The organism is Glycomyces paridis (assembly GCF_004912155.1).
GTDB lineage: Bacteria > Actinomycetota > Actinomycetes > Mycobacteriales > Micromonosporaceae > Glycomyces > Glycomyces paridis.
Genome location: NZ_STGX01000005.1, coordinates 201,625 through 259,295 on the forward strand (window position 1 = coordinate 201,625; position 57,671 = coordinate 259,295).

Annotated in this window: 47 protein-coding genes, 2 tRNA genes and 1 pseudogene; 9 read left to right on the forward strand and 41 right to left on the reverse strand. The window is 71.1% G+C overall.

The window, feature by feature from the left end:
* Positions 1–459 precede the first annotated feature (459 nt).
* From E9998_RS08885 to E9998_RS08935, 11 genes are all read right to left on the reverse strand, one after another.
* Positions 460–533, reverse strand: a tRNA-Pro gene (locus E9998_RS08885).
* Between the two features lie 101 nt (positions 534–634).
* Entirely contained in the window at positions 635–2,011 is a 1,377-nt protein-coding gene (gene der / locus E9998_RS08890) for a ribosome biogenesis GTPase Der (protein WP_136529338.1), read from the reverse strand.
* Positions 2,004–2,681, reverse strand: a complete 678-nt coding sequence (gene cmk, locus E9998_RS08895; RefSeq protein ID WP_240037536.1) for a (d)CMP kinase — start codon at positions 2,679–2,681, stop codon at positions 2,004–2,006. The genes der and cmk overlap by 8 nt, the downstream gene beginning before the upstream one ends.
* Before the next feature lie 81 nt (positions 2,682–2,762).
* Entirely contained in the window at positions 2,763–3,137 is a 375-nt protein-coding gene (locus E9998_RS08900; RefSeq protein ID WP_136529339.1) for a YccF domain-containing protein, read from the reverse strand.
* A 45-nt stretch (positions 3,138–3,182) separates the two neighbouring features.
* Positions 3,183–3,920 carry a pseudouridine synthase gene (locus tag E9998_RS08905; RefSeq protein ID WP_136529340.1) on the reverse strand — a complete coding sequence of 246 codons (738 nt, stop codon included), beginning with the start codon at positions 3,918–3,920 and terminating at the stop codon, positions 3,183–3,185.
* On the reverse strand, positions 3,907–4,671 hold the full coding sequence (gene scpB, locus E9998_RS08910; protein ID WP_136529341.1) for an SMC-Scp complex subunit ScpB: 765 nt from the start codon (positions 4,669–4,671) through the stop codon (positions 3,907–3,909). The genes E9998_RS08905 and scpB overlap by 14 nt, the downstream gene beginning before the upstream one ends.
* Complete coding sequence (locus E9998_RS08915) at positions 4,668–5,534, reverse strand: segregation and condensation protein A (RefSeq protein ID WP_136529342.1); 867 nt, start codon at positions 5,532–5,534, stop codon at positions 4,668–4,670. Before E9998_RS08915 ends, scpB begins: the two co-directional genes overlap by 4 nt.
* 105 nt (positions 5,535–5,639) lie before the next feature.
* Positions 5,640–6,566, reverse strand: coding sequence for a ParA family protein (locus tag E9998_RS08920; RefSeq protein ID WP_136529343.1), 927 nt, complete (start codon positions 6,564–6,566; stop codon positions 5,640–5,642).
* A 166-nt stretch (positions 6,567–6,732) separates the two neighbouring features.
* Complete coding sequence (gene ald / locus E9998_RS08925) at positions 6,733–7,854, reverse strand: alanine dehydrogenase (RefSeq protein WP_136529344.1); 1,122 nt, start codon at positions 7,852–7,854, stop codon at positions 6,733–6,735.
* A gap of 269 nt (positions 7,855–8,123) precedes the next feature.
* Positions 8,124–8,678, reverse strand: a complete 555-nt coding sequence (locus E9998_RS08930; RefSeq protein WP_240037537.1) for an NUDIX domain-containing protein — start codon at positions 8,676–8,678, stop codon at positions 8,124–8,126.
* Between the two features lie 10 nt (positions 8,679–8,688).
* Positions 8,689–9,228: a TetR/AcrR family transcriptional regulator gene (locus E9998_RS08935; RefSeq protein ID WP_136529345.1), complete on the reverse strand. Its 540-nt coding sequence runs from the start codon at positions 9,226–9,228 to the stop codon at positions 8,689–8,691.
* A 135-nt stretch (positions 9,229–9,363) separates the two neighbouring features.
* On the opposite strand from E9998_RS08935, the gene E9998_RS08940 reads away from it, so the two are divergent.
* Positions 9,364–10,863, forward strand: a complete 1,500-nt coding sequence (locus tag E9998_RS08940; protein WP_136529346.1) for an MFS transporter — start codon at positions 9,364–9,366, stop codon at positions 10,861–10,863.
* A 51-nt stretch (positions 10,864–10,914) separates the two neighbouring features.
* Here E9998_RS08940 and E9998_RS08945 read toward each other — a convergent pair whose 3' ends face one another.
* The 15 genes from E9998_RS08945 to E9998_RS09015 form a co-directional block, all read right to left on the reverse strand.
* Positions 10,915–13,293 carry an ATP-binding cassette domain-containing protein gene (locus E9998_RS08945; protein ID WP_136529347.1) on the reverse strand — a complete coding sequence of 793 codons (2,379 nt, stop codon included), beginning with the start codon at positions 13,291–13,293 and terminating at the stop codon, positions 10,915–10,917.
* A gap of 183 nt (positions 13,294–13,476) precedes the next feature.
* Positions 13,477–13,887, reverse strand: coding sequence for a VOC family protein (locus tag E9998_RS08950; RefSeq protein WP_192907063.1), 411 nt, complete (start codon positions 13,885–13,887; stop codon positions 13,477–13,479).
* Positions 13,888–13,897: 10 nt separating this feature from the next.
* Complete coding sequence (locus E9998_RS08955; RefSeq protein ID WP_136529349.1) at positions 13,898–14,317, reverse strand: helix-turn-helix domain-containing protein; 420 nt, start codon at positions 14,315–14,317, stop codon at positions 13,898–13,900.
* Positions 14,318–14,403: 86 nt separating this feature from the next.
* Entirely contained in the window at positions 14,404–16,149 is a 1,746-nt protein-coding gene (locus tag E9998_RS08960; protein WP_192907067.1) for a CTP synthase, read from the reverse strand.
* Positions 16,150–16,166: 17 nt separating this feature from the next.
* Complete coding sequence (locus tag E9998_RS26710) at positions 16,167–18,395, reverse strand: hypothetical protein (protein ID WP_136529351.1); 2,229 nt, start codon at positions 18,393–18,395, stop codon at positions 16,167–16,169.
* Between the two features lie 7 nt (positions 18,396–18,402).
* Positions 18,403–19,500, reverse strand: coding sequence for a glycosyltransferase family 4 protein (locus E9998_RS08970; RefSeq protein WP_158299745.1), 1,098 nt, complete (start codon positions 19,498–19,500; stop codon positions 18,403–18,405).
* Positions 19,497–21,155, reverse strand: coding sequence for a murein biosynthesis integral membrane protein MurJ (gene murJ, locus E9998_RS08975; RefSeq protein WP_136529353.1), 1,659 nt, complete (start codon positions 21,153–21,155; stop codon positions 19,497–19,499). Before murJ ends, E9998_RS08970 begins: the two co-directional genes overlap by 4 nt.
* A complete protein-coding gene (locus E9998_RS08980; RefSeq protein WP_136529354.1) occupies positions 21,152–22,048 on the reverse strand; it encodes a hypothetical protein in 897 nt (298 codons plus the stop codon). Before E9998_RS08980 ends, murJ begins: the two co-directional genes overlap by 4 nt.
* Before the next feature lie 10 nt (positions 22,049–22,058).
* The gene (locus E9998_RS08985) at positions 22,059–22,991 is read right to left on the reverse strand and encodes a copper transporter (RefSeq protein ID WP_158299746.1); all 933 of its coding nucleotides are present in this window, start codon (positions 22,989–22,991) and stop codon (positions 22,059–22,061) included.
* A complete protein-coding gene (steA, locus tag E9998_RS08990) occupies positions 22,988–24,169 on the reverse strand; it encodes a putative cytokinetic ring protein SteA (protein ID WP_420842421.1) in 1,182 nt (393 codons plus the stop codon). Before steA ends, E9998_RS08985 begins: the two co-directional genes overlap by 4 nt.
* A 91-nt stretch (positions 24,170–24,260) precedes the next feature.
* Positions 24,261–26,009, reverse strand: coding sequence for a DNA repair protein RecN (gene recN, locus E9998_RS08995; RefSeq protein WP_136529357.1), 1,749 nt, complete (start codon positions 26,007–26,009; stop codon positions 24,261–24,263).
* Between the two features lie 58 nt (positions 26,010–26,067).
* Positions 26,068–26,970 (reverse strand): NAD kinase, encoded by a 903-nt coding sequence (locus tag E9998_RS09000; protein WP_136529358.1) that lies wholly within the window; start codon positions 26,968–26,970, stop codon positions 26,068–26,070.
* Positions 26,971–27,067: 97 nt separating this feature from the next.
* A complete protein-coding gene (locus E9998_RS09005) occupies positions 27,068–27,880 on the reverse strand; it encodes a TlyA family RNA methyltransferase (protein ID WP_136529359.1) in 813 nt (270 codons plus the stop codon).
* 33 nt (positions 27,881–27,913) lie between these two features.
* Positions 27,914–28,117: a hypothetical protein gene (locus E9998_RS09010; protein ID WP_136529360.1), complete on the reverse strand. Its 204-nt coding sequence runs from the start codon at positions 28,115–28,117 to the stop codon at positions 27,914–27,916.
* Positions 28,114–28,539, reverse strand: a complete 426-nt coding sequence (locus E9998_RS09015) for a hypothetical protein (protein WP_136529361.1) — start codon at positions 28,537–28,539, stop codon at positions 28,114–28,116. The genes E9998_RS09010 and E9998_RS09015 overlap by 4 nt, the downstream gene beginning before the upstream one ends.
* Positions 28,540–28,774: 235 nt before the next feature.
* Here E9998_RS09015 and E9998_RS09020 point away from each other — a divergent pair, with 235 nt between their 5' ends.
* Together E9998_RS09020 and E9998_RS09025 are read left to right on the forward strand one after the other, a co-directional pair.
* Positions 28,775–29,113, forward strand: a complete 339-nt coding sequence (locus E9998_RS09020) for an SCP2 sterol-binding domain-containing protein (RefSeq protein ID WP_136529362.1) — start codon at positions 28,775–28,777, stop codon at positions 29,111–29,113.
* Positions 29,114–29,335: 222 nt separating this feature from the next.
* Positions 29,336–29,683, forward strand: coding sequence for an SCP2 sterol-binding domain-containing protein (locus tag E9998_RS09025; protein WP_158299747.1), 348 nt, complete (start codon positions 29,336–29,338; stop codon positions 29,681–29,683).
* Between the two features lie 121 nt (positions 29,684–29,804).
* On the opposite strand, the gene E9998_RS09030 is transcribed toward E9998_RS09025, so the two are convergent.
* A complete protein-coding gene (locus E9998_RS09030) occupies positions 29,805–30,851 on the reverse strand; it encodes an HAD-IIA family hydrolase (protein WP_136529364.1) in 1,047 nt (348 codons plus the stop codon).
* Entirely contained in the window at positions 30,826–31,572 is a 747-nt protein-coding gene (locus E9998_RS25680) for a Replicase polyprotein 1ab (RefSeq protein ID WP_192907064.1), read from the reverse strand. The genes E9998_RS09030 and E9998_RS25680 overlap by 26 nt, the downstream gene beginning before the upstream one ends.
* Here E9998_RS25680 and E9998_RS25685 point away from each other — a divergent pair.
* A complete protein-coding gene (locus tag E9998_RS25685; RefSeq protein ID WP_192907065.1) occupies positions 31,489–33,429 on the forward strand; it encodes a hypothetical protein in 1,941 nt (646 codons plus the stop codon). The genes E9998_RS25680 and E9998_RS25685 overlap by 84 nt on opposite strands.
* Here E9998_RS25685 and tyrS read toward each other — a convergent pair.
* The 6 genes from tyrS to E9998_RS09070 all read right to left on the reverse strand — a co-directional run bounded on the left by tyrS (position 33,422) and on the right by E9998_RS09070 (position 41,895).
* Positions 33,422–34,678 (reverse strand): tyrosine--tRNA ligase, encoded by a 1,257-nt coding sequence (tyrS, locus tag E9998_RS09045; RefSeq protein ID WP_136529365.1) that lies wholly within the window; start codon positions 34,676–34,678, stop codon positions 33,422–33,424. The two genes, E9998_RS25685 and tyrS, sit on opposite strands and share 8 nt — an antisense overlap.
* Before the next feature lie 65 nt (positions 34,679–34,743).
* The gene (locus E9998_RS09050; RefSeq protein WP_136529366.1) at positions 34,744–36,591 is read right to left on the reverse strand and encodes an RNB domain-containing ribonuclease; all 1,848 of its coding nucleotides are present in this window, start codon (positions 36,589–36,591) and stop codon (positions 34,744–34,746) included.
* 149 nt (positions 36,592–36,740) lie between these two features.
* Positions 36,741–37,457 carry a cupin domain-containing protein gene (locus tag E9998_RS09055; RefSeq protein WP_136529367.1) on the reverse strand — a complete coding sequence of 239 codons (717 nt, stop codon included), beginning with the start codon at positions 37,455–37,457 and terminating at the stop codon, positions 36,741–36,743.
* 2 nt (positions 37,458–37,459) lie between these two features.
* Positions 37,460–38,371 carry a DUF6807 domain-containing protein gene (locus E9998_RS09060; RefSeq protein WP_136529368.1) on the reverse strand — a complete coding sequence of 304 codons (912 nt, stop codon included), beginning with the start codon at positions 38,369–38,371 and terminating at the stop codon, positions 37,460–37,462.
* A 55-nt stretch (positions 38,372–38,426) separates the two neighbouring features.
* Positions 38,427–39,524, reverse strand: coding sequence for a Gfo/Idh/MocA family protein (locus E9998_RS09065; RefSeq protein WP_192907066.1), 1,098 nt, complete (start codon positions 39,522–39,524; stop codon positions 38,427–38,429).
* Between the two features lie 55 nt (positions 39,525–39,579).
* Positions 39,580–41,895: a beta-glucosidase family protein gene (locus E9998_RS09070; RefSeq protein WP_158299748.1), complete on the reverse strand. Its 2,316-nt coding sequence runs from the start codon at positions 41,893–41,895 to the stop codon at positions 39,580–39,582.
* A gap of 307 nt (positions 41,896–42,202) precedes the next feature.
* Here E9998_RS09070 and E9998_RS09075 point away from each other — a divergent pair, with 307 nt between their 5' ends.
* Positions 42,203–43,225, forward strand: coding sequence for a LacI family DNA-binding transcriptional regulator (locus tag E9998_RS09075; protein ID WP_136529371.1), 1,023 nt, complete (start codon positions 42,203–42,205; stop codon positions 43,223–43,225).
* A gap of 39 nt (positions 43,226–43,264) precedes the next feature.
* Here the strand turns inward: E9998_RS09075 and bioB are convergent, their stop codons facing one another.
* Positions 43,265–44,347 (reverse strand): biotin synthase BioB, encoded by a 1,083-nt coding sequence (gene bioB / locus E9998_RS09080; protein WP_136529372.1) that lies wholly within the window; start codon positions 44,345–44,347, stop codon positions 43,265–43,267.
* A 183-nt stretch (positions 44,348–44,530) separates the two neighbouring features.
* Here bioB and E9998_RS26190 point away from each other — a divergent pair, with 183 nt between their 5' ends.
* Entirely contained in the window at positions 44,531–45,715 is a 1,185-nt protein-coding gene (locus E9998_RS26190; RefSeq protein WP_136529373.1) for a C40 family peptidase, read from the forward strand.
* Here the strand turns inward: E9998_RS26190 and E9998_RS09090 are convergent.
* Positions 45,678–46,637, reverse strand: a pseudogene (locus E9998_RS09090) (TerC/Alx family metal homeostasis membrane protein); the annotation flags it as partial. The gene E9998_RS26190 and the pseudogene E9998_RS09090 sit on opposite strands and share 38 nt — an antisense overlap.
* 268 nt (positions 46,638–46,905) lie before the next feature.
* On the opposite strand from E9998_RS09090, the gene E9998_RS09095 reads away from it, so the two are divergent.
* Positions 46,906–47,196, forward strand: coding sequence for an antibiotic biosynthesis monooxygenase family protein (locus tag E9998_RS09095; protein WP_136529375.1), 291 nt, complete (start codon positions 46,906–46,908; stop codon positions 47,194–47,196).
* A gap of 69 nt (positions 47,197–47,265) precedes the next feature.
* Here E9998_RS09095 and uvrB read toward each other — a convergent pair whose 3' ends face one another.
* Positions 47,266–49,320 carry an excinuclease ABC subunit UvrB gene (uvrB, locus tag E9998_RS09100; protein ID WP_136529376.1) on the reverse strand — a complete coding sequence of 685 codons (2,055 nt, stop codon included), beginning with the start codon at positions 49,318–49,320 and terminating at the stop codon, positions 47,266–47,268.
* Between the two features lie 78 nt (positions 49,321–49,398).
* Between uvrB and E9998_RS25245 the strand changes: the two genes are divergently transcribed.
* Positions 49,399–50,802 carry a hypothetical protein gene (locus tag E9998_RS25245; protein WP_158299750.1) on the forward strand — a complete coding sequence of 468 codons (1,404 nt, stop codon included), beginning with the start codon at positions 49,399–49,401 and terminating at the stop codon, positions 50,800–50,802.
* Between the two features lie 64 nt (positions 50,803–50,866).
* On the opposite strand, the gene coaE is transcribed toward E9998_RS25245, so the two are convergent.
* The 4 genes from coaE to E9998_RS09125 all read right to left on the reverse strand — a co-directional run bounded on the left by coaE (position 50,867) and on the right by E9998_RS09125 (position 57,317).
* Entirely contained in the window at positions 50,867–52,057 is a 1,191-nt protein-coding gene (gene coaE / locus E9998_RS09110; protein ID WP_136529377.1) for a dephospho-CoA kinase, read from the reverse strand.
* A gap of 108 nt (positions 52,058–52,165) precedes the next feature.
* On the reverse strand, positions 52,166–53,668 hold the full coding sequence (gene rpsA, locus E9998_RS09115; RefSeq protein WP_136529378.1) for a 30S ribosomal protein S1: 1,503 nt from the start codon (positions 53,666–53,668) through the stop codon (positions 52,166–52,168).
* 213 nt (positions 53,669–53,881) lie between these two features.
* Complete coding sequence (gene polA, locus E9998_RS09120) at positions 53,882–56,581, reverse strand: DNA polymerase I (protein ID WP_240037540.1); 2,700 nt, start codon at positions 56,579–56,581, stop codon at positions 53,882–53,884.
* 118 nt (positions 56,582–56,699) lie between these two features.
* Positions 56,700–57,317: an ANTAR domain-containing response regulator gene (locus tag E9998_RS09125; RefSeq protein WP_136529379.1), complete on the reverse strand. Its 618-nt coding sequence runs from the start codon at positions 57,315–57,317 to the stop codon at positions 56,700–56,702.
* Positions 57,318–57,513: 196 nt separating this feature from the next.
* On the opposite strand from E9998_RS09125, the gene E9998_RS09130 reads away from it, so the two are divergent.
* Positions 57,514–57,587: transfer RNA gene (locus E9998_RS09130), tRNA-Leu, on the forward strand.
* The last annotated feature ends 84 nt before the right edge of the window (positions 57,588–57,671 follow it).

Below are 57,671 nucleotides of genomic sequence, written 5' to 3' on the forward strand. Positions count from 1 at the left end.
TAGCACCCCGAACCCTACCGGCCCGGGGAATCAGGGTGTCAACACCAAAGGATCAAGGTCCCTTCGGCGACATTACCTGGCACCTGCGCCGATACAAAACCAAGTGGCGTCGCGGAAGATACCGGCCTTGACCCACCTAAGACTCGGCTGACGCGTGGCAAGCAATACAAACGCCACCGCCAACTGAGACAGGCTCTAAGTAGTTGAAGTTGGCCAGGCCATGTCGAAGCCATGCGCCACATGGCCATCATGCGAACCGAGCGGACGACGATCTACCAGCGAACGAGCTCAAAGCCCTCGACATGCGGGAAAGGCGAGAAGTGACCGACGTCACATAGCCTGGACAGATCATGCGGGCTACTGTCGGACGCGGACTTTGCGTTCCACGGACGAATGACGGACGAATCCGAGATTTTGAGGCCCCAGGTCAGAGCTTAAAGCTCTGACCTGGGACAACGGTCGGGCTGACAGGACTTGAACCTGCGACCCCTTGACCCCCAGTCAAGTGCGCTACCAAGCTGCGCCACAGCCCGTTTCTTTTGCCGCTTTGTCGGCGGCGGTGATTACTTTAGCGCATGGGCCGGGGTGTGGCGGCGGCGAGGTCGGGGGTGTGAGGTTGCACGCGTTGGGGCGGTTATTTCTTGGGCCGCTTGCGGGGTTCGCGGGGTTTGACCACCAGTTCGATGGGGGTTCCCGGGAAGCCGAAGTCCTCGCGGAGGCGGCGCTGGATGAACTTGAGGTACTGCTTGTCGAAGGGCGCGTTGGTGAAGAGGATGAAGCGCGGCGGTTCGGCGGCGGCCTGGGTCGCGTAGATGACCTTCGGGGCCTTGCCCGAGCGGGTCGGGTGCGGGGTGGCCGCCTGGAGGGTGCTGATCCACTGGTTCAGCTCGCCGGTGGAGATGCGCTGGCCCCAGCCCGCGAGGGCCTCGCGGAGCGAGCGGGCGATCTTCTCCACGGCGCGGCCGGTCATGGCCGAGACGTTGACGCGCGGCGCCCAGGAGACCTGGATGAGCTCGCGGTCGATCTCCTTCTCCAGGTAGTACCGGCGGTCGTCGTCGACCAGGTCCCACTTGTTGAAGATGAGGACCATCGCGCGGCCGGACTCGGTCACCTGGGTCAGGACGCGCTGGTCCTGCTCGGAGATCGGTTCGGAGGCGTCCAGCATCACCAGGGCGACCTCGGCGGCCTCCACGGCCGCCTCGGTGCGCAGGGCCGCGTAGTACTCGGTGCCGGAGGCGAACTTGACGCGCTTGCGCAGGCCGGCGGTGTCGACGAGGATCCAGTCCTCGCCGTCGATCTCCACGACGGAGTCGACGGGGTCGACGGTGGTGCCGGCGACGTTGTCGACGACGGCGCGGTCCTCCCCCGCGATGCGGTTGAGCAGGCTCGACTTGCCGACGTTCGGGCGGCCCACGAGGGCCACGCGGCGCGGGCCGCGCTCCTTGAGGGCCCCGGTGGGGACCTCGGGGAACGCCCAGACGATCTTGTCGAGCAGGTCGCCGGAGTTGCGCCCGTGGAGCGCGGAGATCGGGAACGGCTCGCCGAGACCGAGGCTCCACAGCTCGTGGATCTCGGACTCCTGGCGCTCGGAGTCGACCTTGTTGGCCACCAGGATGACCGGCTTGCGCGTCGAGCGCAGGATGCGCACGGCGGCCTCGTCGGCGTCGGTGGGACCGACCCGCGAGTCCACCACGAAGATGATCACGTCGGCGGTGCGCATCGCCAGCTCGGCCTGGAGGGCGATCGACTTCGCCATGCCCTCGGCGTCGGGGTCCCAGCCGCCGGTGTCGACCAGGCTGAAATCGCGCCCGGCCCACTCGGCGTCGTAGGCCACCCGGTCGCGGGTCACGCCGGGCTCGTCCTGGACCACCGCGGCGCGGCGGCCCAGGATGCGGTTGACCAGGGTCGACTTGCCCACGTTGGGGCGGCCGACCACGGCCACCGTCGGGACCGGTCCGCGCTCGTCGTCGTCCTCGGCGTCGAGCTCGGTCCAGGTCGCTTCGTCACTCATCGATGTCCCTGTTGTTCAGCAAGGCCAGGATCTTGGCCACCACCTCCACGATCGGCAGCGCCGTGGAGTCGATCACGACGGCCCCCGCGGGGGCCTCCAGGGGCTTTGTGGTCTTCGAGTCGGCGGTGTCGCGCCGCTCGATGTCCTGCTCGACGGCGTTGGGGTCGGCGCCCATCTCGGCCGCTCGGCGCTTGGCGCGCTCGACGGGGTCGGCCGTGAGGTAGACCTTGACGTCGGCGTCGGGGGCGACGACCTCGACGATGTCGCGGCCCTCGACGACGATGCCGGCCTTCGCCTCGGCGATGATCCGGCGCTGCTCCTCGATGAGGAACTTGCGCACCGTCTTGTTCCCGGCCACCGCCGAGACCGCCTTGGTGACGTCGTCGCCGCGGATCGCCAGGTCGGCGTCCTCGCCGTCGACGCGGGTGAAGGGGTCCTCGGGGGTGGTGCCGAACTCGAGCTTGGCGTTCTTCACGGCCTTGGTGACCTGCGCGGTCTGCGCGGGGTCGACGCCGGCGTTGAGGACCGCCAGGGTCGCGGCACGGTACATCGAGCCGGTGTCGAGATAGGCGGCGTCGATCGCGGTGGCGAGGGTCTTGGACACGGTCGACTTACCCGCCCCCGACGGGCCGTCGATCGCGACGACCGGTCCGCTCTTCTGCTCAGGCACTATCGCGCTCCGTTCTTCAACTGCAAACCTCGCAAACCTACATCATGCCCGGTCGCGGGCCCCCGCGGCGAACGCCCCGCCTCAACGGCGATCGACGACACGCGCGCCCATGGGCCACAGTGCGAGCGGGATCATCTTCCAGTTCGCGACCGCCAGGGGCAGGCCGATGATCGTGATCGCCTGGACCAGACCGGTGACCAGGTGCGCGAGGGCCAGCTCCCAGCCGAAGAGGATCAGCCAGAGGATGTTGCCGACCAGGGACAGGCACCCGGCCGAGCGGTCGTAGACGACGGTGCGCCCGAACGGCCACAGCACGTACCCCGCCAGCCGCATGTTCGCGATGCCGAAGGGGATCGTCACGATGAAGATGCAGAACACCAGGCCGGCCACGAAATAGCCGATCGCGAGCCACAGTCCGGCGAGCACGAACCAGATGACGTTCAGAATGGTAGACATGCCGAAACACTAACCGGCCCTTGCTGGTCCTGTCGGTACAGCAGGCTAGAGTCCGACCTCGCGGTAGAGCAGGCCGACCTCGTCGGGCGTGAGCCTGCGGACGGTCCCCGGCTTGAGGTTCCGCAGCTTGACCGGACCGATCTCGGTGCGCACGAGCCGCGAGACGTGGTGGTCCACCTCGTCCATGAGCCGCCTCACAATGTGCTTGCGGCCCTCGTGGATGGTGATCTCGATCAACGACTGCCCGGCGTGCTCGTCGATGATCTTGAGCTTGTCGGCCTTCGCCGGACCGTCCTCCAGCTCGACGCCGGCGAGGAGCCGGTTCCAGGTGGCCTTGTCCATGATGCCGTTGACCTGCGCCCGGTAGACCTTCGGGAGGCCGTGCGAGGGATGCATGATGCGGTTGGCCAGCTCCCCGTCGTTGGTGAGCAGCAGCAGGCCCTCGGAGTCGGTGTCGAGCCGACCCACGTGGAAGACCCGCTGGTCGATGCCCTTGGCGTACTCGGCCAGGGACAGGCGGCCCTCGTCGTCGTCCATCGTCGAGATGACACCGCGCGGCTTGTTGATCGCGAAGTAGACGGTGTCGACGTCGGTGATCACGCGCTTGCCGGAGACGTGGATGACGTCCTTGGCCGGGTCCACGCGCTGGCCGAGGCGGGCGGGTTCGCCGTTGACCTTGACCTTCCCGCGGGAGATCAGGTCCTCTGCGGCCCGGCGGGAGGCGATCCCGGCCTGCGACAGCACTTTCTGCAGGCGTACGCCCTCTGCGTCAGCGTTGTTCATCTTCCTCGATATCCGTCACGTCGTCGGGCAGGAACGGGGCCAGCTCGGGGAGCTGTTCGACCGAGTCCAGTCCGATCTTCTCCAGGAACAGGGTGGTGGTGCGGTAGAGCGTCGCCGTGGAGTCCGGGTCGGTCCCGCACTCCTCGACCAGGCCGCGCGCCAGCAGCGTGCGGATGACGCCGTCGCAGTTGACCCCCCGGATGGCCGAGATGCGGCCCCGGGTGACCGGCTGCCGGTAGGCCACCACGGCGAGCGTCTCCAGCGCCGCCTTGGTGAGGCGGGCGGAGGCGCCGTCGGTGACGAACCGCTCCACGTAGCGGGCGTAGTCGGCCCGGGTGTAGAAGCGCCAGCCGCCGGCTTGGCGACGCAGGTCGAATCCGCGTCCGTCGCCAGTGTATTCGGCGCTGAGTCGGCCGAGCGTCTCGCGCACCTGTGAACGTGGCCGCTCCAATACCGCGGAGAGGAACTCCTCGGTCAGGGGCTCCTCGGCGATCATGAGGATGGCCTCCAGGACCGCGCCGAGGTCGACGTCCTCGGGGACCGGGCTGGGCGCCGCGGGCTCGTCCTCGACGGGTTCGGGGGGCTCTTCGGCCTGGTGGGGGACGGCCAGCGCGGCGGCGTACTCGTCGGTGCCGCCGACGGGTTCGTCGGCGGGCGTGTCGGCGCGCAGCGGGGCGGCCTCGCGGCGGGCGGCGGGCATCCGCCATCCGGCCAGGCCCTCCTCCAGCGATCCCTCGGTGTGGTCGGTCATTCGTTCGGCTCCTCCCCCGCTTCGGCGGGCGCGCCCGCGTACTCGTCGACGTCGATGTCGGTGGTCCCCGTGCCGCCGAGCCAGCGGACGGTCAGTTCGCCGAGCGCCTGCATCTGCTCGAAGCCGACGAGGGCTTCGCGGTAGAGCTCCAGGAGGGCGAGGAAGCGGGCGACGACTTCGAGGTGGGTCTCGCAGTCGGAGGTGAGGGCCCGGAAGGTCGCGGTCTGGACGCGCTGGAGGCGGCGGGTGATGATGACGGCGTGCTCGCGGACCGAGACGCGCTGCATGTGGACGTGGTCGATGCCGACGACCTGCGCGGGCCTGGGGCGCATGGCCTTGGCGGCGAGGACGGCGAGGGCCTCGGGGGTGAGGTCGAGGACGAGTTCGGGGAGCAGTCCTTGGAAGCGGGCTTCGAGGCCGACGTTGCGGGCGACGCGGGTGGAGGCGGACTCGGCGAGGCCGGCGAGGGCGCCGGCGGCCTCTTTGTAGGCCTTGTACTGGAGGAGGCGGGCGAAGAGGAGGTCGCGGGCTTCGAGGAGGGCGAGGTCCTCTTCGTCGTCGACGACGGTGCCGGGCAGGAGGCGGGCGGTCTTGAGGTCGAGGAGGGTGGCGGCGACGAGGAGGAACTCGGAGGTCTCCTCGAGGTTCCAGGCCTCGTCGAGGTTGGTGACGTAGGTGATGAACTCGGAGGCGACCTGGTGCAGGGCGACTTCGGTGACGTCGAGCTTGTGCTTGCCGATGAGTTGGAGCAGCAGGTCGAACGGGCCCTCGAAGTTGTCGAGCCGGACGTGGAAGCCGCTCTCGGCCTCCTCCGGTTCGCCGTCCCGCTGGGTCGGGAGCTGGGGCGGCTGCTGGTCGGTCACGCAGGCAAGCTTAGACGGACGCCGCGGGCACCTCCGGGTGAACTCTGGGTTTGCCGGGGCGCGAGGTGTGCGGAGGGCGGTTCGTCGGTGCGGGAAGGGGAGTCGCTACTTGTCGGTGGCGGCGATGAGCTCGCGTGCGAGTTGGCGGTAGGCGCGGGCGCCGGAGGAGGCGGGGGCCCAGGTGGTGATGGGTTCGCCGGCGACGGTGGTCTCGGGGAAGCGCACGGTGCGGGTGATGACGGTGGAGAACACCTTGTCGCCGAAGGCTTCGGCGACGCGCTGGAGGACCTGGCGCGAGTGGGTGGTGCGCGAGTCGTACATGGTGGCGAGGATGCCGTCGAGTTCGAGGTCGTAGTTGAGGCGCTCGCGGACCTTGTCGACGGTGTCGAGGAGGAGGGCGACGCCGCGCAGGGAGAAGAACTCGCACTCCAGGGGGACGAGGACGGAGTGGGCTGCGGTGAGCGCGTTGATGGTGAGGAGGCCGAGGGAGGGCTGGCAGTCGATGAGGACGTAGTCGAAGTCGGGGATGACCGGGCGCAGGACGCGGGCGAGGGTCTGCTCGCGGGCGACCTCGTTGACGAGCTGGATCTCGGCGGCGGAGAGGTCGATGTTGGCGGGGAGGAGGCGCAGGCCGGCGACGTTGGTCTTGACCATGACGTCGTCGATGTCGACGTCCTCCTGCATGAGGAGGTTGTAGACGGTCAGGTCGAGGGTGTGGGGGTTGGTGCCGAAGCCGACGGAGAGGGCGCCCTGGGGGTCGAAGTCGACGAGGAGGACCTTGCGGCCGTATTCGGCAAGGGCGGCACCGAGGTTGATGGTCGTGGTGGTCTTGCCGACCCCGCCCTTCTGGTTGGCCATGGCGATGACGCGGGCCGGTCCGTGGCGCTCCAGCGGCTGGGGCTGGGGGATGTCGCGCTTGCCGGTGTAGGTCTCGGGGTCGGGCGAGGAGAGGTCCTCGCTGCCGTCAGTGGGAGGCACCTGCGCGGCCCCGCGCAGGGCAGCCCATTTGTCGTTGCTGTCCACACTGCTCATTTCCGCCTCCGGGTGAAGGTCGACACCGGGTGCCGGGGGTCTCACCATTGCCTGTCATAGCGACTGTACGTCAGTGTATCGAGGCTGTCGACGGCTTGGGAGACTCCGAGGCACCCGGCGTGAGTTCGCCCGCTGTGCGTTGGGGACACTGGGACCCGAGGGGACCTCAGTGCTCGGTCAGCACCTGCGCGAGCGGCTTGAGCGGCAGGTGGTGGGTGATGGCGACGGGCTCGTTGACGACCTGTCCGGCATGGGTGTTGAGGCCCAGGGCGAGTGCGGGATCGGCTTTGAGGGCGTCGGCCCAGCCGAGGTTGGCGAGCTTCATGACGTACGGGAGCGTGGCGTTGGTGAGCGCGTACGTCGAGGTGTTCGGGACGGCGCCGGGCATGTTGGCGACGCAGTAGAAGAGCTTGCCCGCGTGGGTGAACGTGGGGTCGTCGTGGGTGGTGGCCTTGGAGTGGGCGAAGCAGCCGCCCTGGTCGATGGCGATGTCGACGAGGACCGCGCCGTCCTTCATGTCGGCGAGCACCTCGTCGTCGACCACGGTGGGGGCCTTGGCGCCGGGGACGAGGACGGCGCCGATGACGAGGTCGGCCTCGCGGCAGGCGCGCTTGACCTCGAAGCGGTTGGAGACGATGGTGCGCAGGCGGCCCTGGTAGAGGTCGTCGGCGGCGTGGAGCTTGTCGAGGTTGAGGTCGAGGAGTTCGACGTCGGCGTGCATGCCGACGGCGATGGACGCGGCGTTCATGCCGGAGACGCCCGCGCCGATGATGACCACCCGTGCGGGCGAGGTCCCGGGGACTCCGCCCATGAGGGTGCCGCGTCCGCCTTCGGGGCGCTGGAGGTGGTAGGCGCCGGCCTGGACGGCGAGGCGCCCGGCGACCTCGCTCATGGGGGCGAGGAGGGGCAGGCGCCCGTCGGCGGTCTGCACGGTCTCGTAGGCGATGGCGGTGACGTGGCGCTCCAGGAGCGCGTCGGTGCATTCGGCGCCGGCGGCGAGGTGGAGGTAGGTGAAGAGGGTCTGGCCCGGCCGCATCCGGTGGAACTCGGCGAAGATCGGCTCTTTGACCTTGAGGACGAGGTCGCCGGACTCCCAGGTGGAGTCGGCGTCGGGGCGGATGGCGGCGCCGGCCTGGCGGTAGTCGTCGTCGGTGATGGCCGAGCCGAGTCCGGCGCCGGTCTCGACGAAGACGTCGTGGCCGGCGGCGACCAGTTCGTGGACGCCCGCTGGGGTGAGGGCGACGCGGAATTCGTTGTTCTTGATCTCGCGGGGGACGGCGACTTTCACGTTACGGGTTCCTTCCGAAGCGTTGTGCCTGCTCGGGGCCGGTCGGCGTCCCGCACGGGCAGTCTAGGACGCAGTACGCCCGAATTCCCGCATTTGTGTTGCGGTACAGCGTTGCGGGCGGCCTTGTGGGCCCTGCTCCGGACGGCGTCGTCGCCGTGATCGTAACGTTCGGCCCGCCGCCTGGAAAGACGGCGGGCCATGGTTTCGAAGACGTTCTGTTGAAACTTCCATCGTTTCGATGACGGAAGCGCCGCAACTAAGGGGGCGGGCTACCGGCGTTCGAGGTGGAGGCGGGTGAGGTTGAGGGCGAGGGCGCACACGCCGTTGCGGATCTCGCCGTCGGCGACCGCGGCGAGGGCCTTGTCGAGGTCCCACCAGACGAGCTCGATGGCGGCCTCCTCGTCGGTGCGCTCGTGGCGGTCGGCCTCGGGGACGGGGCTGAGGCCGGTGGCGAGGTAGTAGAGGATGCGCTCGTTGGAGATGCCGGGGGTCGTGTAGAACTCGCCGAGTTCGACCAGTTCGTCGGCCTGGAGGTCGACCTCCTCGGCGAGTTCGCGCCGGGCGGCGTCGGCGGGGTGCTCCCCGGCGACGTCGCGCAGGCCGGCCGGGAACTCCCACAGGAGCTCCTTGGCGGGGACGCGGTACTGGCGGATGAGGCCGACGCGGCCCTCCTCGTCGAGGGGCACGCAGACCACGGCGCCGCAGTGGTCGAAGTACTCGCGCCGGGCGGTGCCGCCGCCGGGCATCGCGACGGTTTCGGCGGTCAGGTCGTAGCACCAGCCGCGGTGAATGATCTCGCTGTCGAGGACTCGGTATTCGCTCACGCGCGCAACCCTACGCCGCTCCGGCCTGGTGCTTGAGGCGCTCGCGGATCGCCTCGACGGTGGCCTTGGAGGGGAGTGGCGCGCCCGAGAGGGCCGAGAGGAACAGACCGTCGCCGACGAGGCGGACGATCTCGGCGGTGACGGGGTCGGTGATCTCGGCGTGGAGGGCGGCGGCCCAGCCCTCGAAGATGAAGACCATGTCGGCGCGGGCGGCCTCGGAGAGCTGGTCGGTGCCGCGCATGGCGGTGAGCAGGGCCCACAGGCCGGCCGCGGACTCGGCGTTGTCGACCTCGGAGACGCGCAGGAAGGTGTCGACCACGCCGGTCTCGCGGGCCTTGGCGATGGTGACCTCCTCCTGCTCGCGGAAGCGGCGGGCGAGGCCGTCGTAGAGGTCGGACTTGGACTTGAAGTGGTAGAGCAGGCCGCCCTTGGAGACGGCGGCCTCGGCGGCGACCTTCTCCAGGGTCACGCCCGCGCTGCCGTCCTCCACGAGGAGGCGCTGGAGCGCGTTGAGAATTCTGTCACGCGTGCCGACTTCGTCCTTGGCCATGAACCCTCCCGGTTGCTACTATACCGTCTGGACGGTACAGCGGTCGCATGCGGCGACGCCGCCGTCGATCCCATCTGCAAGCTTTCCCGAGCGGCCCGGCGCGGCCGCTCCCGGGTCGCACCGAAGGAGGACACCATGACCGCGACGCTGCCGACCGAACGGCGCCCCCGGTTCACCGCGAAGCAGGGGTGGGCGCTCGCCGTACTGGTGCTCCCGGTGCTGCTCATCTCCATCGACATGACCGTCCTCGGCTTCGCCGTGCCGTTCCTGTCCGAGGACCTGGAGCCCTCGGCCTCGCAACTGCTGTGGATCGTCGACGTCTACGGCTTCGTGCTCGCCGGACTCCTGGTCACCATGGGCACCCTCGGCGACCGGCTCGGCCGCCGCAGGCTCCTGGTCATCGGATCGGGCGCGTTCGCCGCCGCGAGCGTCATCGCCGCCTACGCGCCCACGCCCGAGGCGCTCATCGCCGCGCGCGCGCTCCTGGGCCTCGCCGGGGCCACGCTCATGCCGACCACGCTCGCACTCATGCGCAACCTCTTCGAGGACGACCGCCAGCGCCGCTTCGCGATCGCGATCTGGGCCTCGGGGTTCTCCGCCGGGTCCGCGGCCGGGCCGATCATCGGCGGCTGGCTGCTGGAGCACTTCTGGTGGGGCTCGGTGTTCCTCATGGCCGCGCCGGTGTCGATCGCCGTGGTGATCGCCGCGCCGTTCCTGCTGCCGGAGTCGAAGAACCCGAACCCGGGGAGGCTCGACCTCGCCAGCGTCGCGCTGTCGTTCCTGGCGATGTTCCCGTTCGTGTACGGGGTCAAGACGATCGCCGAGCACGGCCCGACGTGGACGGCCGCCGCCGCGCTGGCGGTGGGCGCCTTCGCGGCGGTCCGCTTCGTGCGGCGCCAGAAGCGCCTGGAGCACCCGCTCATCGACGTGGGGCTGTTCCGGGTGCGCCGCTTCAGCGCCTCGCTGGCGACGAACTTCACGATCGTGTTCGCGCTCATCTCGGCGCTGTTCCTGCTGACGCAGTACCTTCAGCTGGTGCTCGGCTACTCCCCCATGAAGGCGGGGCTGCTGCTCCTGCCGGGCATGGCGGTGTCGGTCGTGGCCGGGCTCGTGGCGGTGCGGCTGTCGGAGCGGGTCGGCATGGTGCGCACCATCGTCGGCGGGCTGGTGTTCGTGATCGCCGGATTCGCGGCGATGGCGCTCATCGGCGTGGACTCCGGCGCCGCGGTCGTCGCGGTGGCGTTCGCGCTCATCGGCGGCGGCTCGGGGCTGGCGCAGACGGTCACGAACGACGCGATCCTGGCCGCGGCCCCTGCAGACCGGGCGGGGGCGGCCTCGGCGATCTCCGAGACCGCGTACGAGCTCGGCGGGGCCATGGGCGTGGCGCTGCTGGGGTCGCTGGCGACCGGGATCTACCGGTCCGAGCTCGGCGACGCGCCCGCCGGGGCGTCCGAGACGCTCGGGGAGGCCGTGCACGTGGCGGCGGCGCTTCCGGCCGAGGCCGGGGACGCGCTGCTGGAGGCGGCGAAGACCGCGTTCACCGACGGGCTGCGGACGACGTCGCTGCTGGCCGCGGGTCTGGTCGTGGTGGCGACGGTCGCGGTGGGCCGGGCCCTGCGCACGAAGCGGGCCTAGGAGACGCGAAGGGGCGCCCGGAGCGATGCTCCGGGCGCCCCTTGCTTCGCGTCAGGCGCCGACGTAGGCGGCGAGGTGCTCGCCGGTGAGGGTGGAGCGGTCGGCGACGAGGTCGGCGGGGGTGCCCTCGAAGACGATCTTGCCGCCGTCGTGGCCGGCACCGGGGCCGAGGTCGATGATCCAGTCGGCGTGGGCCATGACCGCCTGGTGGTGCTCGATGACGATGACGGACTTGCCGGAGTCCACGAGCCGGTCCAGGAGCCCGAGGAGCTGCTCGACGTCGGCGAGGTGCAGGCCGGTGGTCGGCTCGTCGAGGACGTAGACACCGCCCTTCTCGCCCATGCGGGTGGCGAGCTTGAGGCGCTGGCGCTCGCCGCCGGACAGGGTCGTCAGGGGCTGGCCGAGGGTGAGGTAGCCGAGGCCGACGTCCACGAGCCGGTCGAGGATCTTGTGGGCGGCGGGGAGCTTGGCCTCGCCGTCGCCGAAGAACGCCTCGGCGTCACTCACCGACATCGCGAGGACTTCGCTGATGTCGCGCCCGCCGAGCCGGTACTCCAGGACCGCGGCGCTGAATCGGCGGCCCTCGCACTCCTCGCAGGTGGACTCGACCGTGGCCATGACGCCGAGGTCGGTGAAGATGACGCCCGCGCCGTTGCAGACCGGGCAGGCGCCCTCAGAGTTGGCGCTGAACAGGGCGGGCTTGACGCCGTTGGCCTTCGCGAAGGCCTTGCGGATCGGGTCGAGCAGCCCGGTGTAGGTGGCCGGGTTGGACCGGCGCGAGCCCTTGATGGCGGCCTGGTCGATGGCGACCACGCCTTCGCGACCGGCGACCGAACCGTGAATGAGGGAGCTCTTGCCGGAGCCGGCGACGCCGGTGACGACGGTGAGGACGCCGAGGGGGATGTCCACGTCGACGTCGCGGAGGTTGTTGGCGGTGGCGCCGCGGATCTCCATGGCGCCCTCGCTCTTTCGCACCTCGTCCTTGAGCGCGGCGCGGTCGCCGAGGTGGCGCCCGGTGAGCGTGTCGGAGGCGGCGAGGTCGGCGACGGTACCCTCGAAGACGATTTCGCCGCCGGCGGTGCCGGCGCGGGGGCCGAGGTCCACGACGTGGTCGGCGATGGCGATCGTCTCGGGCTTGTGCTCGACCACAAGGACGGTGTTGCCCTTGTCGCGCAGCTGGAGCAGGAGGTCGTTCATCCGCTCGATGTCGTGCGGGTGCAGGCCGATCGTGGGCTCGTCGAAGACGTAGGTGACGTCGGTGAGGGAGGAGCCGAGGTGGCGGATCATCTTGGTGCGCTGCGCCTCGCCGCCCGAGAGCGTGCCCGCGGGCCGGTCGAGGGAGAGGTAGCCCAGGCCGATGTCCACGAAGGAGTCGAGGAGGTGCTGGAGGCCGACCAGGAGCGGGGCCACGGAGAGCTCGTCGAGCTCGCTCACCCAGGCGCGCAGGTCGCTGATCTGCATCTTGCACAGGTCGGCGATGTTCTGGCCCTTGATCTTCGAGGAGCGCGCCTCGGGGCTGATGCGGGTGCCCTCGCACTCGGGGCAGGTCGTGAACGTCACGGCCCGCTCGACGAACGCGCGGATGTGCGGCTGGAGCGCCTCGACGTCCTTGGAGAGCATGGACTTCTGCATCTTGGTGATCACGCCCTCGTAGGTGAGGTTGATCCCGTCGACCTTGATCTTGGTGGGCTCCTTGTAGAGCAGGTCGTGCAGTTCGCGCTTGTTGAACTTCTTGATCGGCTTGTCGGGGTCGAAGAAGCCGCAGCCACGGTAGATGCGCCCGTACCAGCCGTCCATCGTGTACCCGGGGATGGTCAGCGCGCCCTCGTTGAGGGATTTGTCCGCGTCGTACAGGGCCGTCAGGTCGAAGTCGGTGACCGAGCCCATGCCCTCACAGCGCGGGCACATGCCGCCGAGCTGGTTGAACGTGGCCTTCTCGGCCTTGGTCTTGCCGCCCTTCTCGACGGTGATCGCGCCGCTGGCCTTCACCGAGGGGACGTTGAAGGAGTACGCGTTCGGCGAGCCGATGTGCGGGGTGCCGAGGCGGGAGAAGAGGATGCGCAGCATCGCGTTCGCGTCGGTCGCCGTGCCCACGGTCGAGCGGGGGTTGGCGCCCATGCGCTCCTGGTCGACGATGATCGCGGTGGTCAGCCCTTCGAGGCGGTCGACCTCGGGGCGCGCCAGGGAGGGCATGAAGCCCTGGAGGAAGGCGCTGTACGTCTCGTTGATCATCCGCTGCGACTCGGCCGCGATGGTGGCGAACACCAGCGAGCTCTTGCCGGAGCCGGAGACCCCGGTGAACACCGTCAGGCGGCGCTTGGGCAGCTCGACGCTGACGTCCTTGAGGTTGTTCTCGCGCGCGCCGTGCACGCGGATGAGGTCGTGGCTGTCTGCGGCGTGCGGCGAAGGGGTGCCCTGCTTCGCGGACATGCGAGTCTCCTCTGCTCGGCGCCGGCGGGCGCCGTCGGTCGGCCGACCGGGACGGGTCGGCATGGGTGGTGGTGCGGGTGCTTCCTGGTCCGCCGCCGAAGCGGCGGACTCCATAACGTATCCGGTGGCACCGACAACGCGCGACCCCGGTCGGCTCGCGCCGGTCGGGGTCGCACGGAACGCTCAGAGGCGCTTGTTGATGCGGATCATGTTGCCCGCCGGGTCGCGGAAGGCGCAGTCGCGGACGCCGTACGGCTGGTCCGTCGGCTCCTGGAGCACCTCCGCGCCCGAGGCGCTGACCCGCTCGAACAGGCCGTCGAGGTCGTCGGTGCTGAAGATGACGCCCCGCAGCAGGCCCTTCGCCAGCAGCGTCGCGGCGGCCTCCTTGTCGGCCTCGGAGGCGTTCGGGTCCCCGACGGTCGACTCCAGGACGATGCCGATCTCGGGCTGGCCGGGCGGACCCACGGTCACCCAGCGCAGCGTCTCGTAGGAGACGTCGTTGCGGACTTCGAGACCGAGCGCGTCACGGTAGAAACCGAGCGCCTTGTCGTGGTCGTCGACGGCGATGAAGCATTGTGCGAGCTTGATGTCCATGCGACCGACGTTACCGGCGGGACGGGGGCTTCGCTTCTCCATTCCTGACCGGTCGGGTGTAGATCTTGGCGACGCACGCGGGAATGGCCGCGGCCTCCCCGTGGTCCCTCGCCCGGTACGCGCTCGGGCTCTCCCCCACCAGCTCGGTGAACCGCGAGCTGAACGACCCCAGCGAGGTACAGCCGACAGCGAAGCAGACCTCCGTCACCGACAGGTCCCCGCGCCGCAGCAGCGCCTTCGCGCGCTCGATCCGCCGGGTCATGAGGTAGCTGTACGGCGTCTCCCCGTACGCGGACCGGAAACTCCGGGCGAAATGCCCCATCGACATGTGAGCGACCTGCGCGAGCGCGGCCACGTCCAGCGGCTTCGCGTACTCGCGGTCCATCAGGTCCCTCGCCCGGCGCAGCAGCACCAGATCCTCCAGATTCACTCGCCCAGCATGGCACGGCCCCGCGGGCACCGGCAACGCGAAGGGACGGGACCCGAGACGGGCCCCGCCCCTTCGCGGCGGTCGGATCAGGCGTCGCCGAGGTCCAGGCGCTCGCCGGCCTGGCGCGCCAGCGCCGCCTCCACGAGCCCGGCGAACAGCGGGTGCGGGCGCGTCGGACGCGACTTGAGCTCGGGGTGGGCCTGCGTCGCCACGAAGTACGGGTGCACTTCGCGGTCAAGCTCGATGAACTCCACCAGGCGCCCGTCGGGCGACAGCCCCGAGATCACGAACCCGGCCTTGACCAGCTGGTCGCGGTAGGCGTTGTTGACCTCGTAGCGGTGGCGGTGGCGCTCGTTGACCTCGGTCGCCCCGTACGCCTCGGCGACCAGGGAGCCCTCGGCCAGCTGCGCCGGGTAGGTGCCCAGGCGCATCGTGCCGCCCATGTCGCCGCGCCCGGCGACGATGTCGGTCTGGTCGGCCATCGTCGAGATGACCAGGTGCTCGGCGGCCTGGTCGAACTCCTCGGAGTCGGCCCCGACGAGCCCGGAGATCTCCCGCAGGCCCTCGATCGCCATGCACTGCATCCCGAGGCACAGGCCCAGGGTCGGGACCTGGCGGGTGCGGGCCCAGGTGAGCGCCCGGATCTTCCCGGGCACGCCGCGGTCGCCGAACCCGCCGGGCACGACCAGGGCGTCGACCCCGGCCAGCGCCTTCGCGGTCGCGTCGGCGCCGTCGCACTCGTCGGAGACCACCCAGCGGACGTTCACCTTCGCGCGGTGGGCGAACCCGGCCGCGTGCAGGGCCTCGACCACGGACTTGTAGGCGTCGGGCAGCTCGACGTACTTGCCGACGATCGCGACCTCGACCGTGGCGGCCGGGTTGTGGACGCGGTCGAGCAGGTCGTCCCAGGCGCTCCAGTCGACGTCGCGGAACGGCAGGTCGAGCTTGCGGACCACGTAGGCGTCCAGGCCCTCGGCGTGGAGGGTCTTGGGGATCTCGTAGATCGACTTCGAGTCGGGGGCCGAGACCACCGCGGCGTCGTCCACGTCGCAGAACCCGGCGATCTTCTGCTTGAGGCCGCCGGGCAGCGGCCGGTCCGAGCGGCACACGATCGCGTCGGGCTGGATGCCGATCGAGCGCAGCTGCGCCACCGAGTGCTGCGTGGGCTTGGTCTTCATCTCCGAGGAGGCCGCCAGGTAGGGCACGAGGGAGACGTGGAGGAAGAAGCAGTTGTCGCGGCCGATGTCGTGGCGGTACTGGCGGATCGCCTCCAGGAACGGCAGCGACTCGATGTCGCCGACGGTGCCGCCGACCTCGGTGATCACCACGTCGGGCACGCGCCCGGTCTCGGGGTCCGGGTCGGCCATCGCCGCGAGGCGGGACTTGATCTCGTTGGTGATGTGCGGGATCACCTGGACGGTCGCGCCGAGGTAGTCGCCGCGGCGCTCCTTGGCGATGACGTCGGAGTAGACCTGCCCGGTGGTCACGTTGGCGTGCTTGGACAGGTTGCGGTCGAGGAAACGCTCATAGTTGCCGATGTCGAGGTCGGTCTCGCCGCCGTCGTCGGTGACGAAGACCTCGCCGTGCTCGTAAGGGTTCATCGTGCCGGGGTCGACGTTGAGGTACGGGTCGATCTTCTGCATCACCACGTACAGTCCGCGCGCGGTCAGCAGGTTCCCGAGGCTTGCGGCGGTCATGCCCTTACCGAGGGCCGAGGTGACCCCACCGGTGACGAAGAGGTGCTTCGTGTTTCGGATCTGACCATTGACGGCGCTGGCCAAAGCGGACTCCCGTGGTAATCGTGTCGATCGAGCGGTCGAGCAGGTGCTCATGACCGCCGGTGGATCGCTCATCCACGGGATTCCACACTAACACTTTCGCCGCTGTTTTCCTCATCGACCCACGACGGTGCGTCGACGATCATGTCCGAGTACTGACCGTCCTTGACGTGGGCGCGGGCGAGGACACGGTGGCTCATGATGATCGCCAGGGGCACCATGACGGCCAGTGCCGAGCCGAGGCTCATGAGGCCCTTGCCGAGGAGGAAGCCCGCGACGGCGGCGCCGACGAGCGCCGCGGAGAACGCGGCGCGCAGCGGCGGGTAGAGGCCGAAGGCGCGGCGCAGGCCGCCGCCGGGGCGCAGCAGGATGAGCCAGCAGTAGACGCCCGCGAGGACGGTGAGGAGGCTCAGGGGCGAGGTGAAGACGGCGACGACGTTCGAGCCGAGCCCGGAGGCGATGACGCCGTTCGTGTCGCCCATGATGTCGCCCATGAAGGAGCCGAGCTCGCCGCGTTCGGCGACGGGCCGCTGGTAGTCGATCCAGGAGAGGCCGAACAGGACCGCGGCCCCGGCCAGGCCCGACCACGCGAAGCGCGAGAAGGTGACCCAGCCGCCGGTGGCGAGGGCGGCGGCGAGGCAGGTGCCGACGATGATGGCGACGGCGGCGGGGACGGAGTCGCCGAGGAAGCCCGCCGAGACGACCAGGACACCGAGGCAGCCGATCCCGGCCATGACCGGGGACTGGTAGCGGCGCGGCAGGCGCCAGGCCGCGGCGGCGGCGAGGAGCCACAGCGAGGCGATGAACATGCCGGTGGCGACGGGACCGAGCTCGTTCGAGGCGGAGTCGGCGACGGTGAAGTCGCCCAGGAGGGTGCCCAGGGGGTCCTCGGTGTGGATGAGCATCGCCAGGACGGTGACGAGGACGCCGAACGCGGAGACGCTGACCATGAGCCCGGCGGGGCCGTGGCGCCCGGGCAGGGCGATCGCGGCGATGGCGCAGGCCACGGCGACGCCGAGCGCGGTGAGCGGGCCGACGAGGCCCGGGTTCGGGGCCGACCACCAGTCGAAGAAGTCGGCGAGCATCGCGGCGGCGACGAAGAGGGCGCACACGAGGGCCGAGAGGATGTTGAGGCGCATGAGCCACAGCGGCGGCGGTTTGACGCCCGGCTGCCCGGCGTGGCGCAGCAGGTGCAGCAGCGGCCAGGCCACGAAGGTGAGGGCGAGGAACAGGAGCACCTGGAGCCATTGGGTGGCGGGTGCGGCCTCGGCGGCGGCGATGAGCCGGGTGTCGGTGTCGTCGAAGACGGCCTGGCGGCGCTCGTAGGTGAGCGAGTCGGCGGTGACGCCCGCGGGGATGCCGGCGAGGGTGTCGGGCAGCGGCGCGTCGAGCAAGGAGAGGGTCGTCGCGGTGAGGTCGGTGAGCCGGAGGTACCCGGGCCGTTCGGCGGGGAGGTCGACGAGGTTGTGGCCGCCGGTGGGCTCGACGTGGGCGACGGTGGCGAGGAGCCGGTCGGGCTCCTCGACCTGGCCGATGCCGGTGACGATGAGGGCCGAGTCGGCGCCGCGGGCCTCCTGGAGGGCGCCGACGGTGGCGTCGAGGTCGTCGAGGGCCGCCTCGCGGGCGTTCTCGGCGGTGGGCAGGACCCCGCCGTCGACCACGGTGAGCGGGCAGGCCGCGAGCGTCCCGGCGAGTTCGGCGCCTTCGGGCATGACCGGCAGGTAGTCGCCGACGCGGCCGACGGAGTTGGCGGTGGCGTAGGCGGCGCCGGGACCGATCGCGGTGGCGCAGGAGGTTCCGGCGGCGAGCATCCCGAGTTCGGCGCCCGTTTCGAGGTCGCGGTTGACGCTGACGAGGTCGGGCATCCCGGCGATGGTCGCCGAGTCTCCGGCGACGGTGATCGCGTCGGCGGTGATCTCGCCGCAGTCGGTGGGCTCGCCGTAGGGCGTGGAGACGGCGGGCGAGCCCGCCGAGAGGGTGAGCCAGCCGTCGAGGGTGCAGGTGAAGCGGCGGGCCGAGTCGGTGTTCAGTTCGGCGAGCGAGCCCTCTTTGGAGAGCGCGGCGAGGTTCGGGGTGCGCTCGTCGTCGATGTCGGTCCAGTTCAGGCCGCCGACGCCGAGGACGACCACCGAGTCGACGGTCTCGGGGAGCGCCTCGTCGGCGTCCTCGGGGAGCAGCTGGAACACGCCGACGGCGATGAGGGCGACGACGACGGCCCATACGCCGATCGGGCCGCGGCTGCGTTTGATGTTCTTGCCGGCCTTGCGGAACCAGCGCCCGGGATCGATCTTCTTGGACACGGCGGGGCTATCTTCCCGTCAGTTCGAGGTAGAGGGCGTCGAGCACGTCGATGACGCGCTCCTCGTCGGGCCAGGTGGCGGCCTGGGCGCGGCCGGCGGCAGCGAGGCGCGCGAGGCGCTCGGGGTCGGCGAGGAGGGCGCGCACGTGGGCGTCGAAGGCGTCGACGTCGCCGACGGGGAAGAGGATCGCGCCTTCGCCGACGAGGTCGGGAATGCCGCCGGTGCGGGTGGCGACGAGCGGGAGCCCGGCCTGGAGCGCCTCCTGGAGGGACAGCGGGTAGCCCTCCCAGGTGCTGGTGTTGACGACGAGGTCGGCGGCGGCCAGGAGGTCGGCGATGTCGCCGCGGTGGCCCAGGAGGCGCACGTCGGCGCCGCTCGCGTCGATGAGCGCCTGCAGGCGGTCGCGTTCGGGGCCGTCCCCGGCGATGGCGACGACGGGCGCGGGGTCGAGGCCGGTCCAGCGCTTGGCGGCGGCGATGAGGGTGTCGTGGTCCTTCTGGACGTTGAGCCGCCCGACCGACAGGATCAGGGGCCGGTCGCCGATGCCGAGCTGGGCGCGCAGGACCTTCGGGTCGCCCGCGGGCCGCAGCGGCGGCGCGGGGGCCTGCGCCAGGCGCGCGTCGACGGCGCCGAGGCCGACGAGGTGCGAGTGGAGGTCGGGCGAGATGGCGAGCGCGACGTCGACGCCGCGGGCCAGGCGCCGCTCCATGAAGTCGTAGGCCTGCCGCTTGACGCCGGTGGCGAGCTGCGTGTTGTGCCAGGTGGTGACGAGGGCGGCCCCGGCGGGGCGGGCGGCGAGCGCGGTCATGCCCGCGGTCATGCCGTGGGCGTGGACGACGTCGACGCCGCGGCCGGTGATGCCGCGCAGGGCCTTCGAGACGGCCCACCAGGCGGCGGGCAGGCCCGGGGAGGGCTTGGAGGTGATCGGGGCGGAGATGAAGCGGGCGCCGGTGGCGCGGAACCCGAACCGCTCCTCGGTCTCGGGCGGGCCGACGACGGTGACGGCGTCACCTCGGGCGACGAGTCCGGTCGCGACCGAGGCGACGTGCGTGCCGACGCCGCCGGTCGAGGGTCCGAGCACCAAGGCGATCCTTCGGTTGCTCACTGGTCGGCTCCGCTCTCTGGGTCGTTCGACTGGTCGTCGGTTCCGTTCGACGTCCGTATTGTGCCAGCGCGGCGCAGCACCGGCCGCACCACGCCGGATCCGCCGATGAGGGCGGCGAGTCCGAGGTAGACGACGGCGGTCGCGCCGCCGACGACGACGCCCTGGACGAGGGCGCTGAAGGTGGTGTCCGCGTGGCCCCACAGGAAGATGAGCTCGCGTGCGGCGAGGACGGCGACGATCGAGGCGACGACGGTGGCGAGCGTGGCGCGCGGGACGCCCGCGAGGCTGGCCGTGCCGGTGTGGCGGGCGATGGCGGCGGTGAGGGCGAGGCCGATGACGGTCATGCCGATGGTCCAGGCGATGGCGAGCGCGAGCGTGCGGTCCTCGATGGGCATGGCTTCGGAGAGGACGACCGCGGCGACGGCGCCGGCGGCCCATCCGATGGAGGTGGCCCCGGCGGCGTACTTGTTGCGGCCGATGGCGTAGAGGCCCCGGGAGTAGATCGCGAACATCGAGTAGCCGAAGAGGCCGAAGGCGAGGCCGGTGAGGGTCGCTTGGAGCTGGGTCTGGGTGCTGGAGACGTTGTCGGAGGAGACCGAGGAGAGGACGGTGCCGATGGGTTCGGCCAGGCCCGCGAGGGCGGCGACGCCGAGGCCGGAGAGCAGGAGGACGGCGCGGCCGACGTTGGAGAGGCGCCGCTGGTAGCGGTCGTGCTCGCCGAGCGAAAACGCTTCGGCGAGGACGGGGTAGGCGGCGGTGGCGAGCGGGACGGCGAGGATGGCCCAGGGCAGCAGGAAGAACGTCTGGGAGACGGTGAAGACGGCGACCGGGCCGGGCCCCGCACCGTTGGCGAGGCGCATGAGCAGGGCTTGGCACAGCTGCTGGGCGCCGACGGTGATGGCCCCGGCGATGGCGAGGGACTTCAGGCCTGAGGCGACGTGGGTCTCCAGGCGCCAGGCGGGCCGCAGGCGCAGGCCGAGGCCGCGCAGGGGGAAGACGAGACAACCGGCGAGGACGACGACGCCGAGGGTGGTGCCGAGGCCGAGGAGGAGGATCTCCCCCTGGCCGATGTCCTCAGTGGAGGCGTTGCGTTCGGAGGTGACGCCGTAGGCGAGGTAGACGACGGCCATGACGATGCTGGAGAGCAGCGGGGCGAGGGCGGGCCAGGCGAAGCGGCGGTGGGACTGGAGGATGCCGGTGAGCACCACGGCGACGCCGTACAGCGGCAGCTGCGGGGCGAAGAGGATGAGCAGTTCGGTGGCGACGTCGATGGTCTCGGGCTCGATCGAGCCCCCCGGCATGAGCGCGAGGATGATCGGGCGGGCGAACACCGCGACGATGACACCGGCGGGGAGCAGGATGGTCAGCGCCCAGGTCAGCAGTGCCGAGGCGATACGGCTGACCTGTTCGGGGTCGTGGCGGGCGAGGGGCGCGGCCAGCAGCGGGATCACCAGCGCCGCGAGCGCTCCCCCGGCGACCAGTTCGAAGATGATGTTGGGGATGTTGTTCGCGGTCTGGTAGGCGGTGCCGAGGGCGCCGAGGCCGATCGTGTAGGTGAACACCATCGTGCGGCCGAACCCGGCCAGGCGGGAGGCGACGGTGATCGCACCGATGACCGAGGCGGCACGACCGACTTCGCGTCGGGTCTCGGTCAAGACTTCGTCCGACCCAGCTCGTCCAACTCGCGCAGCACCGGCGTCTCGGCGATGACCTTCGTGAAGCTGACCTTCTCGGAGGTGGCGATGAGCGCGGCCACGCCCGCGAGGGCGAGGTGGCGGCCGATCATGCCGGTCCGGGAGATGTAGGCCAGGCCGAGGAGCGCGCCGAGGGCGTTGGCGCCGCCGTCGCCGAGCATGGTCTTGCCGTCGAGGTCGTCGGCCATGGCCGCCCCGGCGGCGGAGGAGACGGCGAGGGCGGTGTTGGCGCCGCCTTGGGCGGTGGCCTTGCGGGACTTGGGGCCCGCGGGGCGCGAGAGCGGCGCGGAGACGATGGTGACCACCTTGAGGGCGCGGCCGGGCCTGAGGTCGAAGAGGTTGATCAGGTTGGCCGCCCCGGCGATGACGCCGCCGCCGACGCCGACGTTCCACAGCCGCCGGGTCCAGTGGCGGCGCGGGTCGGTGAGGTCGCCGTTGGTGAGATCCACGAGCGCGGCGGAGGCGAGCCCGGCGGTGGAGATCCCGAGGATCTTGACCAGGCCCGCGGAGAGGCGGCCCTTGCGGAGAGCGCCGAGGTGGCCCTTGAAACCCTTGGCCTTCTCGCCCTTGGCGTCGGCGATGTCGTCGTAGAGGCCGACGGCGCCGGAGGTGAGGCCGGTGGCGGCGGCGGCCACCGCGTAGGCCGGGGAGTTCGCCCCCAGGACCGCCGCGGCGGTGGCGCCGACCGTGACGCCCGGCCCTTCGGCCAGGCTCACGGTGTCGCCCTTGTGGTTGACCCGTTCGAGTTCGGTCGCCCACTTCGACCGCCGTACGGCTCCGATCGCGGCGATCGTGCCGCCCGCGGCGAGGCCTCCGAGGAACGCACGCCCGACGGTACGCGTTAGCTGGCTCATGGACGCGATACTAGGCTGCGCCGGGAAGCAGGTCCGACATGCCCTCCCCGATCCCGAGATGGTCCACGTTGCCGGTGGCGATGTAGTCGGCGAGCGCGGCGACCGCGGCGATCTGGCCCTGGGTGACCGCGACGTTGTCGACGGTGGCGACGTCGTCGACCTCGTCGCTTCGAAGGACCGTGATCGGGTTGCCGTCGCCGGTCGAGGTCGTGGCGCCGTAGACGGTGGGCACGTCGGCGGCGAAGGCGCCAGTGAGGGCGACCATGCCGTTGTTGCGCTCCTCCGAGTCGGAGTCGGTGGAGCCGGGTCCGGCGAGGACGAGGACGCCGTCGGCGACGCCGGTCGGCTCCTCTTCGACGGTGAGCATCGACAGCTCGTTGAGGCTCGTGGTGACCTTCGTGATGTCGCCCGCGGCGATCTCGACGGCGGTGCCGTCGGCCTTGCCGGTGGTGACGGCGGCGAGGACGTAGCTCATCGCGGCGACCCCGTCGTAGGTGACGGGGGGCTGGACCGTGGCGGGGGTGATCTCGTTGTCGACGAGGTCCACGAGCTGGTCGGCGTTGTCGGGGTCGAAGAACTCGTCGAGGACGGAGATGCGGCCCGAGACGGTGGCGCCGGAGTAGCCGAGCATCTCGACCACGCCGTCGACGGTGTCGGTCTCCACGCCGGGGAGGGCGACGATGAGGACGTTCTTGTCGGTGAGCATGCCCGCCAGGTAGGCCGGGGCGATCTCGGCGGCGAAGGCCTGGTCGTCGCCGAGCTGGTCTTCGAGCTCGTTGATCTCGGCGCGCAACTGGTCGTTCGAGTCGCGCAGGCCCTGGGTGGCGCTCTGGAGGCGCTCGACGGCGGGGCCGTTGAGGGCGGCGGTGCCGAGGATGAGGCCGACGGTGAGGGCGAGGAACACCGCGGTGAGGCTCACCAGGTGATAACGGAAGTTGATCAAGAGAACAGTCTTTCGATTTGGAAGATCAAACCTTCCCACCAGTCGGCGACCACGTCGACGAACGAGCGTCCGACGGTGGAGATCGCGACGGCGGTGGCCATGGCGGCGAGTCCGGCGACGATGAGCAGGAGCAGGGCCGAGATGGACATGTCCTGGCGGTAGAGGCGCGAGACGCCCTTGGCGTCGACGAGCTTGCCGCCGACGCGCAGGCGGGTGAGGAACGTGGAGGCCATGCCGCCGCGCCCCTTGTCGAGGAACTCGACCATGGTGACGTGGGTGCCGACCGCGCAGATGAGCTCGGCGCCCTTCTCGTCGGCCATGAGCATCGCGATGTCCTCGGAGGTGGCCGCGGCGGGGAACGGGATCGCGGGGACCCCGAGCTTGTCCATGCGCTCCATGCCGGGGGCGCGGCCGTCGGCGTAGGCGTGGACGACGATCTCGGCGCCGCAGCGCAGGGCGTCGTCGGACACCGAGTCCATGTCGCCGACGATCATGTCGGGCGTGTAGCCGGCCTCGAGGAGCGCGTCCGCGCCGCCGTCGACGCCCACGAGCACGGGCTTGAACTCGCGGATGTAGGGCCGCAGGACGTCGATGTCCTCCTTGTAGTTGTAGCCGCGGATGACCACGAGGGCGTGGCGGCCGTTGAAGGAGGTCTTGACGTCGGGCACCCCGACCCCGTCGAGCAGGAGGTCCCGCTCGCGCTTGAGGTACTCCATGGTGTTGGCCGCGAAGGCCTCCAGCTGGACCGACAGGCCCTCCTTGGCGGCCTCCATGTCGGCGGCCACCGACTCCTCGGTCTGGACGGTGCCCTCGCCGATCAGGGTGTCGCCGTAGTAGACCTCGCCGCCGTCGACCGTGACGGTCTTGCCTTCGCGGACGTTGTCGAAGATCTCCTCCCCGACGCCGTCGACGAGGACGATCCCGGCCTTGACGAGCACTTCGGGGCCGAGGTTCGGGTAGCGGCCCGAGATCGACTTGGCGGCGTTGACGACCACGGCCACGCCGGTGCCCACGAGGGTGTCGGCGGCGACCCTGTCGAGGTCGACGTGGTCGATGATCGCAATGTCGCCGGGTTCGAGCCGGCCGCAGAGCCGCTTCGTGCGGCGGTCGAGACGGGCGGTGCCGACGAGTCGTCCCTCGGACGACTCGTCATCCGGTTTCCGCCCGGGCAAACGCAAGCTAGGTACACGCATCGTGCATCATCATGCCATCCGATCGCACGGGCCGAGGCGACGGCGCGCCGCTTCGCACCCGATCCGGTGAAGGCCCCTAGGACTTCATCTTCGCAGCTTCGGCCAGGAGTTCCTCGGCGTGGGCGACCCCCAGGTGGGAGTCGGGCATCCCCGCGAGCATGCGAGCAAGCTCACGCGCCCGCGCGGCGTCGTCGACGACCCGCACGCCCGAGACCGTGACCGCGCCCGAGGTGTCCTTGGAGACCACGAGGTGGCGGTCCGCGAACGCGGCCACCTGCGGCAGGTGGGTGACGACGAGCACCTGGTGGGTGCGGGCGAGCTTGGCGAGGCAGCGGCCGATCTCGATGGCCGCGCCGCCGCCGACGCCCGCGTCGACCTCGTCGAAGACGAGCACGGGCGGGCCGCCGATCTCGGCGAAGACCACTTCGATCGCGAGCATGACGCGGGAGAGCTCGCCGCCCGAGGCGCCCTTGTGCAGGGCGGCCGGGACCGCGCCGGGGTGCGGGCGCAGGAGCAGCTCGACCTCGTCTGCGCCGTCCTCGGTCGCGCCCGAGACGGCGGCCTCGGCGCCGGAGCCGACGGCGAGGTCGACCCCGCCGCGCCCGGCCGGACGCGGCTCGACCGAGGCGGTGACGGTGGCGTGGGGCATCGCGAGGCCCTTGAGCTCGGTGGAGACCGACTCGGAGAACCGCGCGGCGGCCTCGCGGCGCGAGGCGCGCAACTGCGTGGCGAGGTCGGCGGTCCGGGCGGTCAGGTCCTCGTGGCGGGCCTCCAGCTCGGCGACGCGCTCGTCGGAGACGTCGAGCTCCTCCAAGCGCTTGCGGGCGTTCTCCGCCCAGGCGAGCACGCCGGGGAGGTCCTCGGCGTACTTGCGGTACAGGGTCTTCAGGGCCGCCTGGCGCTGGTAGATCTCCTCCAGGCGCCGCGGGTCGGCCGAGAGGTCGTCGAGGTACGAGGAGAGGTCCACGGCGGCCTCGGCGAGGAGGACGCCCGCCTGCGCGAGGCGCTCGGCGAACTCGGCGAGCTTGGGATCGGCGTGGGCGTCGTGCTCCAGGGCGCGGGCCGCGGCGCCGACGGTGTCGGACGCGCCGCCGTCGCCGGTGGCCGGGTCGCCGGTGATCGCGGCGTGCGCGGTGGCGGCGGCCAGGCGCAGGGCCTCGGCGTTCTCCAGGCGCCGGGACTCCTCGCCGAGCTCCTCCTCTTCGCCTTCCTGCGGGTCGACGGCGGTGACCTCGTCCAGGCCCAGGCGCAGGAGGTCGGCCTCGCGGGCCATCTCGCGGGCGCTGGTGCGCAGGCGCGACAGCTCGGAGGCGCACGCGCCGAGTTCGGCGTAGACCGCGCGGTAGGCGTCGAGGACCTTGCCGTGGTCGGCGCCGGCGAAGCGGTCGAGCGCGGCGCGCTGCTCGGCGGCCTGGAGCAGGCGCATCTGGTCGGACTGGCCGTGCACCGAGATGGCGAGCTCGCCGAGTTCCGACAGGACGCCGACGGGGGCGCCGCGGCCGCCGACCCAGGCCTTCGAGCGGCCTTCCGCGGAGACCGAGCGCGCCAGGAGCAGCTCGCCGTCCTCCAGGTCGGCCCCGGCCTCGATGGCGCGTTCGCGCAGTTCGAGCGCGGCCTCGCCCACACTGAGGCGGCCCTCCACAAGGGCCCGGTCCGCGCCGAGGGGGGCGCGGGAGGCACGACCGCCGAACAGCAGACCCAGACCGGCGACGACCATGGTCTTACCGGCCCCGGTCTCACCGGTGATGCAGGTCAGGCCGGAATCGAGCGGCAGGGTGGCGTCAGCGATCACGCCCAGGTTCTGGATGCGAAGCTCCTCCAACACGCTTCAGAGCCTAGCCTGCCCGACCGACAACCGGCCCCGCAGACGGCCGGAGTGCGAACTAGATTCGGCCGTGGCGCCAACCGTCAACGGGCAGAGAGAGTTTCGAGACCAGACGCGAGGCGAAGGGACGGTCGGACATGCGCACCAGGCGGACCGGGCGGCGCGAGCGGCGGATGGTGACCGTCGAGCCGGTGGTCAGGCGCGTGACCTCCTTGCCGTCGGCGACGAGCGAGCCCTCGGTGCCGACCGACTCGACGCCGATGCGGATCTCCGAGGAGGAGTGGACGACCATCGGCTTGGCGAACAGGGCGTGGGCGTTCATGGGGACGACCACGAGCGCGTCCACATCGGGCCACACGACCGGGCCGCCCGCCGACATGGCGTGGGCGGTGGAGCCGGTCGGGGTGGCGACCACGACGCCGTCGGAGCCGTAGCGGGAGATGCGGGTGCCGTCGACGTCGATGAAGACCTCCAGCATCCGGGCGGGCTCGGCCTTCTCCACGGCGATGTCGTTGAACGCCCAGGCGCGGTGCAGCTCGCCGTCGATGCCGATCGCCTCGACCGAGAGCGCGGTGCGCTCCTCGATGGCGTAGTCGCCCTGGAGGAGGTGCGCGACGACGGTCTCCAGCTCGCCGGTCTCGGCCTCGGCGAGGAAGCCGACCTTGCCGAAGTTGACGCCCAGGAGCGGCACGTCGGCCTCGGCGGCGAGCTTGGCGGCGCGCAGGACGGTGCCGTCGCCGCCGAGCGCCAGAACGAGGTCGGCGGTGGCGCTGGTCGCCTCGTCGACGACCACGAGCGCCCCGGGGTGGAGGAGGGCGCGGACCTCGCCGGTGAGGATGCGCACGGCAACGTCGGCCGAGCGCAGCGCCGCGGCGAGCTTCTCGGCGAGTTCGGCGACGTCTCGGCGAAGCGGGTGCGTCACGACCAGGACCCGGCCAGGCGGCTTCTGCTGCGACCCCACGCGCGCTCCTTCGAATCGGTATTTCGGGACTCGAACTGTACCCGCCGAAGGGCCTCGGACGCGGCGGACCGATGCACGGGCGTCGCCCGGCGGCTTGCTAGTCCTCGGTCCCGGGCCGGACGGGACCGGCGGCGACCACGGCGTCCACGGTCTCGCGGGTGACCGGTTCGGCCTCGCCGCCCTCCATGCGGCAGAAGAACTCGACGTTGCCCTTGGGTCCGGGCAGGGGGCTGGCGGCGACGCCGGTGGTGGTCCATCCGAGAGCGGCCGCGGCCTCGACGACTCCCCACACGGCGTCGGCGCGCCGGGCGGGGTCGGTGACGACGCCGCCCGCGCCGACCTGGCCCTTGCCGACCTCGAACTGCGGCTTGACCATCGGGAGCATGAGCCCGGTGGGCCTGGTGCAGGCGGCGAGCGCGGGGAGGACGAGGCCGAGCGAGATGAAGGAGAGGTCGCCGACGGTGAGGTCGACCCGGCCGCCGAGCAGTTCGGGGGTGAGGTGGCGGACGTTGGTGCGGTCGTGGACGCGCACGCGCTCGTCGGTCTGGAGCTTCCAGGCGAGCTGGCCGTAGCCGACGTCGACGGCGAGGACCTCGGCGGCGCCGCGGCGCAGCAGGACGTCGGTGAAGCCGCCGGTGGAGGCGCCGGCGTCGAGGACGCGCAGGCCGGCCGGGTCGACGCCGAGGGCGTCGAGGGCGCCGATGAGCTTGTGGGCGCCGCGGGAGACGTAGTCGTCGACGTCGCCGACGAGGCGGATCGAGTCGTCTCCGGTGACGCTGGTGGCGGCCTTGGTGGCGGGGATGCCGCGCAGGTGGATGCGCCCGGCCGCGATGAGTTCGCGGGCCTGCTCGCGGGAGCGGGCGATCTTGCGGCGGACGAGTTCGGCGTCGAGTCGGTAGCGCGTCGGCATGGCGCGGTGGCGGTGCTCTCTGTGCTCGGCGGGTCAGGCGTCGTCGACGTTGCTGAGGATCTCCGAGAGGCGCTGCTGGACGCCCTCGAAGACCTGCACGTGGTCGGTGACGGGCAGGTCGGGCAGCGCTTCGAGGCGGCCCAGGGCCTCCTCGACGTCGCCTTGCACGTCGTCGGCGTCGCTGCTGCGGGGCCGGAGGCGGTCGGCGAGCGCCCCCGGGGTCGGCTGGTCGGTCATGCGTCCTCTTCGTCGTCGCGTTCCTCGGTGCTGGACTGCGGGGCGTCGGAGGGGGCGGTGGCGGCGGGCCGTTCGGGGGCCTCGGCGGTGGCGAGGCGCGCTTCGGCCTCGGCGAGGCGGATGCGCAGCTCGCGGACCTGGCCCTCGGAGTGCTCCAGGCGAAGGTTGAGGTCGTCGAGATCGGACTGGGTGGCGACGCCGATGCGGGTGAGGTTCGCGTCGAACTCGGCGCGCAGGAGGCGGCCGAGGTCGGAGGCGGTGCGCGTACCGTGGTCGCGGAGCTGCTCGGCGCCGGACCTGAGGCCTTCGGAGCCGGACTTGAGGTCCTCGCGGACGCGTCCGGCGAACTCGCGGGCGCGGCGGGCGGGGTCGCCGGCCAGTCCGCGGAAGGCGTCGAAGTAGGCGCGGGCGGAATCGGTCATGGTGCTCCCACTCCTTTCGGGGTCTGCCAGGTGTGCGGGACGGTCCCCTGGGCCGCGGGCGCCGGCGGGCGGTGCGCGGGCACGCGCCCGGGGCGGCTTGCGGGCCATAATCTGGCTGTGGCGTCAACGGTACTGCCAAGCTACCGGTGACCGGCCTCGACCATCGGGTCGTACTGGTCGGTAACATGCTGTCGGGCGCACCGCCGCGCCCGCGCCGAGCGAACAGGAGGGCCACATGGCCACCATCGACGAATGCCGGACCGCACTCGAGCAGTTCGCGGCGAACCTCGCCGCGAACCCGAAGTCGGTCAAGAAGCTGACGGGTTTCCAGCGCAGTCTCGCCGCGGACATCACCGACCACGGGGTGTCCTTCAACGGGAGGTTCGACCAGGGGAAGCTCATCGACATCACCGACGGCGACAACCCCGACGCCGAGATCCGGATGGTCGTGGCCTCCGACGACCTCGTGAAGCTCGTCGCCGGCGAACTCGACTTCATGAAGGCCTTCACGTCGGGTCAGGTCAAGATCAAGGCCAACATGATGGACCTCATGAAGCTGCGCGGCGTCCTGTAGGTCCGCGCCGGGCGCCTTGCGCCCGTTGCGGACAGCGGAGCGTAGGGGGCGGGGGCACGGACCGTGAGCCCCGCCCCGCGCGCGGGGCCGGATCGGTGCGAAGCGGACGGTCAAATGCGTCCCGGTCGGGCGCAACAGCATTCAGGCCACGTTGTAATCTTCTGCCCAGCCGCGATGTGCAGTCGAGCACTCCGATCGCTCAGAACTACCCGGGAGGACCGTATGGCCACTGTTGACGAATGCCGGAATGTGCTGGAGAAGATGGCCGGCAAGGTCGCCAGGAAGTCCGACGAGCTCGAACTCGAGGACGGCTTCGAGCGCACACTGGCCGTTGAGATCACCGACCTGGGCCAGACCTTCAGCGCCAAGCTCGCCGGCAACAAGCTGACGGACCTGCTCGACGGCGACGCCCCCGAGGCCGAGGTCCGCATCCTGATCGCCTCTGACGACCTGATCGCCCTGTCGAAGAAGGAGCTCAAGCCCGCCAAGGCACTCCTGACCGGCAAGATCAAGATCAAGGCCTCCGTCAAGGACCTCGCGAAGCTGCGCAAGGCCCTCAAGGTCGACTAGTCCCCCGGGGCCGTCCCGCCTCGAAACACGTTGCGCCCCTGGTGGGCGCGGATATGGCAAGAGCCCGGACCGCGGCGGTCCGGGCTCTTCGCCTTGCGTTCACGGAAACGTCCGCGAGTGTTCAGTCGCCCAAGAGCTTGCGGGCGGCGTCACTGTCGGCGACCGGCGCGCGGGTCGGGTCGTAGTCGGTCATGTCCGCTGCGGCCCAGCTCAACTCGCACAGGGCGCGCCACGCGTCGAGTTCGGCGCCCTCGCCGCGCAGGCGGATCTCGGCGCCCGCAGGGCCCGTCTCCAGCGTCGCCGTCCAACCGCCGCAGTCGATGCGGTCGACCGCGTCGTTCCACTGCGGCTCCGGGTGCGGCTCGGTCAGCGCCCCGAGGTTCCACCCGAGGTACGTCGGACGCTGCTCGGGCGGCAGCGCGAGCGCCTCCAGCGGGGAGGCGACCCCGGTGAAGACCAGGAGCGAGTCGAGTCCGGCGCGGTTGGCGCCCTCGATGTCCGAGTCCGGCCGGTCGCCGACCATGACGGCCGTGCCGCCGGGGCGCCGGGCCGTGGCGGCCCGGTAGATCCCCGGCTCGGGCTTGCCCGCGATGACGTCGGGACCGCGGCCGAGCGCAGCCGAGATCGCGCCCGCCAGCGCGCCCGTGCCGGGCAGCGGACCGTCCGGTGTGGGCAGTGTGGCGTCGAGGTTCGTCGCGACCCAGACGGCGCCGCCGCGTGCCGCGAGGGTGAGGTCCGCGAGGTCGCGCCAGGTCACGGTCGGAACCATGCCGTAGGCGATGCCCTTGGCAGCCTTGGGGTCGTCGGTCGTGGTGAGGCCTTCGGCCTCGACGGCCGCCGCCAGCGCCTGCGATCCGGTCACCAGGACCGGGTCGCCAGGGGCGAGGCGGTCGCGCAGGATCTCCGCGACGACCTGCGCCGAGGTGAGCACCTGCGCGGCCTCGGCCGGGACGCCCATGCCGCGCAGGGCGTCGGCGACCGTCTCGGGGCTGCGGGAGGCGTTGTTCGTGACGAACACCGGCTCGCAGTCGAGCCCCGGAAGGGCCGCGATGGTCGCGGCCGCTTCCGGGATCGGCTCGTGCAGCAGGTAGACGACGCCGTCGAGGTCGAGCAGCGCTTGGTCGTAAGCGCCGGCCAGTGCCTCAGGGGCGCCTTTCAGTCGGGTCATCGGACTCCTCAGCGTCGGGGTTCGCCGGGTCGCTCGCCTTCGCCTCGCCGGGGGCGGCGGACTCGGCGCGGTCGTCGTCCTTGACGTCGGCCTCCGGCTCCTCCTCGGCTTCGGGGGCGTCGGCGGGCTCGTCGGACCGGTCGTCTTCGAGGTCGTCGTCTTCGAGGTCGTCTTCGTCCTCGTAGTCGTCGTCATCGTCGTCGTCGTCGAGGTCGTCTTCGTCCTCGTCGTCTTCGAACTCGTCGTCGTCCTCGTCATCGAGCTCTTCGACGACGATGCCCTCAAGTTCGAGCAGGCGCTCGGCGGCGCCGGTCTCGCCGGTCTCGTCGGCGGCGACGGCCTTCGAGAGCCATTCGCGCGCTTCGTCTTCGAGGCCGTCGGCCAGCAGGCCCTCGGCGTAGGCGTAGCGCAGTCGCGCGACCCACGGCTCGGTCTTGGGCGAGTTGAGCGCGCCGACCTTGAGCATCGCGGTCGCGGCCTCGCCCATGCCCATGTCGCGGCGGGCGCCGGAGGCGACGATGAGGAGTTCGACCCGGACTTCGGGGTCGACGCTCTCGTCGCTGCCGTACTCGCGGTAGATGTCGATGGCGCGCTCGGGGTGGCCGAGGGCGCGCTCGCAGTCGGCGATGAGCGCGACGTGGTCGTGGTTGCCGCCGAGCCGCTGCGCGGCGCGCAGTTCGTTGACGGCCAGCTGCCATTCCTCGGCGCCGTACGCGGCCACACCGGTGACCTCGCGGACGACCGCCACGCGGGAGGCCTTCCGGCGGGCGTAGCGGGCCTGTTCGAGGGCGCCTTCGACGTCGTCTTCGGCGAGGAGGGCGGCGGCGGCGAGGAGCCGGTTGCCGACGGCCTCGGCCAGCTGCTTGTTCAGGCTGCGCAGGCCGGCCTTGGTCTCCTTGTCGAGCTGGTCGAGCCCGTACTCGATGCCTTCGGGCAGGTCGGGGGCCTGGTCGGACTCGCCGAGGCGGATCGGGCCCTCGTGGCCGGCCTCGCGCTCCTCCAGCGGACGCAGGTTGTCCTTGCCGCGGCGCTCCTTGCCGTCGCGGCCGAACTCGCGGTCGTCACGGCGGGGCCCGTCGTCGCGGTCCTCGCGGCGCGGTCGGTCGTCGCGCGAGCCGCGGTCCTCGAACCGGCGGGGCCGGTCGTCGTCGCGGCGCGGACGGTCGTCGCGGCGGGGGCCGCGGTCGTAGCCGCCGCGGCTGTCGCCGTCACGGCGGGGCCGGTCGTCGCGGTTGAACTGACGGGGGCCACGGTCGTCGCGGTTGCCCTCGTAGCGGCGCGGGCCGCGGTCGTCACGGTTGTAACCGCCGCGGTTGTCACCGTCGCGGCGCGGACGGTCGTCCCGGTTGAACTGACGAGGCCCACGGTCGTCGCGATTGAACTGACGCGGACGGTCGTCCCGGTTGCCCTCGTAACGGCGGGGGCCGCGGTCATCGCGGTTGTACCCGCCGCGGTCGTCACCGTCGCGACGCGGACGGGCGTCACGATTGAACTGACGCGGACGGTCGTCGCGGTTGCCCTCGTAACGGCGGGGGCCGCGGTCATCGCGGTTGTAACCGCCGCGGTCGTCACCGTCGCGACGCGGACGGTCGTCACGATTGAACTGACGCGGACGGTCGTCGCGGTTGCCCTCGTAACGGCCCGGGCCGCGGTCATCGCGGTTGTAGCCACCACGGTTGTCGCTGTCGCGACGCGGACGGTCGTCACGGTTGAAACCGCCACGGTCGTCACGGTTGCCCTCGTAACGGCGCGGGCCGCGGTCATCGCGGTTGTAGCCACCACGGTTGTCGCCATCGCGACGCGGACGGTCGTCACGGTTGAACTGACGAGGCCCACGGTCATCGCGGTTGTAGCCACCACGGTTGTCGCCGTCCCGGCGCGGGCGTTCATCGCGGTTGAACTGACGCGGACGGTCGTCCCGGTCGCCCTCGGAACGGCGGGGGCCGCGGTCATCGCGGTTGTAGCCACCGCGGTTGTCGCCGTCCCGGCGCGGGCGGTCATCGCGGTTGAACTGACGCGGACGGTCGTCGCGGTCGCCTTCGAAACGGCGGGGGCCGCGGTCGTCACGGTTGAAACCGCCACGGTCGTCACGGTTGCCCTCGTAACGGCGGGGGCCGCGGTCATCGCGGTTGTAACCGCCGCGGTCGTCGCCGTCGCGACGCGGACGGTCGTCGCGGTTGTACCCGCCGCGCCCGCCCCGGTCGTCCCGGTTGCCTTCGAAACGGCGGGGGCCGCGGTCATCGCGGTTGTAGCCGCCGCGGCTGTCGCCGTCGCGGCGGGGCCGGTCGTCCCGGTTGCCCTCGTAGCGGCGCGGGCCGCGGTCGTCGCGGTCCTCGTAGCGCCTGGGGCGGTCGTCGCGGCCCTCGCCGCGGCCGTAGCCGCCTCGGCCCTCTCCGCCGCGGCCTTCCTGGCGGTTGTACCCGCCACGGCCCGAACGGTCGCCGTAGCCGCCGCCCTCGCGACGGCCGTAGCCGCCTCGTCGGTCATCTTCACCCTTGCGGGCGCGGCCTTCTTCAGCCACTCGATTCTCCCCCTCTATTCACCGCGACAAAACCAATCAAGTGTATGCCTCAGCTGATGATCTCGACTCCGGCGACGGTCTTCTTACCCCGCCGGATCACTCCGTATCGTCCGTGAAGCAGGTCAGAGGGGTCGATAACGGCCTCGGCGTCCGCGACGCGGGCGTTGTTGAGGTAGGCGCCGCCCTCCTTCGCCGCGCGGCGGGCCTCGCCCAGGCTCGCGACGACGCCGGACTCCTTCATCGCCTCGGCGACGGTGAGGCCGGGCTTGTGGATCTCGGCGAGACCGGCCTCCGCGAGCGCGGCGCGCAGGGTCGCCTCGGGCAGCGCGGCGAGCTCGCCGCGGCCGAACAGGGCCTGTGAGGCGGCGATGACGTTCGCGGTCTCCTCGGCGCCGTGCAGCAGGGTCGTCAGCTCCTCGGCGAGGGCCTTCTGCGCCAGGCGCGCGGCGGGCTTCTCGGCGGTGGCCCGGTCCAGTTCCTCGAGCTCCTCGCGGGAACGGAGCGAGAAGCGCTTGAGGTAGTCGGACACGTCGGCGTCGCTGGTGTTCACCCAGAACTGGTAGAACGCGTACGGGCTGGTCATCTCGGCGTCGAGCCAGACCGCGCCGCCCTCGCTCTTGCCGAACTTGGTGCCGTCGGCCTTGGTCACGAGCGGGGTCACGAACGCGTGCACGTGCTCGCCCGAGCGGCGCCGGATGAAGTCGACACCGGCGGTGATGTTGCCCCACTGGTCCGACCCGCCGAACTGGAGAGTGCAGCCGTGGCGGCGGTTGAGCTCGTAGAAGTCGTTCGACTGGAGCAGCTGGTAGGCGAACTCGGTGAACGAGATCCCCGACTCCAGGCGGCTCTTCACCACGTCGCGCGCGAGCATCTTCGAGACCGGGAAGTGCTTGCCGACGTCGCGGAGGAACTCGATGGCGCCCATCTCGTTCGTCCAGTCGAGGTTGTTCACCGCGACCGCGCCGTTGTCGCCGTCGTAGGTCACGAACGGCGCCACCTGGGCGCGGATCTTCTCGAACCAGCCCGCCACGACCTCCGGCGGGTTCATGACGCGCTCGCCGACCTCGCGGGGGTCGCCGATCTGGCCGGTCGCGCCGCCGACGAGCAGCAGCGGCCGCAGCCCGCCCCGCTGGAGGCGGCGGGCGGTGATCAGCTGCATGAGGTGGCCGACGTGCAGACTCGGGGCGGTCGGGTCGAACCCGATATAGAACGTGACCTGGCCCGCGTCGATGTGCTCGCGGAGAGCATCGATGCCGGTCGAGTCCTGGATGAGGCCGCGCCACGCGAAGTCGTCGAGAATATGCACGCCCCCATTGTGCCTCAGCGGGCGAAACGCTTTTGAGGAGAGCGCGGCGGGGTAAGCGCCGTCGCTCAAGCCCCGGCGCGGCTGCCGGTCTCGCCCAGGGCGAGCGCGGTCTCGATGTGGACGCGCAGCTCCAGGGACGCGGCGGTCTTCGCGGTCTGCTTGGTCGGGCCGGCGCCTTCGGCGGCGACGTGCTCCCCGCCGTCGCGCATCCGGCCCTCCGCGCGGCACGTGAAGATCCGCTCGTGTGAGGGACCGTCGACCCGGAAGTCCCAGGTCAGGTGCTCCAGCGCGCCGCGGGCGGCGTAGATCTGCACCGCCTCGGCGGGGTTGACGGCCGCGTCCACGAGGAGCTTGCGCGGCCCGTCGCCGCGGGCCTTGGCGGTCGCGTCGCCCGAGCGGTCGGGCAGGCCCGCGAGTGTCGCCACCAGCGCCAGCGCAGCCTGATTGCGGGCGTCTTTCTTGTTGCGCTGCAAGCGTTTGGGCGATTCGACGCGTTTGCCGTCGTAGAGGACGGCGACCTGCGCGGAGAACAGGGGCGTCTCGAAGCCGGGCGCGGCCTCGACGGTCCAGAGCACGTCGGTGTCGTTGCTGATGGGGCCGCCGAGGCGGTCCTGGAGGTAGACGTTGACGATGGACTGTGCCTGCTGGGGTTCGCGGGCGAGGTGGTCGTTCATGCGTTCGCGCAGGGGCGCGAAGGCCTCGCGGCCGTAGAGGTAGACGGAGGCGAACTCGCGCAGTTGCAGCTCGCCGGCGCCGAAGCGGCGCTCGGCGTCCCGGACGAGTCCGTCGGGGACTTCCCCTTGGTCGACGGCGAACTGGAGGACGCGGGAGAACTGCTTGTAGGGCAGGCGGGCGAAGTCGGCCGTGTCGATGTGGCGGGCGGTCTCCTCGGCGGCGCGCTGCTTGAAGTACTCGGTCTTGGCGCGGCGCTCGGCCTCGACGACCTCGTTGACGTGGTCGGCGGCGGCCTTGAGCTCGTCGACGGGGTAGGGGCTGGGCTGCCCGAGGGCGCCGGCGAGGAGGATGCGCTGGGTGAGGAGGTCGGGGTAGCGGCGGATGGGGCTGGTGGCGTGGGTGTACGCGGGCAGCTGGAGTCCGTGGTGGCCGTGGACGGTGGGGCCGTAGGTGGCGGCGCGGGCGACCATGCGCATCCGGGTGCGGAGCATCTCGAAGGCGGCGCTGTCGCCTGCGGCGGCGATGGTCTCGAGTTCGGCGCGCAGTTCGGCGGGGTCGCCGGCGACGGTGGCGAGGCGGTGGTTGCGGAAGAGGATGGGCACGTCCTCCCGGACGGCCCAGGCCGCGATCTGGGCGTTGGCGGCGATCATGAACTCCTGCACGATGATGTAGCCGGAGTTGCGCTCGGCGCTGTCGAGGCGCACGAGCTGGCCCTCTTCGTTGGTGGCGAAGCCGGAGAGGAGGTCGTAGAAGGCGAGGGCGCCGGCGTTGCGGCGCGCGGCGAGCATGGTCTGGGCGAAGCGCAGGGCGAGCGCGAGGGTGGCGTGGAGCGGGTGGGCCGGGTCGGCGGCGGCGCGGGCGGCGGCGTCGTGGGTCAGGACCCAGGAGCGGGTGAGGCGTCCGGGTCCGAGGTCGGCGGCGAGCACGTGCCCGGCGGCGTCGAGGCGGAGGCGCACGGCGAAGGTGTCGTTGTCGCGGCCGGGTTCGAGGCCCGCGGCGGCGACGACGGGCGCGGGGAGCATGTGCTTGGTGCGCTCGGTGCGGTAGCGGGTGTGGACGCGTTGGCGCGCTTCGGTGTCGGCTCTGCCGCCGGTGGGGACGTGGTCGGCGACGCGGCTGATGTGGATCCACACGTCGAAGCCGTCGCCGTCCGGTTCGATCCAGATCGCGTCGTCGCGGTCGACGGTGGTGGCGGCATCGATCATGATCCCGGTCTCGGCTGGGTTGTAGTCGGCCAACTGCGCTCCTTCGAGGTCCAGCCGCCATGGTAGCGGTCGCGGGGGTCCTTGGGGGCGAACGCATGGGGCCGGGAGTTCGCATTGTGAACTCCCGGCCACTCGTGGCGTTGATGCGTCAGGGGCGCAGATGGGTCAGGGCCCCGGGTGAGTCAGGGGCGGAGGTCCCAGGTCTCCAGGCGTCCGCACATGCCCCATTTGGCGGCCGGGTCGCCCGCGTCGCCGACGTGGGCGTCGCACAGGTGGGCGCCGTCGGCTTTCGCGAGGGCGTCGAGGTGGGCGCCGGTGGCGTCGGCCTGGGCCTTGGGCCCGTCGGCCCACAGGCGCCGCCAGGTCTCGGTGCGGCCGGAGACGAGCCGGGCGGCGCGGTCCCACAGGGGGCGCATCGCTTCGGGGCCTTGGGATTGGACGCGTTCGCGCAGGGCGAGGTAGCCGTCCACGGCGAGGTCCCGGCGGGCGCGGGCGGCCTCGCCGCGTTCGGCGTCGGTCAGGTCGGGTGCGGCCGGCGCGCCCGCCGCGGCGGCGTAGGCCTCCGGGTCGTCAAGGGTCCCTTCAGGGAAGGTGAACACGGCGTCCCCGGCCTCGGGGATGCCGGCGTTCTGCATGACGACGACGACCTGGAGGTCGCCGGAGACGTTGACGAGCCGGTGGACCGTCCCGGGGGTGAACCACAGGACGGTCCCGCGCGCGAGGTCGCGGCGCTCGTAGCCGTCGCCCGAGAGCGTCTCGACCGCTCCGGTGCCGCCGGTGACGACGTAGCCCTCGGTCGAGGCGGTGTGGAGGTGCGGCGAGCCGCCCGCCTGCCCGTCGACGGTGGGCCAGTCGTAGACGGTGACGATGGAGACGGCCGTGCCGCCGGGGAAGCCCATCGTCAGCCCAGCCGGGCCAGTTCGGCGGCGGCGAGTTCGGCGGCCTTGGCGGCGCCCTCGATCCCGGTGTCGCCGTTGCAGACGGCGACGGCGTGGCGCAGGGTCACGGTGTCGCCGGGGGCCATCGGCAGCTCGGTGTCGAAGAACGGCGCGGGACAGACCGCGGCGAAGGGGTTGGAGCGGACGAACCACTTGACGGGCGCGCCGGGGTTCTCGGGGTGGTCGGTGAAGACCAGGGTCGAGACCGCGTCGGTCGAGTCGTGCTTGCCGCGGAAGGCCATCCAGTCCCCGCGCACGCCCATGAGCTCGTCGCCGCCCTCGCCGTCGGTGGTGTAGACGCGGCCGTCGGTGAAGGATCGCGGTCCGCGCCAGAAGAAGCCGCCGTAGCCGGCGTTGTCGCGGCCCTCGGTGGTGGGGCTGCCCATGACGACCGTGTCGTCGGTGTCGTTGGTGAACGCGGTGGAGAAGGAGAGCACCCAGGAGTCGTCGGAGAGGACGGTGACGGCGAAGGCCCGGCGCTCGGAGAAGAAGTGGCGCCCGTCCTCGGTGACCCAGTCGAGGCGTTCGACGGCCGTGACGGCCCCGTCGGCGGCGTCGAGGGCGGTGAACTCGCGGTGGACCATGGCGCCGTCGTTCTTCTCGTCGACGTAGCCGAGGTCGCGGCGGAAGGTGCGCCCGCCCCAGAAGTTCTCGGGGCCCGCGTTCGGCAGGGACAGGGCGATGCCCTTGTGCCACACGTGGTCGTGGGGCCGGTAGAGGCTCACCTGGTTCCCGGCGAGGTCGCGCAGGGGCTCGAAGTAGGGCCGGGGGGACTCGAACTGCGCGTTGTCGGGTCGGTAGACGTAGCGCAGGATCTCCACGTCGCCGCTGGCGATCGAGAGGGCGGTGTCGTTGTCGGCGAGTCGCAGCGTCATCGGTGTTGTCTCCACAATGTCTGGTGTGTCATGACTGGTGCGTGATGTCGGTCGGTCACTTGAGGTCGGGCCAGGGGGTCCCCGACCCGTCCATGCGCTGGTAGAACGGCGAGGTGGGGTCGATGTCCCCGGCGCGGACGCGTTCGCCGGTGAAGGCCGAGGCGTAGATCGCGGCGAGCAGTTCGAGGGTGCGGCGGGCCTCCTCGATGGCGACCGGCGGGGTGGCCCTGCCGTCGAGCGCGTCGGCGATGCGGGCGAACTGGGCGCCGTGGCCGGAGGCCTGGCCGCGCGGCTCCCCCGCCCAGGCGAGGTTGACGTCCGCGGCGGCGGACGCGATCGGGTGGACGCTCCAGTCGTCGTCGCCGTAGCCGTAGAGGTGGTCGAGTTCGACGGTGGCCGTGTCGAAGTCGAGGCGGATCTGGGAGACCTCGCGGGGGCTCAGGAGCGAGTTGGTGATGACCGCAGAGGCGCCGGACTCGAGCGTGACGATGGCGTGCGAGACGTCCTCGGTGTTGGTGGTCCGGCGGTGGCGGTGCGCGGTGGCGACCACCTCGGACCAGGGCCCGACGATCGACAGGAGCGTGTCGATCTGGTGGATGCCGTGGCCCATGGTGGGCCCGCCGCCCTCGGTCTCCCAGCGCCCGCGCCATTCGACCGCGAAGTACTCCTCGGGCCGGAACCACAGGGTGTCGCACTTGGCGACGGCGAGGCGGCCGAGGACGCCGGAGGCCATCATGTTCCGGACGCGTTCGGCCGCCGAGCCGAAGCGGTGCTGCGAGATGACCGCGAAGTCGGCGGTCGAGGAGGCGGCGGCGGCCGCGATCCGGTCGAACTCCTCCAGGCTCAGCGCCGGGGGCTTCTCGCAGACGACGCCGACGTTCGCTTCGAGCGCGGCGATCGCGCCGGGGCCGTGGGCCACGGGCGGGGTGCACAGGTCGACGAGGTCGAGCTCCTCGTTGGCGAGGAGGTCCTCGATGGTGGCGTACCCGCGTGCGAGGCCGAACTTCTCCTTGAAGGCGTCCAGGCGGCCCTGGTCGGGGTCGACCGCCGCGACCAGCTCGAACCGGTCGGGGACGTGCTTTCGCAGCTCGTCGGCGTGAAGGTGGGCGATGCCGCCGGTGCCGACGATGGCGAGGCGGTGGGTGGAGGTCACGGGGACTCCTTCAGCACGGAGGGTTTGCAAACGTTTTCCAGCGTCGTCGACAATACTAGCCGACAGCCGTTTCGACAGTGACCTGGGTCTCCAGGACGCGTGTGCCCGGTTCGATGCGACGCTCGCCGGTCACGCGCACGGCCAGGGGCTCCTCGGTGTCGGCCGCGGACCGGCCGAGGCGCAGTTCGAGCGCGCCGGGTTCGACGACCCACTGCCCGTCGAGCCCGATGAGCGCGGCCAGGTCCAGCGGCACCGCGAAGCGGGCCGTGGCGGCCTCGCCGGGGGCGAGTTCGAGGCGCGCGAAGCCCACGAGGCGCTGCACGGGGCGTACGGTGCTGGCGACCGGGTCGTGGAGGTACACCTGCACGACCTCCGTCCCGGCCCGGCCGCCGGTGTTGGCGACGCGCACGGCGACCTCGACCCTGCCTTCGGGACCGGTCTCGGCCGCCGACAGCAGCTCCGGTGCGTCCCAGGTGAACTCGGTGTAGGTGAGGCCGTGGCCGAAGGCGTAGCGCGCGGTCGGGTCCACCGAGGACACCTCCGAGCGGCGGGCGAGCTGCGGGCCGAGGTAGGTGGCCGGGGGCGAGTCGCGCCGGGCCGGGACGCCCACGGGGAGGCGGCCTTCGGGGGCGGCGGCGCCGGTGAGGATCTCGCTGATCGCCGCGGCGCCCTCCTCGCCGGGCAGGAACGCCTGCACGATGGCGGCGGCCCGGTCCGGGGCGGTGCCGAGGGCGTACGGGCGGCCCGAAATGACGACCACGACGGTGGGCGTGCCGGAGTCGAGCACCGCTTCGAGCAGTTCGCTCTGGCGCCCGGGCAGCGCGTGGTCGGGGGCGTCGCAGCCCTCGCCGGAGGTGCCGCGCCCGAACAGGCTGGAGCGGTCGCCGACGGCGATGACGGCGAGGTCGGCGCCCGCGGCGGCGGCCGCGGCGGCTTCGAGGTCGGCGTCGGTCGCGTCCAGGACCCAGCCGCCCGCGACGTGGTCGAGGACGGTGCCGGGGAGGTCGGCCGCGAGGCGTTCGGCGAGGGTCGCGATGGCCACGCCGGTGTCGACCGCCGGGTAGGGGTCGCCGCTGTCCACTTCGTACCGCATGTGGTGGTTGGGGAAGGAGTAGCAGCCGAGCATCGCGGCGGCGTCGTCGGCGACGGGGCCGAGGAGCGCGACGCGCGCGGGCGCCGAGGCCAGCGGCAGCGTGCCGTCGTTGGCGAGCAGCACGATCGACTTGCGGGCGACCTCGGCCGCCAGCGCGCGGGAGGCGGGCGGGTCGAGGTCGACCGTGCCGGGCGCCTCGGGCAGCTCGTCGAGCAGGCCGAGTTCGATCTTCTGGGTCAGGACGCGCTCGACGGCGCGGTCGAGGGTCTTCTCCTCCACGAGGCCGTCGGCGACGGCGGCCTGGAGCGGTTCGCCGAAGCAGTCGGCGCCGGGCAGTTCGACGTCGACGCCGGCGTTGAGGGCGAGCCCGGCGGCGGCGGTGCGGTCGGCGGCGACGCCGTGGAGGGAGTTGAGGAAGTTGACGCCGAAGTAGTCGCCGACGATGGTGCCGTCGAAGCCCCACTCCTCGCGGAGGATGCCGGTGAGCAGGCGGACGTTCGCGTGGGAGGGGACGCCGTCGTTGGCGGCGTAGGAGGGCATGACGGACTTGGCGCGCCCGAGGCGCACGGCCATCTCGAAGGGGGTCAGGTAGGTCTCGGCGAACTGCCTGGGGCCCAGGTAGACCGGGCCGAAGTTGCGGGCGGCGTGCGAGGCGGAGTACCCGGCGAAGTGCTTGAGGGTGGCGATGATCCCGGCGTCCTGGATGCCGCGGACGTAGGCGGTGCCGAGGACGCCGGTGAGGTACGGGTCCTCGCCGATGGTCTCCTCGGTGCGGCCCCAGCGGGAGTCGGCGACGACGTCGAGGACGGGGGCGAGGCCCTGGTGGATGCCGACCGAGCGCATGGTGGTGCCGATCTGCTCCGCCATGGCGCGCACGAGGTCGGCGTCGAAGGTCGCGCCCCAGGCGAGTGCGGTGGGGAAGACGGTGGCGCCGTAGGCCATGAAGCCGGCGAGGCACTCGTCGTGGGCGACTGCGGCGATGCCGAAGCGGCTGCCCTCGCGGATGCGGCCCTGGATCGCGGCGAGGCGCGCGGCGCCTTCGGCGGGGTCGACGCGGGCCGATCCGAAGGGGCGGGTGAGCTGGCCGAGGCCCCGGGCGAGGGAGTCGTCGACGGCGACGCCGCCGGTCTGCTCGCTCTGGTGGGGGGCCATGTCGCCGGCGTCGGCCTCGACGCCGCGCCACAGACTCGACAGCTGCGCGCATTTCTCTTCGAGGGTCATCCGCTTGACCAGCCCGGCGGCCCGTTCGGCCGCCTCCGCGGGGGTGTCGGTGTCCATGCTGCTCCACTCAAGCGGCCCGCTACGTGCCGTTGGCGGCGGGGGGAGGGGCCGATAGTTTCTGAAAGTTTTCTGATCGTTTTCGATGCAGGTTTGCACACCATAACATTGATGAGCGCCTACTTCTAGCGCCAATCGGATCGTGGGATGCGTTTGCCCCGGGCTCATATTCGATGATTTCGTTCGAAACTTTCGGACGGAATCCGGGAGCCCGGACCGGCGGCTATAGGATGTCCGCACTACCGTTGGTAGGGCATTCCCACGGGAGGCACCCGCGGAGCGGTGAACTGGAACAGCTGGAGGACCCTTGAGCGAAGCCGAACACGGGCGCATCACGATCCGCGCCATCGCCGACGAGGCGGGTGTCAGCGTGCCCACGGTCTCGCGGGTCATCAACGGCCGCTCGGACGTCGCCCCCGAGACCCGCAAGCGCGTCGAGGAGCTGCTGAACGAGCGCGGCTACCAGCGGCGCCGCTCGACGCGCGTCCCGAGCCGGGCCCGCCTGGTCGACCTGGTGTTCAACGAGCTCGACAGCCCGTGGGCGGTCGAGATCATCCGCGGCGTCGAGGACGCCGCGCACGCCGCCGGGGTCGGGACGGTGGTCTCGGCCGTGCACCGGCGCCGCGCCTCCACCGAGCAGTGGCTCGACAACCTGCGCACCAGGGCCTCGGACGGGGTCATCCTGGTGATCTCGCAACTGGCCTCCCCGATACTGGAGCAGCTGCGCCACCTGGGCGTCCCGATGGTCGTGCTCGACCCCTCGGGCGGGCCCACGATGGACGCCCCCGCGATCGGCGCGACGAACTGGGCGGGCGGCCTGGCCGCGACCGAGCACCTCATCTCGCTGGGCCACAAGCGGATCGGGTTCATCCACGGCCCCAAGCAGGTCCTGTGCTCGCGGGCGCGCTTCGACGGCTACCGGGCCGCCTTGGAGGCCGCCGACATCGAGTTCGATTCCTCGCTGGTCTTCGACGGCGACTTCTACCACCAGTCGGGTTTCGACGCCGCCTCCGCGCTCATGCGCCGCGACGAGCCGCCGACGGCGATCTTCGCCTCCTCCGACCAGATGGCCTTCGGCGCGTACGAGGCGATCCGGCAGGCGGGGCTGCGCATCCCCGAGCACGTGAGCATCGTCGGCTTCGACGACCTCCCCGAGTCGCGCTGGACCTCGCCGCCGCTGACGACGGTCCGCCAGCCGCTCGCGGAGATGGGCGCCCTCGCGGCGCGCACGGTCCTGGAGATGGCCGCCGGCAACGACATCGACTCGCCGCGCCTGGAACTGGCGACCGAGCTGGTCGTGCGCGAGTCCACGGCGCCCCTGGTGGGCTGAGACGGGCGGAGGGGCCGGGACGGGAGTCCCGGCCCTTCCCTATGCGTTCGGGGCGACCTCGGTGCCCGCGCCCCGGCGGCGGACCTTGACGGCCTCGCGGACGGCTTCGGGGGCGTCTTCCGGAAGGGCGCCTTCGAGGCCGAGCGGGACGAGGCCCGCGTCGGCGATGAGCGCGAGGTCGTCCTTTGCGGACTGGCCCTCGCTGGTCAGGTAGTCCCCCAGGAAGATCGAATTGACGATCTGGAGGGCGGTGGCCTGGTGCGACCGCAGGTGGACCTCGCGGCCGGCGGCGAGGCGCACCTCCGCGTCGGGGTTCGCCAGGCGCACCATCGCGAGGATGCGCAGGCACCGGCGCGGGTCGAGCTCCCAGCGGCCCTCCAGAGGCGTGCCGTCGAAGGGCAGCAGGAAGTTCACGGGGATCGAGTCGACGTTCAAGGCCCGCAGGCCCAGAGCCACCGAGACGAGGTCGGCGTCCGACTCCCCCATGCCCGCGATGAGGCCCGAGCACGGCGACAGGCCCGCGCCGTGAGCGGCGTTGACGGTGTCGACCCGGTCGGCGAAGGTGTGGGTCGAGCAGATCTCGGCGTAGGCGTCCTCGGCCGTGTTGAGGTTGTGGTTGTAGGCGTCGGCGCCGAGCTCGGCGAGCCGGTCTGCCTGGCCGCCCTGGAGCAGGCCGAGGCACGCGCAGACCTCGACGCCGGGGGCGGCGCCCTTGACCGCTGCGATGGTCTTGCCGACGCGCTCGACGTCCATATCGGTCGGTCCGCGCCCGGAGGCGACGAGGCACACCCGCGAGGCCCCTCCGGCGACGCCCGCGGCGGCCTGCTCGGCGGCCTGCTCGGGGCTGAGCCACGTGTACTTGAGCACGTCGGCCTTGGAGCCGAGCCGCTGGGAGCAGTAGCCGCAGTCCTCGGGGCACAGGCCGCTCTTGAGGTTCACGAGGTAGTTGAGCTTGACGGTGTTCCCGAAGCGGCGGAAGCGCAGCCGCGCGGCGGCGGCGACCACGTCCATGAGCTCGGCGTCGGCGCTCGCCAGGACGGCCTCCAGGTCGGCGGCCTCGGGGACCTCCCCGGCGTCGGCGGCGGCGGTCAGTCGGGCGAGGGCGGCGATCGAAGCTGGCATGGAAAAAATCTTGCCACAGCGGCGCGTGGGGCGTTTTTTCGGATGGTTCGCGGTCCGCTGGGCGAAAAGGCCCTGTCAAGTCGTCCTCGGGCCTGAGCGTCGCGATCCGCCTACACTTGCTAAAGTGGGGGGTCGGTGCTGCGAAGAACGCGTCGGGCTGGTGGAGATCCCCTCGCACGCGTCATGAATCACGAACCGCCCGAAACCATCCGGAGAGAACCAACCGTGCCGATCGCACCTGGACAACCGGCGTTGATCGCCGTGGCCGTCGCGACCCTCTGGGCCCAGCCCACGGCCCCCGGACCGGAGGACCGCCTCGCGCTGGGCGCGCCGTCCGCCATCCGCGAATGGGTCGCCCGCCTCACCAACGACATACGCGCGAACGGCCTCAAGGGACGGGTGCGCACGCAGTGTCTCCTGGGGACTCCCGTCGAGGTCCGGCAGGTCGCCGAGGGCTGGGCCGAGGTCTCCTGCCCGTCCCAGTCGGCCGCCGGCTGGGTCCCGGTCGACCAGCTCGCGCATCCCGCCGACGGCGACACCAGCGGCACCGAGTACCTGGTGAGCGCCACCGCGACCGCCGTGCGCGACGAACCGGGCGGGGACGTCTCGGTCCCGGGCGTCACCCTGGGCACGCGCCTGCGGGTCGTCGGCAAGGAGTACCGCGGCTGGGTGCCCGTGGCGCTGCCGGGGCCCCGGCAGCCCGGCTGGGTGCCGCAGCGCGACCTCGCGGCCGAGCCCGCGTCTGAGGCCGGGAAGCCCTCCACGGGCCTCATCGCCGCCGGACTCGACGCGGTCAAGCTCGCCCAGCAGCTCCTGGAGATCCCCTACCTGCACGGCGGCGTCAGCGCCTACGGCATCGACGCCCCCGGGCTCGTGTGGATCGTCTACCGCCAGTTGGGGATCGACGTGCCGCGGTTCCGCGACGCGCTCATCGAGGCCGGCGAGAGCGTCGACTTCGAGGACCTGCACCCCGGCGACCTGGTGTTCCTCGACCACGGCGGGGACGCGAAGACCCCGGCGATCATGGCCGAGCGCGGCCAGACGGACCAGCCGGAGGTCATCTTCTCCTCCCCCGTCTACGGCAAGGTCGTCGTCGAGTCGCTCAAGGACGCCGAGCTGTCGCAGGTGACCGCCTGCCGCCGCCTGCCGTTCCGGGCCCGAACCCGATACGCGGACGGCCCGCGCGGCGAGGGCGAAGAGGATGTCGGTGGAGCCGATGGCGAGCATCGCCAGCAGCCGCGGCGACCGCGGGGGAGGCCGTGGGGCGCTCCTCGGCGGTCTCCGCGAAGAGCTCCTTCCAGGTCTTGCCCTGGCGGCGCAGGAGGATGCCGTTGGCGATCACGACGAGCGCGAGCACCCCGGCGATGACGCCGAGCGAGAGCGGCGTGGGGATGTGCGGCAGCCACTCGATGTGCTCGCCGCCGTTGATGAACGGGAGCTGGTTCTCGACCAGGCCCTCGATGATGAGCTTGACGCCGATCCAGCCGAGGATCGCGGCCAGCCCCAGGTGCAGGAACTTGAGGGACTTGAGCATCGCGGCCAGCAGGAAGTACAGCTGGCGCAGGCCCATGAGCGCGAAGATCGTGGCCGTGAAGACCAGGTAGGGCTCCTGGGTGAGGCCGAAGATCGCCGGGATCGAGGCGAGGGCGAAGAGGATGTCGGTGGAGCCGATGGCGAGCATCGCCAGCAGCAGCGGGGTCACGAACTTGACGCCGTCGATGCGGGTGGTGAGCTTGCCGCCGTGGTAGTCGTTGGCGACGCGCATCCTCGACTCGGCGAACCTCATGAAGCGGCTCTTGGGGAACTCCTCGTCGCCGATGCCCGGCTCGTCATGGCTGTTCTCGCGGAGCTGGCCGATGGCCGTCCAGATGAGGATCGCGCCGAAGATGAGGAAGACCCAGCTGAACTTCGCGATGAGGACCGAGCCGATCGCGATGAACCCGCCGCGCAGGACGATCGAGAGCACGATGCCCACGAGCAGCACCCGCGACTGGAGCTCCGCCGGGACGCGGAAGCCCTGGATGATGAGGAGGAAGACGAAGAGGTTGTCGACCGAGAGCGCCAATTCGGTCAGGTAGCCGGCGTAGAACTGCCCGCCGTAGGAGGCGCCTTGAGTGGCGAAGATGAGGACGCCGAACAGCAGTGCCGCACCTATGTAGATGCCGGCCCAGGAGGCCGACTCCTTCGTGGAGAGCTTGTGCGGGTTGCGCACCGCCATCGAGAGGTCGAACACGACCACGGCGGCGAGGACGCCCATGGTCAGCACCCAAGCCCAGGCCGGGAGTTCCAATGTGTTGCCTTCCTTGTCCATGGAGGGTCACATGGTCTCTCCCGATCCTGGCGGACCAGCGTCACCGGGGACCGATCGCGGTTCCGTGCATTGACGACGACGCTAACAGCGGCTGGCGCTGCGGGATACTCCCCACATACCTGATTTTGAACAGACTGGACCATTCTGCCTGCCGGAAGCCGACTTGTCATCAGTCGGATATGTGACTTCTCTCTCGACGCCACGCCGGACCGGCCGCGGGCCCGACCTCCTGTGCGAGGCTCCGCGCATGGTTCTCGAAGTCGCTGAAATCAAGGTAACCCCCGGCAAGGAGGACGCCTTCAAGGAGGCGTACCGCACCGCCCGCGAGCTGGTGAAGGTCTCCCCCGGCCTGCGCTCGATGCGCATGACCCAGGGCGTCGAGTCGCCCGGCCGCTTCGTGCTCCTCATCGAGTGGGACTCCGTCGAGGCCCACGAGCAGGGCTTCCGCGAGACCGACCGCTTCGGGAAGTGGCGCGAGGCCATCGGGCCGTTCTTCGCGGCGCCCCCGTTCGTCGAGCACGTCGCCGACGTCGACTAGGTCGCGGCCCGGGTCCGCCCGGGCCGCCCTCTACCGCGCCCCGTTACGGGGCTTCATCGCTGTGCCTCATCACTGCGCTTCGTCAAGCTGACGCAGCTCCTTCTTGAGGTCGGCGATCTCGTCGCGGTAGGCCGCGGCCAGCTCGAACCGCAGTTCCCTCGCGGCCGTGAGCATCTGGTCATTGCGGTCGTCGATCTGCTGGACGATTTCGGAGCGGACCTTCGCGGCGCCCTTGGCCTCCTTGCCCTTCCCGCGCGCGGGCCGCTCGGAGGCGACGAGCTTCGCCGTCTCGGCCGCCGAGTCGTAGAGGTCCTCCATGATGTCGCCGATGCGCTTGCGCAGCGGTTGGGGATCGATCCCGTGCTCCTGGTTGTAGGCCACCTGCTTCTCGCGGCGCCGGTCGGTCTCCTCCAGCGCGGCCTTCATCGAGTCGGTGAGGTTGTCGGCGTACATCAGGACCGTGCCCGAGACGTTCCGGGCCGCGCGGCCGATCGTCTGGATGAGCGAGGTCGCCGAGCGCAGGAACCCCTCCTTGTCGGCGTCGAGGATCGCCACGAGGGAGACCTCCGGCAGGTCCAGGCCCTCCCGGAGCAGGTTGATGCCCACGAGCACGTCGTAGTCGCCGCGGCGCAGCTCCCCCAGGAGCTCGACCCGGCGCAGCGTCTCGACCTCCGAGTGCAGGTACCGGACCCGGATGCCGTTGTCGAGGAAGTAGTCGGTGAGGTCCTCGGCCATCTTCTTGGTGAGCGTGGTCACCAGCACCCGCTCGTCCTTCTTCGCGCGCTCGCGGATCTCGTGCATGAGGTCGTCGATCTGGCCCTTGGTCCCACGGATCTCCACGTGCGGGTCGACCAGACCGGTGGGGCGGATGACCTGCTCCACGAACTCGCCCTTGGTCTCCGCCAGCTCCCACTTGCCGGGGGTCGCCGAGAGGTACACGGTCTGGCCCACGCGCTCGCGGAACTCGTCGAAGCGCAGCGGCCGGTTGTCCTGGGCGCTGGGCAGCCGGAAGCCGTGGTCGACCAGGTTGCGCTTGCGGGAGGCGTCGCCCTCGGACATCGCGCCGATCTGCGGGACGGTCTGGTGCGACTCGTCGAGGATCGTGATGAAGTCCGAGGGGAAGTAGTCGAGCAGCGTGTGCGGCGGCGTGCCCGCCGCGCGCCCGTCGATGTGCCGCGAGTAGTTCTCGATGCCGTTGCAGGTGCCGGTCTGGCGCATGTTCTCCAGGTCGAAGACCGTGCGCATCCGCAGCCGCTGGGCCTCCAGGAGCTTGCCCTGGGACTCCAGCTCCGCGAGCCGCTCCTCCAGCTCGACCTCGATGTCGCCGATCGCGCGGGTCATGCGCTCGTTGCCGGTCGCGTAGTGCGAGCCGGGGAAGATGAGCACCCGGTCGACCTCGCGGATCACGTCGCCGGTGATCGGGTGCAGGTAGTAGAGCCGGTCGATCTCGTCGCCGAACATCTCGATGCGGATCGCCAGCTCCTCGTAGGCCGGGATGATCTCGATCGTGTCGCCGCGCACGCGGAAGGTGCCGCGGGTGAACGCGATGTCGTTGCGGCTGTACTGGACGTCGACGAGGCGGCGCAGCAGCTTGTCGCGGTCCCACTCCTGGCCCACGGCCACCTCGGTGGCCTGCTCCAGGTACTCCGCGGGGGTCGCCAGGCCGTAGATCGCCGAGACCGTGGCGACGACCACGACGTCGCGCCGCGTCAGGAGCGAGTAGGTGGCGCGGTGGCGCAGCCGCTCGACCTCCTCGTTGATCGAGGCGTCCTTCTCGATGTACGTGTCCGTCTGGGCCACGTACGCCTCGGGCTGGTAGTAGTCGTAGTAGGAGACGTAGTACTCGACCGCGTTGTTCGGCAGCAGCTCGCGGAACTCCTTGGCGAGCTGCGCGGCGAGCGTCTTGTTGTGGGCCATCACGAGCGCGGGCCGCTGGAGCCGCTCGATGAGCCACGCGGAGGTCGCCGACTTGCCCGTGCCGGTCGCGCCGAGCAGGACCACGTCGCGCTCCTCGCGCCCGATCCGCTCCGACAGCTGCTCGATCGCGGTCGGCTGGTCGCCGGACGGGCGGTAGTCGCTGACCACCTCGAAGCGCCCCTCGGCGCGCGGAATATCGAAAGCCACGGCCCAACCGTAGCGCCGGGGTCCGACAACCCGCGCCCGCGCCGGTGACTTTTCCGGCCCAGGATCGTTGGTCCCTGCGTGAGCTCCGCAACCGAAACTCCCCGCAGATCGGCCCTCCTGTGGGTCATGGCCATCATCGTCGCGATCGCCGTCGCCGGCTGGTTCGCCGTCTCGTGCAGTCCCGACCGCTCGGGCGCCGAGCGCCCCGTCAGCGAGGAGGAGGCCGCGCTGCTCGCGGGCATGCGCGAGCGCAACGCCGACGCCGAGCCGGTCGCCCTGCGCATGACCATGCCCGTCGCGGGCGAGACCGTCGTGGTCGACGCCTACCTCGACTGGGCCAACCCGCTCCTGTACGCGCGCATCCCCGACGCCGAGGGCGGCCACCGCCTCGTCCAGGCCGTCCCCGGCCTCATCGCCTCCCACGCCGACGACGAGGCCGCGTTCGAGGCCGTCGAGGTCCCCGCCGAGGGCTGGACCGCCAGGCAGATGCTCTCGGGCGCGACCACGCCGCAGGAAACGACGCTCGACATCCTCGCCTCCTCGCTGTTCACGCTGACCGCCGAGCAGGCCGACGACCCCGCCGCACTGGCCGAGCAGGCCACCTGGCGCGAAGAGGGCGTCATCGACGGCGAGCCCGTCGACTCCTTCCGCGCCCCGATCATGGTCGAGGCCGACACGACCGCCGGCCCGGCCCCCGAGGCCCTCTACTCGCTCGACGCGGCCGGGGACCTGCGCCGGTTCCAGGTCAACACCGGCGAGGAGAGCCTCTCCTCGATCGACTTCCTGCGCGAGGTCGCGTTCGACCCCGCGAGCCTCGCGCCCGTCGACCTCCTCGGCGGGCCGACCATCTCGCCCGCCGCCGTCGACGAGGACCTGGCGTCCACGCTCGCCGAGCTGCGGGCCGAGAACTGGTCGGAGTCCGCCGAGGTCGACATGACCGTCCCCACCGGCGACGACCAGGTCGCCACCGCCACCGGCTCGGTCGACTGGCGCACCATGACCGCCTACCTCCACGTCTCGGACGCCTCCGGGAAACGGCTGTTCCTCGCCCGCCCCGGCGGCTTCGCGATCCAGCCGACCGACGCCGACGAGCTGCCCGAGACCCCGCCGACCGAGGGCTGGGAGACCCACGCGCTCACCGATGAGGACGTCGCCGACAGCTTCGGGCCCGTCGAGTCCCTCGTCTACCGGCTCCTGGAGATGAGCGCCGAGGAGGCCGACGACGCCGACGCGATCGCCGCCGAGGGCTCGCTGCTGAGGGTCGACGGGACCGGCGACGACGCGGTCTACGTCGTGGAGTTCCCGGTCGCGGGCGACGCCGAGGCCGCCGCAGGCCAGTCCGCGTTCCGCTACCACGTGGCCGACGAGCGACTGGTCGAGGTCGAGATGATGACCTACTTCGGCGTCGCCGGCGCCGAGCTGGAGTACGAGGACTACCCGATGGTCGCCGTGCCGTGGGAGGTCAGCGAGGCGATCGGCTGACCTGCCGGAACAGGACTGCCGAAGGGCCCGGCCGCACGGCCGGGCCCTTCGATCTCACCTCCGTCTAACAAACCGGGGGGTGCCAGCCTGTGGCCTCGGCCCAGGCGTTCGCGCGGGGCCAGGCCTCGCGGTCGAACCAGGGCTCCTTGGCCTCGGCGTAGTCGCTCGCGGAGTCGACCTGCGCGGCGATGACGCCCTTGAGCTGGGCGTAGTCCGCGCGGGCCTGCGGGTCGGCGCGCATCCAGTCGCGGAACAGCAGCGCGAAGCGCTGGCCGGGGCTGTCGATCGGGCGGAAGTGCACCTGGGCGATGTTGCCCGGGTCCGCGTAGCCGTAGAAGCGCTTCTCCCAGTCCGCGGTGTCGGGCCGCCCGGGCTTCGGCGAGTCGAACAGGACCCGGCCGAAGAAACCGGCGTCGCCGAGGGCCTCGGCGAAGGCGTCCACGACGTGCAGCGAGACGACCGTGACCTGGATGTCGACGACGTCCTTGGCGGGCAGGCCTGCGACGGCGGTCGAACCGACATGGTCGATGCGGACGGCGCTGGGGCCCATGACGCGGCGCAGGCGGGCCGCGAGGTGCTCGAAGCGGCGAGGCCAGAACGGGTCGGACTCGACGAACTGGAGCTTCTCGGGCCGCGGTTCGGCGCGGTCGAGCCGCAGGTTCTCGGCGAAGGGGACGATGCGCTCGTCCCACAGCATCGCGACCCGGCGTTCGAGGTCGGCCACGCCGTCCCGGTTGTAGAGGACCAGGTCGCAGACCTCGCGGCGTTCGGTGTCCGACGCCTGGGCGTCGATGCGGCGGATGGCGTCGGCGCGGGGCAGGCCCCGCGCGGCGAGCCGTTCGAGCCTGAGCTCTCGCGGCGCCTCCACGTCGATGTTGAGGTGGAAGCCGGGCGCCTGGCCGGTCTCGGCCAGGAGCGGTATGTCTTGGACGACGATCGCGTCGTCGGGCTGGGCGGCGGTGAGTTCTCGGGCACGGGCGCGGACGCGCGGATGGACGATCGCCTCGAGTTCGGCCCTGGCGGGCGCTGAGGCGAAGACGATCTCGGCGAGTCGGGCGCGGTCGAGCGAGCCTTCGGCGGTGAGCACCTCGGGGCCGAAGCGCGAGACGACCGCGGCGAGCCCCTCGGTGTTCGGGGCGACGACTTCGCGGGAGAGGGCGTCAGCGTCGACGACGCTGGCCCCGAGCTGCGACAGCTTGGCTGCGACCGTGCTCTTACCGGCTCCGATGCCACCGGTCAATGCGACTTTAAGCACAGATAAAACACTACCCGCCCCAGGCGAACAACCTGGGACGGGCAGTGGTCTTGTCAGCTAAACGAGCGACAACCTCGGGCGTCGCCCCCGCGTGAGCGGGGACGGGACCTAGTTGCCGCCGGCGAGCTTCTCGCGCAGTGCGGCGAGGGCCTCGTCGGAGGCCAGGGTGCCCTGGGGCTCGACGGGAGCGGACTTCTTCGACTCCGAAGTCGTCTTCTTCGCGCCCTTCTCGCCCTTGGGGGCGGCTTCGCCCTCGGCGGGCTTGGCCGGAGCCTCGGTGATGACGCGCTCGGCGATCTGCTTGCCGTGCTCCTCCCAGCGGGTGCGGGCCTCGGCGTACTGCCGCTCCCACTCCTCGCGGGCCTCGTCGAAGCCCTCCATCCACTCGCCGGTCTCCGAGTCGAAGCCCTCCGGGTAGATGTAGTTGCCCTGGTCGTCGTACTGCGCGGCCATGCCGTACAGCGTCGGGTCGAACTGCTCCTCGTTCTCGACGAAGGCCTCGTTGGCCTGCTTGAGCGACAGGGAGATCCGGCGGCGGTCCAGGTCGATGTCGATGACCTTGACCATGGCGTCGGAGCCGACCTTGACGACCTGCTCGGGCACCTCCACGTGGCGCTCGGCCAGCTCGGAGATGTGCACCAGGCCCTCGATGCCGTCCTCGACGCGGACGAACGCGCCGAAGGGGACGAGCTTGGTGACCTTGCCCGGCACGATCTGACCGATCGCGTGGGTGCGCGCGAACTGGCGCCACGGGTCTTCCTGGGTCGCCTTCAGCGACAGGGAGACGCGCTCGCGGTCCAGGTCCACTTCCAGGACCTCGACCTCGACCGGCTGACCGACCTCGACGACCTCGGACGGGTGGTCGATGTGCTTCCAGGACAGCTCCGAGACGTGCACCAGACCGTCGACGCCGCCGAGGTCGACGAACGCGCCGAAGTTGACGATCGAGGAGACCGTGCCCTTGCGGACCTGGCCCTTCGCGAGCTGGTGGAGGAACTCGGTGCGGACCTCGGACTGGGTCTGCTCCAGCCAGGCGCGACGCGACAGGACCACGTTGTTGCGGTTCTTGTCGAGTTCGATGATCTTGGCTTCGAGCTCACGGCCGACGTACGGCTGGAGGTCGCGCACACGGCGCATCTCGACGAGCGACGCGGGCAGGAAGCCGCGCAGGCCGATGTCGAGGATGAGGCCGCCCTTGACCACTTCGATGACGGAGCCGCGGACGACGCCGTCCTCTTCCTTGATCTTCTCGATGGTCCCCCAGGCGCGCTCGTACTGAGCCCGCTTCTTCGAGAGGATCAGACGGCCTTCCTTGTCCTCCTTCTGGAGGACGAGGGCCTCGACGTGATCGCCCACAGAGACGACGTCTTCAGGATCGACGTCGTGCTTGATCGACAGCTCGCGCGAGGGGATGACGCCCTCGGTCTTGTAGCCGATGTCGAGCAGGACTTCATCCCGGTCGACCTTGACGACGGTACCTTCGACGATATCGCCGTCATTGAAGTATTTGATGGTCGCGTCGATCGCGGCGAGGAGTTCCTCGTCCGAAAACGTCTCTTCGACCGTGCTGTTCTCAGCGTTGCTCGAGGTGGCCTCGATGCTGCTCGTCATGTGGGCTGGTGCTCCGGATACGTAAGAATCGTGAGCTCGCGCCCGCGCCCTCGCAAGACGCGAATGCTCGCTGGTCAGTTCCCGGGCCGCCCTTGCCGCTGGCAACGCGTCCTGCTCCCTTCTGAGGACGCGGACATGCCCAGGCAGATCCAGGTTACCGTGTGCGATAGTGCCGCGCCAGTCCGGGCCTGGACCTGGTGTCGGCAGCCACCACTAGTGGGCCGCGGCTTCCCAGGACTCGCCGAATCCGGCCGAGACGGTGAGCGGCACCGCGAGGGTCGCGGCGTTCGACATCTGTTCGCGCACGAGCGATTCGAGGCGGTCGGCCTCGCCCGGCGCGACCTCGCACACCAGCTCGTCGTGGACCTGGAGCAGGACGCGCGAGGCGAGCCCCTCGGTCCGCAGCGCGCGGTCGACGCCGAGCATCGCGGTCTTCATGATGTCGGCCGCGCTCCCCTGGATCGGCGCGTTCAGGGCCGCCCGCTCGGCCATCTCGCGAACCTGGCGGTTGTCGGAGGTGAGGTCGGGGAAGTAGCGGCGCCGGCCCATGATCGTCTCGGTGTACCCGGTCTTGCGGGCCTCCTCGACCACCCGGTGCAGGTAGTCGCGGACCTTCCCGAAGCGCGCGAAGTACTCGTCGGAGAGCTGCTGCGCCTCCTGGGTCGAGACGCCGAGCTGCTGGCTGAGCCCGTACGTGGACAGGCCGTAGGCGAGCCCGTAGGACATGGCCTTGATCTTGCGGCGGTGCTCGGCGGTGACCTCGCCGGGCGCGACCGCGAAGACCTTCGCGGCGACCGCCCGGTGGATGTCCTCGCCCTGGACGAACGCCTCGATGAGGCCCTCGTCCCCCGTCAGGCTCGCCATGATCCGCATCTCGATCTGGCTGTAGTCGATCGTCATGAGCGACTCGAAGCCCGAGGAGACGACGAACCCGGCCCGGATCGCGCGCCCGGCCTCCGAGCGCACCGGGATGTTCTGGAGGTTCGGGTCGGTCGAGGACAGGCGCCCGGTCGCGGCCACCGTCTGGAAGAACGTGGTGTGGATGCGGCCGTCGGTCTGGATGGTCGAGCGCAGCGTGGTGACGATCTGCTTGAGCTTCTCCACGTCCCGGTAGCGCAGCAGCTGCTCCAGGAGCGGGTGCCCGGTCTTGGCGAACAACTGCTGGAGCGCGTCGGCGTTCGTGGTGTAGCCGGTCTTGGTGCGCTTGGTCTTCGGCATGTCCAGCTCGTCGAAGAGGATCTCCTGGAGTTGCTTGGGCGAGCCGATGTTGAACGAGCGGCCCACGATCTCGTGGGCGCGGTCGGTGGCCTCCTTCGACTGCGCGGCGAAACCGGACTCGATGTCGGCGAAGTGGCCCTCGTCGGCGGCGATCCCGATGATCTCCATGCGCGCCAGGACGGCCGCGAGCGGGTACTCCATGGCCCCGGCCAGGTGCTCCTGGTGGCGCTGCTCCAGCCGCTCGGCCTGCACGGCCGCGATCTCGCCGATGGCCGCAGCCGCCGCGGCGTCGGCCTCCACCTGGGCGGCGCCGTCGTTCATCGCCGCGTCCAGGCCCACCAGGGCCCCGTCGTCGGCGGGCGTCTCCGCGGTCGCCAGTTCGCGCCCGAGGAACTGCATCGCGAGGTCCCCGAGCGCGTACGAGCGCTGCTCGGGCTTGAGGAGGTAGGCGCCGAGCACGGTGTCCGCCGCGATCCCGGCGACCTCCGGCCAGCCCGCCGCGTCCGCGCCCCACAGGAACGCCTTCGCGTCGTGCACGACCTTCGCCTTCGCCGGGTCGGCGAGCCAGTCGATCCACGACCGCTCGTCCTCGGCGTCCAGCTGCGAGGGATCGAACCACAGCGCACGGCCGCCCTCGGCCAGCGCGATCGAGTCGAACGAGCCCGCGCCGGAGGCGAACGTCCCGGTGTAGGCGAGCGCCACGGTGCCCTCGCACCCGGCGAGCCAGTCGGCGAGGCCGCCGGGGACGAGCGCGGCGGCGTCGACCCGCTCGGTCTCCGCCACGGGGACGGGGGCGGCGCCGACGGCCTTGTCGGCGAGGTTCGCGTTGAGGCGCTCGCCGAGGGCGCGGAACTGGAGGGCGTCGAAGAGGCGGTTGGTCTCGGCGACCGACCAGCCCTCCCACGCCAGTTCGGGGATGCCGGATTCGAGTTCGAGGTCGCGCACGAGCTTGTTGAGGCGGTGGTTGCGCAGGACGTCGTCGAGGTGGTCGCGCAGGCTCTGCCCGGCCTTGCCGGGGAGTTCGTCGGCCTTCTCGACCAGGCCGTCGAGCGAGCCGTACTTGACGATCCACTTGGCGGCGGTCTTGGGGCCGACGCCGGGGACGCCGGGCAGGTTGTCGGCCTTCTCCCCCACGAGGGCGGCGAGGTCGCGGTAGCGGTCGGGGGTGACGCCGTACTTCTCCTCGACCTCCTCGGGGGTGTAGCGCTTGAGCTCGGTGACGCCCTTGACCGGGTAGAGGAGGGTGACGGCCCCGTTGACCAGCTGGATGGCGTCGCGGTCGCCCGAGGAGATGAGGGTCGACAGGCCTTCGGCCTCGCCGCGGGCGGCGAGGGTGGCGATGATGTCGTCGGCCTCGAAGTTCTCCTTGGTGAGCCAGGCGATGCCGAGGGCGTCGAGCAGTTCCTTGATGATCGGGATCTGGGTCTTGAACTCTTCGGGGGTCTCGCCGCGGCCGTCCTTGTAGGCGGGGTACTCCTCGGTGCGGAAGGAGTGGCGTGCGACGTCGAAGGCGACCGCGACGTGGCTGGGCTCCTCGGCCTTGAGCAGGTTGATGAGCATCGACGCGAAGCCGTAGACGGCGTTCGTGACTTGGCCGTCGTCGGTGGAGAACTTCTCGGCGGGCAGGGCGAAGAAGGCTCGGAAGGCCATGGAATGGCCGTCGATCAGGAGCAGGCGCGATTCGGAAGCGGTCACCCGCCGAGCCTAGCGAGTGCCTCCGACAAGTCCGGGACAAGTCCGGGACGGCGTGGCTCCCGGACGCGAAGCGGCCCGCGTCCCTTCCGGGGCGCGGGCCGTCGAGTCCTGAGGAGGCCTACTCGGCTTCCTGGGCTTCCTTCTGCTCGGCCTCGGCGATGACGCGCTCGGCGACGGCGCGCATGGAGAGCCGGTGGTCCATCGCGGCACGCTGGATCCAGCGGAACGCGTCGGGCTCGGGCATCCCGTACTGGGTCATGAGCAGGCCCTTGGCGCGGTCGACGAGCTTGCGGACCTCAAGGCGCTCGGTGAGGTTCGCGACCTCGTTCTCCAGGGCGGTCATCTCGGCGAAGCGGGTGAGGGAGAGTTCGATCGCGGGGACGAGGTCGGACTTCTGGAAGGGCTTCACGAGGTAGGCCATGGCGCCGGCGGACTGGGCCCGGCTGATGAGGTCGCGCTGGCTGAAGGCGGTGAGGATCACGACGGGGGCGATGCGGGCGGAGACGATCTTCTCGGCGGCCTGGAGGCCGTCCATGATCGGCATCTGGATGTCGCAGATGACCAGGTCGGGCTGGTGCTCCTGCGCGAGGCGCACGGCGGCTTCGCCGTCCGCGGCCTCCGCTACGACCTCGTAACCCTCCTCGGTGAGCATCTCGGCCAGGTCGAGGCGGATGAGCCCCTCGTCTTCGGCGATGAGCACGCGCTTGCGCGGCTCCTCGGCGGCCTTGCTCGTCATGGGGTCCCGTACCTTTCATACGCGTATGAACGTGAAGGTGCTCGGCGTTGCCGGGCACACCAGGACGCTAGCTTAGCCGCAGCCGACTGCCGCCGCACGTTCCTATGCCGAGCGTTTCGGACTGCAGGGCCCAAACATCGGCCCCTCTACGGCCGGAGTACCATATGCACCGGCCGGACCCTGCGCCCCGGCCCGCGGCCCGGTATTCCAACTGGCAGAGAAGACGGATTCAAAACCCGTACAGTGTGGGTTCGAATCCCACCCGGGCTACATTCTGTGAGAGCAGCTCAAGCCACAGAAAACCGCCGCCGACCAGTGACAACACCGGTCGGCGGCGGTTTCTTCGTGTGCGGC

Bases quoted from the DNA above. Each gene is read 5' to 3' on its own strand.
- der (WP_136529338.1), bottom strand. From the start codon at position 2,011: ATGAGTGACGAAGCGACCTGGACCGAGCTCGACGCCGAGGACGACGAC.
- E9998_RS08900 (WP_136529339.1), bottom strand. From the start codon at position 3,137: ATGTCTACCATTCTGAACGTCATCTGGTTCGTGCTCGCCGGACTGTGG.
- E9998_RS08905 (WP_136529340.1), bottom strand. From the start codon at position 3,920: ATGAACAACGCTGACGCAGAGGGCGTACGCCTGCAGAAAGTGCTGTCG.
- scpB (WP_136529341.1), bottom strand. From the start codon at position 4,671: ATGACCGACCACACCGAGGGATCGCTGGAGGAGGGCCTGGCCGGATGG.
- E9998_RS08920 (WP_136529343.1), bottom strand. From the start codon at position 6,566: ATGAGCAGTGTGGACAGCAACGACAAATGGGCTGCCCTGCGCGGGGCC.
- E9998_RS08935 (WP_136529345.1), bottom strand. From the start codon at position 9,228: ATGGCCAAGGACGAAGTCGGCACGCGTGACAGAATTCTCAACGCGCTC.
- E9998_RS08940 (WP_136529346.1), top strand. From the start codon at position 9,364: ATGACCGCGACGCTGCCGACCGAACGGCGCCCCCGGTTCACCGCGAAG.
- E9998_RS08945 (WP_136529347.1), bottom strand. From the start codon at position 13,293: ATGTCCGCGAAGCAGGGCACCCCTTCGCCGCACGCCGCAGACAGCCAC.
- E9998_RS08950 (WP_192907063.1), bottom strand. From the start codon at position 13,887: ATGGACATCAAGCTCGCACAATGCTTCATCGCCGTCGACGACCACGAC.
- E9998_RS08960 (WP_192907067.1), bottom strand. From the start codon at position 16,149: ATGAGCACCTGCTCGACCGCTCGATCGACACGATTACCACGGGAGTCC.
- E9998_RS08980 (WP_136529354.1), bottom strand. From the start codon at position 22,048: ATGAGCCAGCTAACGCGTACCGTCGGGCGTGCGTTCCTCGGAGGCCTC.
- E9998_RS09005 (WP_136529359.1), bottom strand. From the start codon at position 27,880: ATGCCGACGCGCTACCGACTCGACGCCGAACTCGTCCGCCGCAAGATC.
- E9998_RS09010 (WP_136529360.1), bottom strand. From the start codon at position 28,117: ATGACCGACCAGCCGACCCCGGGGGCGCTCGCCGACCGCCTCCGGCCC.
- E9998_RS09015 (WP_136529361.1), bottom strand. From the start codon at position 28,539: ATGACCGATTCCGCCCGCGCCTACTTCGACGCCTTCCGCGGACTGGCC.
- E9998_RS09020 (WP_136529362.1), top strand. From the start codon at position 28,775: ATGGCCACCATCGACGAATGCCGGACCGCACTCGAGCAGTTCGCGGCG.
- E9998_RS09025 (WP_158299747.1), top strand. From the start codon at position 29,336: ATGGCCACTGTTGACGAATGCCGGAATGTGCTGGAGAAGATGGCCGGC.
- E9998_RS09030 (WP_136529364.1), bottom strand. From the start codon at position 30,851: ATGACCCGACTGAAAGGCGCCCCTGAGGCACTGGCCGGCGCTTACGAC.
- E9998_RS09055 (WP_136529367.1), bottom strand. From the start codon at position 37,457: ATGGGCTTCCCCGGCGGCACGGCCGTCTCCATCGTCACCGTCTACGAC.
- E9998_RS09060 (WP_136529368.1), bottom strand. From the start codon at position 38,371: ATGACGCTGCGACTCGCCGACAACGACACCGCCCTCTCGATCGCCAGC.
- E9998_RS09070 (WP_158299748.1), bottom strand. From the start codon at position 41,895: ATGGACACCGACACCCCCGCGGAGGCGGCCGAACGGGCCGCCGGGCTG.
- bioB (WP_136529372.1), bottom strand. From the start codon at position 44,347: ATGCCAGCTTCGATCGCCGCCCTCGCCCGACTGACCGCCGCCGCCGAC.
- E9998_RS26190 (WP_136529373.1), top strand. From the start codon at position 44,531: ATGAATCACGAACCGCCCGAAACCATCCGGAGAGAACCAACCGTGCCG.
- E9998_RS09095 (WP_136529375.1), top strand. From the start codon at position 46,906: ATGGTTCTCGAAGTCGCTGAAATCAAGGTAACCCCCGGCAAGGAGGAC.
- rpsA (WP_136529378.1), bottom strand. From the start codon at position 53,668: ATGACGAGCAGCATCGAGGCCACCTCGAGCAACGCTGAGAACAGCACG.
- E9998_RS09125 (WP_136529379.1), bottom strand. From the start codon at position 57,317: ATGACGAGCAAGGCCGCCGAGGAGCCGCGCAAGCGCGTGCTCATCGCC.